Raw genomic sequence first — 55,664 nt, forward strand, 5'->3', positions numbered from 1 at the left:
GGGGCCGGTGCCTGGCGAGCCGGCTCGGCCGAGGGGCTGGGCAGTTCGGCGTGGGGTGGGTCGAGCCCTCGGTGATCCGCCTGGGCGGGGTCGCGAAGGCGGCTGGCCGGGCTGACCTGTCCTCGGCGCTTCCGCCGCCCTCGGCCCAGTCGGCCAGGCCCGCCCGCAACGAAGCGCCACTGCCCCCTCGGCCCACGCAGATCGACATGCACCCTGGTCCCTGAACTGAACGGTGTGCAGTCAGCCCGTAGCGAGGAGCAGGGTGCCTACCAGGGCCAGGCCCGCGCCCGCTGCCTGGAGGGTCCGGAGGCGTTCGCTGAGGAAGCCGCGGGCGGCCAGGGCCGTGACCACCGGGTAGAGCGAGGCGAGGACGGCGGCCACGGTGACCGGGCCGTGCTGGGCGGCCACCGAGTACGTGCCGTTCGCCGCCACGTCCGCGAGGCCGACGAAGGCGAGCGCGGGGAGCGACGGCCAGGGGAAGCCGGCGGCCGGGAGAGCCGGGGCGCCCCGTTTCACCGAGACGTACAGGGCGGCGCCTCCGACCGCCACGTTGACCAGGCGCTGCACGAACAGGGCGAGGAACAGGCCGGTGACGGTCGTGGACGCCTCCGCTATCAGGACGAACACCGTGCCGAAGCCGAGAGCCGCGATCAGGGTCAGGACGATCGCCTGACGCTGCACCGGGGCCCCGCGCAGTTGGGGGCCGCCCGCCAGGATCACTCCGGTGACGGCCACCGCGATGCCCGCGGCCTGCACCGGGCCGGGACGCTCGCCGAGGCAGAGACCGACACCCACCGGGACCGCCACGCTCAGCGTGCCCAGCGGGGAGACGACTCCCATCGGACCCAGCGCGAGCGCCTTGTAGAAGCAGATCAGGGCGACCGGCCCGGCCAGCCCCGCGGCGAACGCGAACCACAGCCTCGGCCCCGCCTCGCTCCAGCCACCGGTCGCCACCACGATCGCGCCGAGTACGGCCGCCGCGATCCCCTGCGACACGACCACCACGGTGAGCGCCGGGAGCCGTCGGGTCAGCACCCCGCCGCCGAAGTCGGCCAGGCCCCACAACAGGCTGGTGGCCAGGGCGAAGAATGCTGTCACGGCTCGCCTCGCAGTACAGTTCGGTGAACGATCGGGTGCACCCCACCGTAGTTCATTAAGTTGCACTATGTCATACAGAATATTGGACGTGACGTGTCGGACCTCGACCTCCTGACCCAGTCCCTCGCGCGCAACGTCAAGCGCTGGCGGACCGAGCGCGGATTCACCCTGGACACGCTCGCCGCCCGAGCGGGCGTCAGCCGCGGCATGCTGATCCAGATCGAGCAGGCCCGCACCAACCCCAGCCTCGGCACGGTCGTGAAGATCGGCGACGCCCTCGGGATCAGCATCACCACGCTCCTCGACTACGAGCAGGGACCGAAGGTGCGGATCGTCCCCGCCGAGCAGGCCGTACGCCTGTGGCACACCGACGCGGGGAGCTACAACCGGCTCCTCGCGGGCGCCGAGGCCCCGGGCCCGCTGGAGATGTGGGACTGGCGGCTGATGCCCGGCGAGAGCAGCCCCTCGGACCCGCACCCCACGGGCACGGTCGAGCTCGTGCACGTCACGGCCGGCGAGCTCACCCTCACCGTCGACGGGGTGGAGCACCGGGTCCCCGCGGGCGCGAGCGCCTCCTTCGAGGCGAACACCCCGCACACGTACGGCAATCAGGGCGCTGTGCCGATGGAGATGGTCATGGCCGTCTCGGTGCCGGCGGTGTCCTGAGCGGCTGTTAGCGTGCCGCCATGGACGCACCCATCGGACACTTCGACCACGCCACCCCGGCCCCCGCCGCCCTCGACGAGCTGATCCGCCCGGTCGCCGACGCCGTACGCCACTGGAGCGGCAGCGTCCCCGCCGAGCAGATCGTGTACGTCGACACCGACCCGCGGTGGGCCGACACCGCGGTCTTCGTGGAGCACTACGGCCGCGAGCTCCTCGAACAGTCGGCGAACTGTGTCGTGGTGGCGGGCAAGCGCGGTGGCGAGACCACCCTCGCCGCGTGCGTGGCCCTGTCCACCACCCGGGTCGACGTCAACGGGGTCGTCCGTCGCCGACTCGGCGCGCGCAAGGCCTCGTTCGCCTCGATGGACACCGCGACAGGGGAGACCGGCATGGAGTACGGCGGCATCACCCCGATCGGGCTTCCCGCCGACTGGTCGGTGCTGGTCGACTCGGCCGTGGTCGACCTGCCGTACGTCCTGGTCGGCAGCGGACGCCGGCGGGGCAAGCTGCTGGTGCCGGGGAAGGCCTTCGCGGAGCTGCCGGGTGCGGTGGTGCTCGAAGGGCTCGGCGTCGCCTGACCTCAGGCCGGCGCGTGGTGGGCGAGGGCGTGATGCGGGTCGGTCTCGCCGGGTGCTGAGGCCGGGTCGGCGTGCACCAGGGCTGCCGTGAGGCGGGGCACCGCGTGCAGCAGGGCGTGCTCGGCCTCGACGGCGACCGCGTGCGACTGTCGTACCGTCATCTCCCCGTCCACCACGACCGCCACCTCCGCGCGCAGCCGGTGCCCGATCCAGCGCAGCCTCAACTCGCCGACTCCGCGCACCCCTTCGACCTCCCGCAAGGCGTCCTCGGCCCGGTCCACGAGGGCCGGGTCGACGGCGTCGAGCACCCGCCGGAACACCTCGCGCGCCGCGTCCCGCAGCACCAGCGCGATGGCGGCCGTGATCGCCAACCCCACGATCGGGTCCGCGAGTTGCCAGCCCAGGGCCGAGCCGCCGGCCCCGACGAGCACGGCCAGTGAGGTGAACCCGTCGGTGCGGGCGTGCAGTCCGTCCGCCACCAGTGCGGCCGAGCCGATGTCCCGGCCCACCCGGATGCGGTAGCGGGCGACCCACTCGTTGCCCGCGAAGCCCACCAGCGCCGCCGCGGCGACCGCCGGGACGTGCGCCACGGGACGCGGATCGAGCAGCCGGTCGATCGCCACCCACCCCGCGAAGGCGGCGCTCGCGGCGATCGTCAGCACGATCACGATGCCCGCGAGATCCTCGGCACGGCCGTAGCCGTACGTGAAACGGCGGGTGGCCGCACGCCGGCCCAGCACGAAGGCGATGCCCAGCGGTACGGCGGTCAGCGCGTCCGCCGCGTTGTGCACCGTGTCGCCGAGCAGTGCCACGGACCCGGACACGGCCACGACGACCGCCTGCGCCAGGGCCGTGGCCCCCAGCACCGCCAGCGAGACCCACAGGGCGCGCAGACCGCGGGCGGAGGACTCCAGGGCGGAGTCGAGCTTGTCGGCGGTCTCGTGGGAGTGGGGGGTGAGGAGGTGGGCCAGGCGGTGACGGAAGCCATGGCGCCGGTGCTCGTGCCCGTGCGGATGGCCGTGGTGGTGGTCGTGGTCGCTCACGTGGTGCCCCTTCCGATGCGCGCGGTGGTGGACGTACCGCGCCCACGGAGCCATTATGTGCGTATGAGCGCACGCATGCACCTATCAACTGCACACGATGCGCACCCGCGCACCCCTAGCGAGGAACAGTTCACCCTCGCCGCCGAGATCCTCGCACTGCTCGGCGACCGCACCCGCCTCACCCTCCTGCACGCCCTGACCGGCGGGGAGGCCGATGTCACGACCCTCACCGAGGCGTGCGGGGCGGCCCGGCCGGCCGTCAGCCAGCACTTGGCGCGGCTCAGGCTGGCCGGGCTGGTGAACACGCGGAAGGAGGGGCGCCGGGTGATCTACACCCTGCGCGACGGGCATCTGCGCCGACTCGTCGACGAGGCCCTGAACGTGGCCGACCACCGGCTCAGCGACCGGCCGGTGCACGACTGAGGGATCAGTACGCGGCCGCCGTACCGAGATACTGCTCCGCGAAGGCCGCCGCGGCCGCCGGTGAGGTGAACAGGCGGCGGAGGCGGGCGAAGGTGGTGCCCGCGCGGTACTCGTCGCCCGACGAGGTGCCGTGGTAGACCTCCGAGAGCCACTGCGAGAACTCCTGGTAGTCCCACACGCGCCGCAGACAGGCCTCCGAGTAGCCGTCGAGGCCGCTGCCGTCGTCCTTGCCGAGGTGGGCGACGAGCGCGTCGCCGAGCAGGAAGGCGTCGTGCAGGGCGAGGTTCATGCCCTTCGCCGCGATGGGTGCGGTGAGATGGGCGGAGTCTCCCGCGAGGAAGAGGCGGCCGTACGTCATGGGCTCGACGACGTAGTTGTGCATGTCGAGGACGCGCTTCTCGATCAACGGGCCCTCGGTGAGCGGCGGGGTGCCGTCCGCGCCCAGACGTTGATGGAGTTCGGCCCAGATCCGGTCGTGGGACCAGTTCTCGGGGTCGTCGCCGGGCGGGCACTCCAGGTAGTAGCGGGTGACCTCGGGGCTGCGGGCCATGTGTCCGGCGAAACCGTTCGGGTGGATGCCGAACAGGACGCAGTCGGAGGACGGCGGGGCCTCGGCGAGCAGGGCCAGCCAGCCGATGCCGTAGTCGTGCCGGGCGATGTGCGTGGTCTCGGGAAGGACCGTGCGGCTCACCCCGCGGGCCCCGTCGCAGCCGGCCACGAACTCGCACTCGACCAGCTGCCGTTCGCCCGTGTCGGCATCGGTGTACGACACGGACGGCCGGGACGTCTCCAGGTCGTGCAGCCGGACGTCCTGGACGCCGAAGCGGATCTCGCCGCCTCTCGCGTCGGCGTACTCGTGGACCAGGTCCGTGACCAACAGGGGCTGCGGGTACACGAAGTGGTGCTGCCCGGTCAGCTCGCCGTAACCGAAGCGGAAGCGCTCGCCGGCGAAGCGGAACTCGCACTCCGTGTGCAACTGGGCGCGCGCCAGCAGAGTGTCGGCCAGACCGCGCCGCTGCAGACCCCGTACGGCCCACTCCTCGATGACGCCCGCGCGGGGCCGCTGCTCGATGAACGCGCGGGTCTCCGCCTCCAGGACGAGGCAGTCCACGCCCGCGGCCCGGAGGATGTTGCCGACCGTCAGCCCGGCGGGTCCGGCACCGACTATGACGACCGGAAAGCGCCGTGGTGCACCGGAGTTGGAGTGGGAGGTCACCGGGTCATTATGTCGGCGACGCGGTGCGGGCGGGGAGGGGGGCCGGGTGTCTCGGTGCGCGGAGGCACCCGGTCCGCCTGCCTCAGTGCGCGGGTGCGTCGGTGACGGCGACCTCGTCGATGCTGCGCTCGATCTCCGCGGCCGGGGAGGCGGTGGCCCGCGCCCAGTAGTAGATCGCGAGGGAGAAGACGGCGATCAGCAGGATGTCCCACCACAGGCCGATCCGGCCCGAGCCGCCGCCGAAGCCGCCCTGCCAGGAGATCAGGCCCAGTCCCACCAGGTAGACCGGCAGCCACTGGGCGGCCTTCCAGTCCAGGCGGGGCGCGTCGGGCAGACCCTTGGCCACCGCGTAGCGCGCGTAACCGCCGAGCAGCACATAGCCGAGGACGATCGCCACGCCCAGCCGCCACAGGGTGTGCCAACCCGCCCAGTAGATGATGAGGTTGGCCACCACGAAGGACACCGGGGACAGGACCGAGCCGGCGGGCAGCCGGTAGGGGCGCTCGTGGTGGGGCAGGCGGTCGGCGAAGACGCCGTAGGCCAGCGGGGCACCGGCGTACATCAGGACGCTCGCCGAGGTGATGAAGCTGACCAGCTGCTGCCAGCTCGGGAAGGGCAGGAAGCAGACCACGCCGGTCACGAAGGAGATCGCGAGGCCGAACCAGGGCACCCCCCGCCGGTCGGTCCGCTCGAACAGCTTGGGCGCGTAGCCGTTCTTGGACAGGCCGTAGGAGACCCGCGAGGTCGCGGTCGTGTAGATGAGACCGGTGCCGCCCGGCGAGATCACGGCGTCCAGGTAGAGCACCACGCTCAGCCAGCCGAGTCCGACGAGCGTCGCCAGTCCGGCCCAAGGGCCGCTGATCCCGGTGTAGTAGAGCTTCGCCCAGCCGTGCGCGAACGTGCTGTGCGGCAGCGCGCCGATGAACACGACCTGGAGGAGTACGTAGATGACCGCGCCGATCGCCACCGAGCCGATGGTCGCGCGCGGCAGGTCACGCCTGGGGTTTCGGCTCTCGCCCGCCAGCTGGATGGCCTGCTCGAAGCCCAGCAGGGCGAAGATGATGCCGCTGGTGCTGATCGCGCTCAGCACCCCCTTGGCGCCGAACGGCGCGAAGCCCTCCGAGTGGAAGTTGCCCGGGTGGAAGTTGCCGATCGCGATGATGAAGATGGCCGCAAGCGGCACCGCGATCTTCCACCAGGTGGCGGCGCTGTTGGTGTGCGCGAGCGCCCGTACACCGAGGAAGTTGACGACCACGAAGACGGCCATGAGGACCACGGCGACGAGGAGCCCGCTCGTGGTGAGCGTCTTGTCCGAATGCTGGAGTCCCTGCGCCCACGACCAGTGACCGGCGTAACCGATCATCGCCTCGACCTCGATCGGCGCCACGGTCGCCGCCTGGAGCCAGGAGAACCAGCCGAAGGACATTCCGGCGAGGCCGCCGAAAGCGTAATGCGGATAGCGGGCGGTGCCGCCCGCCACCGGGAACATTCCGCCGAGTTCCGCGTGGACGAGGGCGAGCAGCACGATGGCGACCGCGCCGATCACCCATGAGATCACGGCCGCGGGGCCGGCCACGACGACGGCCTCCTGGGCGCCGTAGAGCCAGCCCGAGCCGATGATGGAACCCACCGAGGCCCACATGAGCCCGATCAGCCCCACGTCCCGCCGCAGGCCGCCGCCCGGTGTTCCCTTTGTCCCCGGTGCTGAATCGACGCTTACCATAAATTAAGGGGCCTCTCACGAATTACATACATTTACTGTGTGAGCGGCCCCAGATTACGAATCAACCGCCTTTGAGCTAAAGGCGGTTGTCGTATATTGACTTCTCTGCGGGGAATTCCTTGCGAGTGTTTCAGGAATTCGGGAGAGGAATCAGCCCAGGCGGGGGATCTCGATCGCCGGGCACTTGTCCATGACCATGTCCAGACCGGCGGCACGGGTGCGGTCGTACGCGGGCCCGTCGATGACGTCGAGCTGGAACCACACCGCCTTCGCGCCCTTGGCCACGGCCTCGTCGGCGACCGCCCCCGCCAGGTCGCTGTTCACGAACACGTCGACCACGTCCACGTCGAAGGGGATGTCCGCGAGGGAGGCGTACCCCTGCTCGCCGTGCACGGTCTCCGCCTTGGGGTGGACCGGCACGATCCGCTTGCCGTGGCGCTGGAGGACCTCGGCGACGCGGTAGGCGGCGCGCCCCTGATTCGACGACAGGCCCACGACGGCCCAGGTGTCGCCGAGTTCGGTGAGGATCTTGCGGATCGTCGCTGGGTCGCCGTACACGGGGATCTCCTTGGGAAGGCGGACTTCGGCATGTGAGGGAACACCGGTTGCGGTCCTGGTCTTCCCGGCGTGTGGCCCTGGCGGGCGCGGGCCGTTCGGTGGGTCCGTTCCGCCGTGTCGCGTGGTCCGCCGCGGCGGCTGTCCTGCGCAGTGCCGACGGGGCTCAGCCTGGTGGGGGCCCAAGGCCCGGCTGCGTGTGCTCGGGGCGGTGCGCCGCAGGGTGGCGGCAGGCTGGAGGAGATTGCCGAGGCGGTGCCGGCTCAGCAACCTCCGGGAGCTAGTGGGTGACTGCCGGACGGGCGTGCCCGGGCGCCCCGGCCCTGCCGTGCCACCGCGGAGGCGCTGCCGGGCGCCCCTGATACCACCGTTCCGCGTCGGCCCGGACGGACGGTCCGTGCACAGGTCGTCTCACCCGGCGGTGCGGCCGCGGGGCGGGGGTACGCCCCAGGGGAGGTCCGGCCGCGCGCCGACGGGCCTTCGGCGTGCGTGGGCCGGTGGCGGAAAGTACGGTGGCGGCCAGGTGTTCGACCTCGGGCACGGGACGGCTGTCCGGCGGTTGGCGGAGGGTGGAGGCGGCATGGCCGAGAAGGGCGCGGAGAAGCTGCCGCGCAAGACCTACGAGAAGGAACTGCTGCGTCTCCAGACGGAGTTGGTGAAGCTTCAGGAGTGGGTGCGTGCGGAGGGCGCCCGGGTGGTCGTGGTGTTCGAGGGCCGGGACGCGGCGGGCAAGGGCGGCACCATCAAGCGGGTCGCCGAGCACCTCAACCCCCGTGTCGCCCGGATCGCGGCGCTGCCGAAGCCCTCCGAGCGCGAGCGCAGCCAGTGGTACTTCCAGCGGTACGTCGAGCACCTGCCGGCGGCCGGCGAGATCGTGCTGTTCGACCGGTCCTGGTACAACCGGGCCGGTGTCGAGCACGTGATGGGCTTCTGCACCAGGGAGGAGTACCAGCTGTTCCTGCGCCAGTGCCCGATCTTCGAGCGGATGCTCGTCGAGGCCGGGATCGTGCTGCGCAAGTACTGGTTCTCGGTGAGCGACACCGAGCAGCAGGAGCGGTTCCGCAAGCGTCTGGAGGACCCGCTGCGGCGCTGGAAGCTGTCGCCGATGGACCTGGAGTCCATCACCCACTGGGAGGCGTACTCCCGGGCCAAGGACGAGATGCTGGTGCACACCGACATCGCGGAGGCGCCGTGGTTCGTCGTGGAGAGCGACGACAAGCGCCGGGCCCGGCTGAACATGATCGCCCACCTGCTCGGCTCCGTACCGTACCGCGAGGTCCCGCCGCCGGTCCTCGAACTGCCCGAGCGGCCGAGGTCGACCGGGTATCAGCGCCCGCCGCGTGATCTGCAGACCTACGTCCCCGACCACGCGGCGAGTCTCTGAGCGGAGCCGCTCACCCCTCCTCGGGCACGATCGCTACCGGGCAGGCGGAGTGGTGCAGCACCCGGTGGGCCACCCGGCCCAGCTGGAGCCCGAAGTGCCGAGGGCGGCGCCTGGCGCCCACGACCAGGAGGTCGGCGTGGTGCGAGGCGCCGACCAGCACCGCCCCGGCAGGACCCTCGACGGTACGGCGGCGCAGCTCGGCAGTGCCGGGCGCGTCCTGGAGTGCCGAGTCCAGGGCCTCGACCGCCTGCCGCTCGTGCAGCCGGGCGGGTTCCCCTGTCAGCAGAGCATGGTCGGTGCTCTCGCGTGCCGGGCAGCGCCAGGCCCGTATCGCCTCCACCGCCGCCCCGCGTCGCGCGGCCTCCTCGAAGGCGAAGGCCGCGGCCGTCCTGTCGCCGGCCCCGACGACGATGAGGCCCTGGCGCCCGGCCCGGGCCCGGTTGTCATGGCTGCCCCGGACCACGATCACCGGGCAGTGCGCGTGTCCGGCCACCGCCAGGCTCACGGAACCCAGCAGCGCCTCGGCCATGCCGCCGCGGCCACGGGTGCCGGTCACCAGCGCGCAGGCGCCGCGGCTCTCCCGCACCAGTGCGTACTCGGGCTCCTCGAAGACCACCTCGGAGGTCACCTTCAGATAGGGATGACGGGCGCCGGCGCGCCGGACGGCACCCTGCACCACCTCCTGCGGCAGCGCTCGGGCGGAGGACTCGCCGAGGTCGTGGGCCAGGGCGGCGCCCTCGTAGCGTTCCCACAGGCAGGCGTTCACGATCCGCAGCGGCACACCCTCAGGACTGCCTCGTCGGACGCCCAGTCCACGGCCCGCAGACTCGGCTCGGAGCCGTCGACGCCGACGACGACCGGGAGATCCATCGGCATCGCGCTCACCGCCCCGCACCGAGATCGAAGACGATCCGGGCCCTGACCTGACCGCGCAGCACGTCCTCGATGGACTCGTTCACGGAGGCGAGCGGGCGGGTCTCGGAGATCACCCGGGTCCGTCCGGCCGCGTGCAGCTGCAAGACCTCGGCGAGGTCCTGCCGCGTGCCGACGATCGAGCCGATCACGCTCGTCCCGTTGAGGACGGTGTCGAAGATCGGGACCGGCACGGTCCCATGCGCGGGCAGGGCGACCATGACGAGTCTTCCGCCGCGCCTGAGCCCCGAGTTGACGGCGGCGAAGGCGTCCTCGTTCACCGCGAGGGCGATCGCCGCGTGCGCTCCGCCGTACCCCTTGAGCACCTCGCCCACGTCGTGCTTGCGGGCGTCGATGACGAAGTCCGCGCCGAGTTCGGCGGCGAGTTCGAGCTTCTCGTCGGTGACGTCGATCGCGGCCACCTGGGCTCCGGCGATCTTCGCGTACTGCACGGCCAGATGACCGAGCCCGCCGATCCCGGAGATAGCGACGAGCTGTGTGGGCCGCACACCGGCGACCTTGAGCGCCTTGTACGTGGTCACGCCCGCGCAGGTCAGCGGGGCGGCGTCGACGGCGGTGACGCCGTGCGGCACCGGCTGGGCGAAGTCGGCCCAGGCCAGCATCTTCTCCGCGTAACCGCCGTCGCAGCCGTACCCGGTGTTGGTCTGCCGCTCGCACAGCGTCTCCCAGCCGGAGAGACAGTGCTCGCACCGCCCGCAGGCCCAGCCCAGCCAGGGCACGGCGACCCGCTGCCCGACGGACGGGTGGGTGACACCCGCGCCGAGCTTCTCGACGATGCCGACGCCCTCGTGGCCGGGCACGAAAGGCGGGTTCGGCTTGACGGGCCAGTCACCGCGGGCGGCGTGGATGTCGGTGTGGCAGAGCCCGGAGGCCTCGACGCGGACGCGGACCTGGCCGGGGCCGGGCTCCGGGTCGGGCCGTTCCTCGATGACCAGGGGCTCTCCGAAGGCTCGTACGACCGCTGCCTTCATGGTTCAACTCCTCGGGTTTTCTACGTCAGTTGCGGTGAGTTGCGGTCCGTTGCGGTTAGCTGGGGCCATTCGTGGTCAGTTGTGCGGGACGACGGCGACGGGGGCGATGGAGTGGTGCAGGACGGCGTGCGTGACGGGCCCGATGTGGGTGCCGAGCGCGCGGCGGCGGATCCGGCGCCCGACCACCATCAGGGAGGCCTCCCGGGAGGCGTCGACGAGGTGGCTCGCGGGGGTGCCGTAGCGCGACTCCTCGGTGAGTTCGGTGTCCGGGAACTTCCTGCGCCACGGGGCCAGCACCTCGGCCAGGGCGGCGGTCTCGCGCCGGGCCAGTTCCTCGTGGAGTTCGAGGTCCACGGCGAGGCCGTAGGCGTAGTACGGGGGTGGGTTCCAGCCGTGCACGACCCGCAGGGAGGTGCCGCGGCGGGCGGCGGCGGCGAACGCGAAGCCGATCAGCTCCTCGTCCGGGCTGTCGATGTCGAGGCCGAGGACGACCGGGCGGAACGGGGTCGCGGCGGACGGGATGCCTACGGGATCCGTCTCGTGCTCGTCGGCGGCCTGCTGGTCGGCGCGGACCAGCACGACCGGCCGCTCGGCGTGCGCCACGACGGAGAGCCCGGCCGAGCCGACCATGAACCCGCCGATCCCGCTCAGCCCGCGCGAGCCGAGAACCAGCAGTTCGGCGTCCTTCGCCGCGCCCAGCAGCTCGTCGGCGGGCCGGCCCGACAACTGCCCGGTGCTCACCTCCAGGCCGGGGTGGCGCAGCCGGATGCCTTCCGCCGCTTCCCGGGGGATCCGCTCGGTCCAGTGCTGCTGGGTCTCCGCGCCGAGCAGCGGCGCCTGCGCGACGGGGTCGGGTACCGGCTCCCAGACGTGCACCAGCCGCAACGGCAGGCCCTGCAGCCCCGCCTCACGGGCGGCCCACTCGGCCGCCGCCCGGCTCTCGCGCGAGCCGTCGAGACCTGCGATGACGGTACGGACCATGATCTCCACCTCCTGATTCGAGCGTCGTCCTCGGAAAGGGCCCACGGCAGGGGTCGTAGGTCCCTGCCGTGGGCCGACCGGCCCGGGTCGGTCAGCGGTGCGGGCCGGTCATCGGTGCGGCGGACCCGTGGCCCCCCTGAGGGGCCCGTCGCGCCTCCCGCGGTCAGCGCAGCCAGCGCTTTCGGCTGACGAGCGGGAGCCTGGCCCAGAGCCTGCCGAAGCCGAGGGTGTCGCCCGCGGAGGCGACGGCCAGGGCGGTCAGGACGAGGGCGTACACGAGGTGGTAGTCGGCGAAGGGGTTCGTCGACATGCTCGGCGAACCGTCGGAGAGGTGCTGGGCGGGCGGCCACTCGGCGACCCACATCAGCGCCATCATCACGGTGCCGGCGACGGCCGCGAACCGCAGCGCCACCCCGGCGATCAGCGCGACACCGATGCCGAACAGGCCCAGCATGAACAGCGAGTCGGCCCAGGTGTCCCCCGCCCAGGAGTGGAAGGTGGACTCCATCGGGCCCGCGGCCACACCGCCGAGGAAGCCCTTGGTGGGCGAGCCGCCGTCGATCCAGCCCTTGCCGGACGGGGTGGCGTATCCGAGACCGAAGGTCTTGTCGAGGAACGCCCATAGGAAGACGAATCCGGTGAGCAGGCGCAGGGACGCGAACGCGAACGCGTAGGCCCGTGCGTCAGTGCGCGCTGCCGCGGCGTATGACGCGGTGGCGGAGGTGGTGCGGTTCCTGCGGAAGGAGGGCAGGTGGTAGCCCGGGCTCCGGCGAGGGGGCTCGTGCACGGCCATGGTGGTGATCCCTTCAAGGAGCTCCGGTCGGTGCTTGACGTCCCTCACCCTGCTCGTGTGCGGTCTCCGCCGCCGGGTGCCGAAGGTCGGTGGACATGGGGCTGAACGGCCCTGTTCGGAGGGCCGGTTGGGGGTGGCGGTGAATCACGGGGCGGGACGTCGGCGGTGCGCTGTGGCAGGGCTGAAGCGACCTCGACCAGGTAGTGGGCTGCCGTCGCGAACTCGGGCGCTGTGGCGTGATGTTCGCCGTCGTGTGCGGCAACCGGGGGCTTTCGGACGGCCTTTGGGTATGCGGTGGACTCCGTGTGCCGACCCTGATTTGGCCGACGCTGCCGGGGCGGTGGCCGCCTATCTCCTCCGGAGTGGTGCGGGGTCGGGGCTGAGTTCGTATCGGGGGGAGGGGACTGCCCGCGGGGCCGGGGGGACGCCGGCCCCCGGGCGGGAGGCGCGGCGGCGTCGTGCTGGAGCCGAGGGGGCTGTCCGATGGGCTGGGGGCCGGGGCTCGGGGCGGGGCCTGGGCAGCTCGTACGGGAGTTGAGGGCGGCCGTGTCGGACCGTGGAGCAGTCGGGTGTAGCGCGCACAGGCAGGTGTGCCGCCTGAGGGACGGGGCTCTCCGGTGGGAGGTGCGGGGGCGGTCGTGCTCGAGTCGTGCGGGCTGTTCGAGGGGCTGGGGGATCGGGTCGGGGCAGGGCGGGGGTAGGGCTCGTAGCGGAGTTGAGGTAGCGGGCGGCCGTGTCGGACCGACCGGGGAGCAGCCGGGTGTGCCGCGCACAAGCAGGGGTGGCGCCTGAGGGACCGGGCGCTCGTGCCGGTGTCGAGCGGGCTCCCCGTGGGCCGGGCTGGCGCTCGCGTCGGAGTCAGGGGCCACCCGAGGGACGGGGCGTCCGGGCCGCAGGCGCGGAAGCTGTCGTGCTGGAGCCGAGGGGGCTGCCCGATGGGTCGGGGGCCCGGGCTGGGACCTGGGTGGTGGTTGTGCTGGGGTCGAGCGGGCTGCCCGGTGGGTCTCGTGTCCGGGGTGCGGCGCGGTGGCGGTCGTATCGGAGCCGGGTGGCTCGGTTGGAGGGCCGAATGGCCCATGGGACGTGGTCGAGGACGGAGGGACGCTGGCCGCAGCAGTTCCGCACCAGTCGGGAGGCACGTCATGATCACCACGCCCACGCCCAGCATGCTGCGCGCCCTGCCCGCCGAGCACCAGCAGCGGCTGATGCGCGTCGCCCGTGAGGTGTCCTTCCCGCAGGGGACGCGGCTGTTCGAGGAGGGGAGCCGGGCCGACCGGTTCTGGATCATCCGGACGGGCACCGTCGAGCTCGACATGCGGGTGCCGGGACGCCGGCCGGCCGTCATCGAGGCCCTGCGGCACAACGAACTCGTCGGCTGGTCCTGGCTGTTCGCCCCGCACTGCTGGCACCTGGGCGCCGAGGCGACGAGCCCGGTGCGGGCGTACGAGTTCGACGCCACGGCCGTCCGCCTGATGTGTCGGGAGGACCCGGCCATGGGCAGCGCCGTGGCCCAGTGGGTGGGGGACGTGCTCGCCCACCGACTGCACTCCGCGCGGATCCGGCTCCTGGACCTGTACGCCCCGTACGGCTCCGGCAGCATCGTCTGAGGGAACCGTCAGGGGGAGAGGAGTCATCATGCACGGCACCCCGCACATCGTCGGCGACGTCATGACCCGCACCGTCGCCGCCGTCGGCCGCACGGCCGGCTTCAAGGAGATCGTCCGGCTGATGCGGGACCGGAGGATCAGCGCGCTGCCGGTCGTCGACGGAGAGGGCCGGGTCGTCGGGGTCGTGTCCGAGGCCGATCTGCTGCCCAAGGAGGAGTTCCGCGACAGCGACCCCGACCGCCGTACCCAGCTGCGCCGCCTGACCGACCTGGCGAAGGCCGGGGCCGTCACCGCGGCGGAGCTGATGACCTCACCGGCGCTCACCACCCGCCCGGACGCGACGCTCGCCCGGGCCGCCCGCACCATGGCCCACGCCCGGATCAAGCGCCTGCCCGTGGTGGACGAACGGGGCCTGCTGCAGGGCGTCGTCAGCAGATCCGACCTGCTCAAGGTGTTCCTGCGCGACGACGAGGAGATCGCCGAGGAGGTGCGGCGCGAGATCGTGGCGTACCTCTTCCCGCCACCGGACTCCTCGGTCCGCGTCCGGGTGGACGACGGCGCGGTGCGGCTCGTCGGCCGGGTCCGGGACACGTCCCTGATCCCCGTGGCCGCCCGTCTGGTGCGAGCCGTCGAAGGCGTGGTGGACGTGGACTTCGAGCCGGAGGGGGAGCACAGCCCGTCGGACTCCGCGGGCGCCCGGCCCTCCGGCGCACCTTGGGCCGGTCGGCCCTAGTGCGTCCCGCCTCCCGCGCGCGATGATCGTCCTCACGGACAGCCCGCAGTCCGTCCGCCACCGGGGAACGAGGGGTCGTCATGACCGAGCCAGGCACCTTCACGGAGCAGAACCCGATCCGTGTCTTCCTGCTGGACGACCACGAGGTCGTACGACGGGGCCTGACCGACCTGCTCGACGCCGAACCGGACATCTCGGTGGTCGGTGACGCCGGTACCGTCGAGCACGCCCTGGTGCGCGGCCCGGCGCTGCGCCCCCACGTGGCCGTGCTCGACGTACGCCTCCCGGACGGCGACGGCATCACCGTCTGCCGCGAACTGCGCAGCCAGATGCCGGAGCTGGCCTGTCTGATGCTGACGTCGTTCGACGACGAGGACGCCCTCCTCGACGCCATCATGGCCGGGGCCTCGGGCTATGTCCTCAAGCAGATCAAGGGATCCGACCTGGTCTCGGCGGTCCGCACGGTCGCCTCCGGACAGTCCATGCTGGACCCCGCGACCACGGCCCGTCTGATGCGCTCCCTGCGCGCCGACCCCGCCGAGCCGCCGGCGATCTCGCCCGAACTGGCGAGCCTGTCGCCCCGTGAGCGGGACATCCTCGCGCTGATCGGCGACGGACTGACCAACCGCGAGATCGGTAAGAAGCTCTACCTGTCGGAGAAGACCGTCAAGAACCACATCTCCCGGCTGCTGGCCAAACTCGGCGTCCAGCGCCGCGTCCAGGCCGCGGTCCTGGCCTCGCAGCTGGAGCAGCCGGAATCGGACGACCGACCCACCAGGTGAGGGCCCGCGCCCGGAGCGTACGGCCCGGAGGGGACAGGGCGCACGGCAGCTGGTGGCCGACCTCCTGGGCAGACATCCGCGCTCGCCGTACTGGACCGCGTCCTTGTCCGCGTCCGTATCCACTCCACGCGGGCGCGGTTGGTTGAATCCCGTAACCGTGTCCGGAATACCGGTCAGTCACCTGCGCGGCGCCCTTCGTCCGCCTACGCTCGCCCCGTGCTGCGCATCACCGACGCCCGAACCGGCGAGCCCGTCGACGCCGTCCCCGCCCGCAGGGGCCTGACCCGAGTCGAAGCCCATGTGCCGGGCTACGACGCCTCCGCCCTCCGCATCCTGCTCGTCGCCGACCTCCTCGCCCGGGCCCTGGAGATCGGCGGCACGCCCGTGTGGGCGCTGCTCACCGGCGACCGCGAACAGGCGGAGCTGCACGCGGGCGCCGCCGCCCTGGGCATCCGGCCCTTCGAGGACCGCCGGGACGTCGGCCCCGGCTGGGGCGAGAGCCAGGTCGTCCATGTCGTCGCGGAGGGTGGTGCGGCCCCGGACGGGATCCGCGTCGCCGTCGCGCGCGTGGAGACCCCGGACCTCCCGGAGGGCGCGGATCCCGCCGAGGTCCGCCTCACCCTGCTCACCCCGCCCCGGAGCACGCCCGCACGGCTCGACGAGGCAGCCCTGGCCGAGGCCCGCGGCACCCTCCAGCGCTGGCGCCGGGCCGTCGCCGCGTGGGCCCGGCATCCGTCCCGGCCCGTCCCCGACAAGGTGCGCGGACGGCTCCGTACCGCCTGGGAGGACGACCTGGACGTACCCGAGGTGCTGCGTGTGCTGCGGTGGGTCGAGGAGTCGGACCTGCCGGAGGGCGCCCGCTTCGAGACGTACGCCTACGCGGACCGGCTGCTCGGCCTCGAACTCACCCGCGACCTGGGATCCCCGGCATGATCGCGCGCACCGGAGCGGGCCCGCTGCGCCGCCTGGTCGTGCTCCGACACGCCAAGTCCGCCTGGCCCGAGGGCGTCGCCGACCACGAGCGGCCCCTCGGTCCCCGCGGCCGCCGGGACGCGCCGGAGGCGGGCCGCGTCCTCGCCGCCTCCGACCTGCTCCCCGACCTCGCCCTCTGCTCCACCGCCGTACGCGCCCGGGACACCTGGGAGCTGGCGTCCGCCCAGTGGGGCACCCCGCCGCCGGTACGCCTCGACCCCGGGCTGTACGGGGCCGACGTACCGGAGCTGCTGGCGGCCCTGCACGAGACGCCTCCCGAGGTCGTGACCCTGCTCCTCGTCGGGCACAACCCCGGCCTGGAGGAGCTGGTCCTCACCCTGGCCGGGGACGGCCTCGACGACGCGCTGGACGAGGTACGGGTGAAGTTCCCGACGTCCGCGATCGCGGTGCTGGCCTGGCACGGCACGTCCTGGCGGGATCTGGAGCCGGGGACGGCGCTGCTCACGTCCGTCATGGTGCCGCGCGGGAGGAAGTGACCAGGGGAGGCCCACGCGCACGCGTGGCCGACGCCCGGGCACGGATTAGGCTGACCGGATGCCGGACGAGTACCGCACAGTGGCCCGCGCGGGTGTGCACGAGACCGAGGTCAACCGCTCCCGCTTCCTGTGCGCACTCGCCCCGGCGGCCACCGAGCGGGAGGCCCAGGACTTCGTCGCAGCCGTCCGCAAGGAGCACGCGGACGCCACCCACAACTGCTACGCGTACGTCATCGGCGCCGACGCCGCGATCCAGAAGGCGAGCGACGACGGCGAACCCGGCGGCACCGCCGGTGTCCCCATGCTCCAGATGCTGCTGCGCCGCGACATGCGGTACGTCGTCGCCGTCGTCACCCGCTACTACGGCGGTGTCAAGCTCGGTGCGGGCGGGCTCATCCGGGCGTACGGCGGCGCGGTCGGCGAGGCCCTGGACGCGGTGGGCACTCGCACGCGCCGCCGGTTCCGCCTCGCCACGGTGACCGTCGACCACCGGCGCGCGGGCAAGGTGCAGAACGACCTCCGGTCGACCGGCCGCGAGGTACGGGACGTCCGCTACGGCGAGGCGGTCACGATCGAGATCGGCTTGCCGGACGCGGACGTGGAGACGTTCCGGGGGTGGCTGGCGGACGTGACCGCGGGGACGGCGGGGTTCGAGCTCGGGGGAGAGGCGTACGGAGACGCCTAGTTGCCCTTTTCGGGCATAACACCCTTGCCTTTGTCCGGTCATGACGGGGCGATACGGGAGTAACCGCCCGTGATGTCAGACCCGGCCGTTAGGGTCGGGGATCATGAGACTGCTGCACACTTCCGACTGGCATCTCGGCCGCGCGTTCCACCGGGTCAACATGCTCGGGGCCCAGGCCGAGTTCATCGGTCACCTCGTCAGCACCGTGCGGGAGCACGCGGTGGACGCGGTGGTCGTGTCGGGAGACGTGTACGACCGTGCGGTGCCGCCGCTCGCCGCGGTCGAGCTGTTCGACGACGCCCTGCACCGGCTCGCCGACCTCGGCGTGCCGACGGTGATGATCTCCGGAAACCACGACTCCGCCCGCCGCCTGGGCGTCGGCGCGGGACTGATCGGGCGCGCCGGCATCCATCTGCGGACCGAGCCCGCGGCGTGCGGGACTCCCGTGGTGCTCGCCGACACCCATGGGGACGTGGCCTTCTACGGCTTGCCTTATCTGGAACCCGCCCTGGTGAAGGACGAGTTCGGGGTGGAGAAGGCGGGTCACGAGGCCGTGCTCGCCGCCGCCATGGAGCGGGTCCGCGCCGACCTCGCTACGCGCGCGCCGGGGACGCGGTCCGTCGTCCTCGCCCATGCCTTCGTCACCGGCGGCGAGGCCAGCGACAGCGAGCGGGACATCACCGTGGGCGGAGTGGCCGCCGTTCCCGCCGGTGTCTTCGACGGGGTCGACTACGCGGCCCTCGGGCATCTGCACGGCAGCCAGACCATCACCGAGCGGGTGCGCTACTCCGGCTCCCCGCTGCCGTACTCGTTCTCGGAGAGCGACCACCGCAAGAGCATGTGGCTGGTCGACCTGGACGCCGGGGGCGCGGTCACGGCCGAGCGCGTCGACTGCCCGGTGCCACGGGCGCTGGCCCGGATCCGCGGGACGCTGGAGGAACTCCTCGCCGATCCGCGGCTCGTGCCGCAGGAGGAGGCCTGGGTCGAGGCGACCCTCACCGACCCGGTCCGCCCCGCCGAACCCATGGCCCGCCTCTGCGAGCGCTTCCCGCACACGCTCAGCCTTGTGTTCGATCCCGAGCGGGCGCCGGACGACCCCGACGTGTCCTACGCCCGGCGGCTGGCCGGGCGCAGTGACCAGGAGATCGCCGAGGACTTCGTGGCCCATGTGCGCGGCGCAGGGCCCGACGAGCGCGAACAGGCCGTGCTGCGGGACGCGTTCGACGCCGTGCGCGCGGACGAGGCCGTGCGGGAGGTGGCGCGGTGAGGCTGCACCGGCTCGACATCACCGCCTTCGGACCGTTCGGCGCCACCCAGACGGTCGACTTCGACGAGCTGTCGGCGGCCGGACTGTTCCTGCTGCACGGCCCGACGGGCGCCGGCAAGACCTCCGTGCTCGACGCCGTCTGCTTCGCGTTGTACGGCTCGGCACCGGGGGCCCGGCAGAGCGGCCAGGGGACGGCACTGCGCAGCGATCACGCCGCCCCGAGCACCCGCACCGAGATCCGTCTCGAACTGACCGTCGCGGGACGCCGGTTGGAGATCACCCGGCAACCGCCCTGGGAGCGCCCGAAGAAGCGCGGTACCGGCACGACGCTCGACAAGGCGCAGAGCTGGCTGCGCGAGTACGACGGCGTAGCCGCGGCCTGGAAGGACCTGAGCCGGTCCCACCAGGAGATCGGTGAGGAGATCACCCAGCTGCTCGGCATGAGCCGCGAGCAGTTCTGCCAGGTCGTGCTGTTGCCCCAGGGCGACTTCGCGCGCTTCCTGCGGGCCGACGCCGAGGCGCGCGGCAAGCTGCTGGGACGGCTCTTCGACACCCACCGGTTCGCCGAGGTCGAGAAGCGGCTGGCCGAGCGGCGCCGCGCGGCCGAGGCGCAGGTGCGCGAGGGTGACGCGGCCCTGCTGGCCGACGCGCACCGCATGCAGCAGGCGGCCGGCGACGCCATGGAGCTGCCGGAGCTGACGCCCGGTGAGCCGGGGCTTGCCGAGTCCGTCCTGAGCGCGGCCGCCGTGGCCCGCAGCACCGCCCGCGAACAGCTGACGATCGCCCACTGCGGGCTCCGTGCCGCCGAGTCCGCCCAAGCCGCCGCCGAGCGCGCCCTGGCCGACGTACGCGAAGTCGACCGGCTGCAACGCCGCTTCGCGCAGGCGCGCGAGCGGGCCGCGCTGCTGGAGGAGCGGGCCGACGGCTACCACCAGGCGCAGGCCCGGATGGAGCGGGCCCGCAAGGCGGAGGCGGTGGCGCCCGCGCTGGAACTGCGGGAGGCGGCCGAGGCCGAGCACCGACGGGCCGCCGAAGCCGAGACACGCGCGCGTGAGCTGCTGCCGGCGACCCTCGTGGACGCGGGCGCCGCCGGACTCGCCGCCGCCGCCCGCCGGACGGCCGAGGAGCTGGGCGGACTGGACTCGGCCCGGCGCGCCGAGCAGCGGCTCGCCGAACTCGTACGCGAACGCACCGAGTTGGACGGTGAGGAGCGGTCCGACGAGGACGTCCTGCACGAGGCCGAGGCGTGGCTCGCCGGGTGGGAGGAGACCCGGGCGGGGCTCCAGCAGGGCGTCGAGTCCGCCCAGGAGGCGGCCACCCGCGCCGAACAGCTGGCCGTGCAGCGCGAGCCCGCCCGCAAGCGGCTCGCCGCCGCTCGTCAGCGCGACCAGTTCGCCCGGGACACCGACGACGCCCAGCGGCAGGTCATCGACGCGACGGACCGTGCGCAGCAGGCCCGCGCCGACTGGCTGGACGTCAAGGAGCGGCGGCTGAACGGCATCGCCGCCGAGCTGGCCGCACAGCTCACCGACGGCGAGCCCTGCGCGGTCTGCGGCGCCACCGAGCACCCTGCCCCCGCCCGCAAGGACGCCGGACACGTCGACCGGGAGACCGAGGAGCGCGCGCTCGCCGGCTCGCAGCGCGCCGACGAGCAGCGGGCCGAGGCCGAGCGGCGCCTCGCCTTCGTCCAGCGGGCGCTGGCCGCCGCCCAGGGCGAGGCCGGCGACACCTCCACCGAGGAACTCGCCCTCCAGGCGGACGACTTGGAGCGCGAGTACGCAGAGGTCCGCACCCTCGCCTCGGCGCTGCACACCGCGACGGAACGACTGCGGCAGGCCGAGCGGGAGCGCGAACGACGGCTGACCGCCCAGCAGGGGGCCGCCGTGCGCACCGCCACCCGCGGCGCCCGCCGGGACGCCCTGGACCGGGAACGAACCACCCTGGAAGCGGAGTTGGCCGAGGCGCGCGGTGCCGCCGGCAGTGTGGCCGCCCGAGCCGCGCAGCTGGAGCGGCAGACCGCGCTGCTCACCGAGGCCGCCGACACCGCGCGCGCCGCCGAGGACACCGCCCAGCGGCTCAAGGACGCCGACGCCCGCCTCGCCGACGCCGCCTTCCGGGCCGGCTTCGACACCCCGCAGGCCGCGGCCGCCGCCCTCCTCGACGACGCGGCCCACCGCGACCTCCAGCACCGGCTCGACGCCTGGCAGGCCGAGGAGTCCGCCGTGCGGGCCGTTCTCGCCGAGGCCGACACCGCCGAGGCGGCCCAGCGTCCGGCCGCCGACGTCCTCGCGGCCGAGCGGGCCGCCGCCGACGCGGGCCGCCGGGTCCGCGAGGCCGCCTCCGCACGCGACGCGGCAGCCCGGCGCTGCGCCGAACTGGACCGGCTCTCGGCCCGCTCGGCCACCGCACTGGGACGGCTGGCGCCGCTGCGCGAGGAGTACGACCGGGTGGCCCGGCTGTCCGCCTTGGCCGCGGGCACCTCCGCGGACAACGAACGCAAGATGCGTCTGGAGTCCTATGTACTCGCGGCCCGGCTGGAGCAGGTGGCGGCCGCCGCGACCGTGCGCCTGCGACGCATGTCGTCCGGCCGCTACACCCTCGTCCACTCCGACGACCGCACCGGCCGAGGCCGCAGCGGACTCGGACTGCATGTCGTCGACGCCTGGACCGGACGGGAGCGGGACACGGCCACCCTCTCGGGCGGCGAGACCTTCTTCGCCTCGCTCGCCCTGGCGCTCGGCCTCGCGGACGTCGTCACCGACGAGGCGGGCGGGGTCCGGCTCGACACGCTCTTCATCGACGAGGGCTTCGGCAGCCTCGACGACCAGACCCTGGACGAGGTCCTCGACGTCCTGGACTCACTGCGCGAACGCGACCGCAGCGTGGGCATCGTGAGTCATGTGGCCGATCTGCGCCGCCGGATCCACGCCCAACTGGAAGTCGTGAAGGGGCGGTCGGGGTCGGTGCTGAGACAGCGCGGCGGAGGCTGAGGTCAACGCCCCACGGGCCGCCGGGGCAGCGGGGAGGAGTAGACGACGCTCGTGGTCACCGAGCCCAGCGTGCCGATCCTGCCCGACACCTCCTCCAGGTGCCGCATCGAGCGGGCGGCGACCTTGATGACGAAGCAGTCGTCGCCGGTCACATGGTGCGCCTCCAGGATCTCGGGCGTCACGGCGACCAGGTCGTGGAAGGGCTTGTAGTTGCCATTGGGGTAGCGGAGGCGGACGAACGCCAGGATCGGCAGGCCCAGCCGGTCGGGGTCCACGACGGCGGCGTACCCCTGGATGACACCCGCCTCCTCCAGCCGCCGCACCCGCTCGGTGACCGCGCTCGCGGACATCGAGACGGCACGGGCCAGCTCGGCGAAACTGGCCCGGCCCTCCCGCTGGAGGACATCAAGGATGCGCCAGTCGGTGGCGTCCGGGGAATACGCGGTCATGCCCGAGAAGTAGCAGGGGAATCCCCGGCCGGGCAAGAGCGGTGCCGTGGAATCCCCCTTCAGGTCGGTGATCACCGCCCGTAGATTTCTGGCCATGACGACAACCGACTCGCTCATCTCGAACCCCGTCCTGCGCGTCGCCCCCGCCACCCCGGCCGAGGCCGCCGCCTACTTCCGGGCCGGCCTGGTCTTCCACGCCGACGTCTCCGACGTCGCCGCCGCGCTCGCCGCCGACGGCGACCCCGGCTTCGTGGTCCTCGACTCCCGGTCCACCGCCGCCTGGGACCAGGGGCACATCCCGGGCGCGGTCCATCTGCCCACCGCTCTCATCCCCGAGCAGGCCGAACAGCTCCTCGACCGGTCCGTGCCCGTGGTGACGTACTGCTGGGGCCCCGGCTGCAACGGCGCCACCCGCGCCGCACTCGCCCTGGCCGAACTCGGCTACCAGGTCAAGGAGATGCTCGGCGGTTTCGAGTACTGGGTGCGCGAGGGCTTCCCGTTCGAGACCTGGGAGGGCCGCGAGCGGCGCGCCGCCGACGCGTTGACCGCGCCGGCCGACTCGGAGAACTGCGGCTGCTGAGCCCCGGGGGATTCCAGTCACGTTCCTGTGCAGGTGCAACCATGAGGTGCCTGTGCGTGTAGGTTCTGGCCCATGGTGCGATACGCGGAGCCGGGCACGGTGGAGTGGGTGGAGTCGGGCGGCGGTCCGCTCATAGCGGTGCCGGAGACGGTGCTGCCGTTCTGGGCGGGCGCCGACGGCGACGAGACGGCCTCCGACTACGACCGGGCCTGTGAAGTCGACGGCTGCGTGGGCCTGTTGCCGGTCGGCGACGCCGCGGCCCTGGTTCTCGGGGACGAGCCCGCCTCGACCTCCTACCTGCCCGACCACGACACCTTCGTACGGTGGTGCGCCGCCGACTCCGAGGGCGAACTCCTCGCCGAAGTCCCCACCGCCCTCGCCGCGGCCGTCTGGGAGCACGAGGTGAGCTGGACGGTGCCCGGCCCGGTAGTCCTCTTCGACGCGGCCTGGCCCGGCAATGCATCGGTGTCCACCGACCACTTGAAGGTCTCGCTCACCCCCGGCCGGTACGCGGTGCGCGCCGCCAACGTGCGGCCCGGGCCGGAGACCTGGCTGGGTCTCGTCCAGCTGCGCAGGCTCCCGGACTGAGGACCCATCACACGCACTACCGAGTCAGGCGTACCCCGGGCCACCGGCCCGGAGTACGCCTCGCGGGATCCGTCAGAGCCGTGCCAGCTCGTCCACCAGGTCGTCCAGTCCCAGCGACCCCTGCGACAGCGCCGCCATGTGCCAGGCCTTGAGGTCGAAGGCGTCGCCGTGCCGCTCGCGGGCCTTCTCCCGGCCCAGCAGCCAGGCCCGCTCGCCCAGCTTGTAGCCGATCGCCTGGCCGGGGATCGTGAGGTAGCGGGTCAGCTCGCTCTCCACGAAGTCCGCCGGACGGCTGCTGTGCGCGCCGAAGAACTCCTGCGCCAGGTCGGGCGTCCAGCGCTCACCCGGGTGGAAGGGCGAGTCCGCCGGGATCTCCAGTTCCAGATGCATGCCGATGTCGACGATGACCCGGGCGGCCCGCATCATCTGCGCGTCGAGATAACCGATCCGCTGCTCCGCGTCCGTGAGGAAGCCGAGCTCGTCCATCAGCCGCTCCGCGTACAGCGCCCAGCCCTCGGCGTTGGCGCTCACCCCGCCCACCGAGGCCTGGTAGCGGGAGAGGTTCCCGGCCACATGCGTCCACTGCGCGAGCTGGAGGTGATGGCCGGGTACGCCCTCGTGGTACCAGGTCGAGACGAGGTCGTAGACCGGGAAACGGGTCTGGCCCATCGTCGGCAGCCAGGTACGGCCGGGACGTGAGAAGTCCTCCGAGGGGGCCGTGTAGTACGGGGCGGCGGCGCCACCGGGCGGGGCGATGCAGGACTCCACCTTCCGTACCCGCTCGGCGAGTTCGAAGTGGGTGCCGTCCAGCGCGTCGATCGCCTGGTCCATCAGGCCCTGGAGCCAGTCGCGGACCTCGTCGACGCCCTCGATGTGCTTGCCGTGCTCGTCGAGGTGGGCGAGGGCCACCCACGGCGTCTCGGCGCCGGGCAGGATCTTCTCGGCCTCCTGCTTCATCTCGCCGAGCAGGCGGTGGTACTCGGACCAGCCGTACGCGTACGCCTCGTCCAGGTCGAGGTCCGTGCCGTTGAAGTAGCGGGCCCAGCGGGCGTACCGCTCCCGGCCCACGGTGTTCGGGGCGCCCTCGATCGCCGGCGTGTACACGTCCCGCATCCAGTCGCGCAGCTCCACCACGGAGGCGGTCGCGGTGCGGGCGGCCTCGTCCAGCTCGGCGCGCAGCGCCTCGGGGCCCGCCGAGACGAAGTCCTCGAACCAGCCACGGCCCTTGCCGTCGGTGTCCGACCACTCGGTGAGCTGCTCGACGAAGGTGGCGGTCGGGCGCGGCGCCGCGTACAGCTTGCGCTCAAGACCGAGTTCGAGGGACTGGCGATAACCCGCGTACGCGGTGGGCACGGCACGCAGCCGCTCGGCGATCGCCGCCCAGTCCTCGTCGGTGCCGTTCGGGGTGACGGTGAAGATCTCGCGGATCGAGTGCGCGGGGGTGGCCATGTTGCCGACCGCGCGCAGGCCCTCGTCGGCCTCGTGCACGGCGAGTTCGGCCGTCAGGCGTTCGCGCAGCAGCCGGCCGCACCGGCGCTCGATGTCGCTGTCCGCGCCGGGCCGGCGCTCGGCCTCGTCGAGCTTCGCGAGCGTGGCCCGCTGCAGCTGCGCGAGCGCCTCCTGGCCCGCCGGCGAGGTGTCGGGAAGCCTGCTGGAACTCTCCTTCACACCCAGGTAGGTACCGGTGATCGGATCGAGGGCGATGAGCTCGTCGACGTAGGCGTCGGCGACCTGGCGGGGCAGCGGGCTCTGAGTCTCAGACATGCGGTCCATCCTCGTACGGGGACCTCGTGGGAGTCACCCCGATTCCGCTGTCGGCGTGGCAGGCGGCAGGAGGGGGCCGCACTCCCACTGCTGGAAGATCAGCCGGGTCTCCACCCGGGCCACCTCGCGCCGGGACGTGAACCCGTCGAGCACCAGCCGCTGCAGATCCGCCATGTCCGCCACGGCCACGTGCACGAGGTAGTCGTCGGGCCCGGTCAGGTGGAAGACGGTCCGCGACTCCGGCAGCGCCCGGATCCGCTCCACGAACGGTCCCACCAGCTCCCGCCGATGCGGCCTGACCTGCACCGACAGCAGTGCCTCCAGGCCCCGGCCCAGCTTGGCCGGATCCAGCCGCAGCTGATGCCCGAGGATGACGCCCGAGCGGCGCAGCCGGGTCACCCGGTCCAGGCAGGTCGACGGGGCGACACCCACCTGGGCGGCGAGATCGCGGTAGGTGGTCCGGGCGTCGTTCTGCAACAGCCGCAGCAGATGCAGGTCCACCGGGTCCAGTACGACAGATTCGGCCATCGGCCGAACGTAGCACGGCGTATGCCCCAGAACCGCCGTTCGGTGTTCACCCTGGCGGTCATGGACTCAGTGCGCACCGCCACCGCCTCCCGTACGCCGCTCAGAGCTCTGGCCACCGAGGCCGTCCACGCCGGCCGCGACGACCTCGCCCGCCAGGGACTGCACGCCCCGCCCATCGACCTGTCGACGACCTACCCGTCCTACGACAGCCGTGGGGAGGCCGCCCGCATCGACGCCTTCGCCGCGACCGGCGCCGAGCCGCAGGGCGCGCCGGTGTACGGGCGCCTCGGCAACCCGACCGTCGCCCGCTTCGAGACGGCCCTGGCCCGCCTGGAGAACACCGAGGCCGCGGTCGCCTTCGCCAGCGGCATGGCCGCGCTCACGGCCGTCCTCCTCGTACGGGCCTCCCTGGGCCTGCGCCACGTCGTCGCCGTACGCCCCCTGTACGGCTGCAGCGACCACCTCCTGACCGCCGGACTCCTCGGCACGGAGGTCACCTGGACCGACCCGGCGGGAGTCGCCGACGCCCTGCGCCCGGACACCGGCCTGGTCCTGGTCGAGTCCCCGGCCAACCCCACCCTCGCCGAGATCGACCTGCGGGCCCTGGCCCACTCCTGCGGCTCCGTGCCCCTCCTCGCGGACAACACCTTCGCCACCCCGGTGCTCCAACGCCCCGCGGAACAGGGCGCCCGCCTGGTGCTGCACAGCGCCACCAAGTACCTCGGCGGCCACGGGGACGTGATGGCGGGGGTGGTGGCCTGCGACGAGGAGTTCGCCGGGCAGCTGCGGCAGATCCGCTTCGCCACGGGCGGCGTCCTGCATCCCCTCGCCGGCTATCTCCTGCTGCGCGGCCTGTCGACCCTCCCGGTCCGCGTCCGCGCCGCCTCCACGACCGCCGCGGAACTCGCAGGGCGTCTGGCCGCCGATCCCCGGGTCGCCCGGGTCCACTACCCGCGCATCGGCGGCGCGATGGTCGCCTTCGAGGTCGAAGGCGACCCGCACGAGGTGATCGGCCGGGTCCGCCTGATCACCCCGGCGGTGAGCCTGGGCAGCGTGGACACCCTCATCCAGCACCCGGCGTCGATCAGCCACCGCATCGTGCCCGCGGACGACCGCCGGGGCGCCGGAGTGAGCGACCGGCTGCTGCGCCTGTCGGTGGGCCTGGAGGACGTGGAGGACCTGTGGGCGGATCTGGACACCGCCCTCCAGGAGACCTCGGTCGTTACGACGCCTCGGTCCTCGTGACTCCCACAGCGCGCTCAGGCTCCGGCTGCGGACCGATGCGCGCGGTGATCACCAGGGTTCCCTCCTCGATCTGGTAGTCGAGGGGGAGCCCCAGCCCCCGCATCGCGGCGACCATCCCGGTGTTGGACGCCTGCGTCACGGCGTACACGCTCGCGCACCCGGCCTCGGCGGCCAGGGCGACCAGCCGCTCCAGCAGCTCGCCCCCGATGCCGCGCCGCTGCCACGCGTCCTCCACGAGGAGTGCCACCTCGGTCTCGTCCCCGTCCCACAGCAGATGCCCGAGCCCGACGATCCGCCCCGACGCGGACCGCACGGCCAGGGTCTGCCCGAACCGCGGACTGAGCAGATGGTTCAGATAGCGGTCGGCGTCACCGACCGGCCCGTGGTACCGCAGGCTCAACGTCCGCGCCGAGCACCGCTCGTGCATCGCCACCGCGGCCTGAAGGTCCCCGGTGTCGGCCCGGCGCACGGTGATGTCGTGGCCCTCCGGCAGCGTCAGGACGTCCTGGCTGCGCGGCACCCGCGGACCGAGCCGGGCGTCCAGTTCGACCAGCGCCCGGGCGCGGGCGAACTCCGTCGGCGTGAACGGCAGATACGGCCGCTCCACGGTGATCACGCCGCCTTCGGGCGCCCGCAACCGCATCACGGTGTCCTCCAGGGCTCCTTCCACCGGCACTCCCTCCGGTCCTGGACCGCCTCCCACCGGAACGGCCGGCAGCGACCGGATCGTGCACCGGCCCAGCAACTGCCGCAGTGCGAGCGGCAGTTCCGCCGCGTCCAGCGCGGTGCGGGTGGCGAGGCCCAGCACCCGGGTCGGGGCGTCCACCAGATCGTGGGTGTCGGCCCGCTCGATCCAGGTGTCGGTGCCGCCGGCCCGCGCGACGGCCCGGGTGATCTCGGAGCCCTCCAGCGCGCCGGGGGCACGCAGCAGGAACTCGTCGACGGTGCCCGCGGCCAGCGGGTGGGTCTGCAGGCTGAGGATGTCGATGCGCTGCTCGGCGAGGACCGTGCACAGGGCGGCCAGCGAGCCCGGTGCGTCCTTCACCGTGGTGCGCATCCGCCACAGCGTGCTCTCCTCGGCCTCGGGGTCCGTGCTGCTCCCCGACGGCTGGTCGCGGGGCCCGGCCCGCTCGCCCTCGGGCAGCGGCCGGGCGCCGGTATCGCCCGTCGGGGGCGCGTGGCCGTGGCGCCGTGCCCACCACGTGTGGAATCCCGCCGTGGCGGCCAGCGCCACCGCCGAGATCACCAGCAGCGCAGTGCCGTCGGGGCCGTGCCCGATCAGATTCGCCACGGTGTCGGCCACCGCGACGGCCGTGAACAGGGCAGCGAGTTCGATCACGTCGCGCCGCCAGTGGTGCACGGGGCGACCGTCTTTCGCACGGGTCACATCAGACATGTCTCGAGTCATGCAGCCACTGTGGAGGAACGGTGTTGCGTGATCACGAACGCATTGTGACTGGGCGGTAAAGTGTGGGTCCGTACGCTTTGTACCCTTTTCAACCGTTCATGGGTCGCGCACCGGGGGATGACGCCGGTGCGCGACCCGCCGTCGAGGGTAACGGGAGTTACTGGCCCACCCGGCCCGGCTGGAGCACCTGGGTGAACAGCACCGTGCCGTCCTGCTCACGCAGACGCACCGTCAGCTCGCTGCTGTGGCCGTCGATGTCGACCTCGCCGAAGAACTGGTAGCCGCCCGCGGGGGAGACGTTCGCGGCGGTCGGCGCCTTCACGAACACCCGCTCCGGGCCGAAGGTGCCGTCCAGCGCGCTGGCAGGGAAGGCACCCGCGTTCAGCGGACCCGACACGAACTCCCAGAACGGCTCGAAGTCGGTGAAGGCGGCCCGCGACGGCTGGTAGTGCTGGGCCGAGGTGTGGTGGACGTCGGCCGTCAGCCACACCGTGCCGGTGATCCGCCGGTGCTTGACGTACCGCAGCAGCTCGGCGATCTGCAGCTCACGTCCGAGCGGGGCGCCCGGGTCGCCCTGCGCCACCGCCTCGATGTTCGCCTTGCCCTCCGTGGCGTCGGGCACGACCAGGCCGAGCGGCATGTCGGAGGCGATCACCTTCCACACCGCCCGCGAGCGCGACAGCTCCCGCTTGAGCCACTCCAGCTGCTCCCGGCCGAGGATGCCCTGCGGGTCCACGGTCTGGTCGTCGGGCGAGTTGGCGTTGCGGTACGTCCGCATGTCCAGTACGAACACGTCGAGCAGCGGACCCTGCCGCAGGACGCGGTAGACCCGGCCGTCCCGCGCCCCCGGCCGCAGGGTGGAGATCGGGAAGTACTCGCTGAACGCGCGCCGCGCCCGGCCCGCGAGCACGTCGACGCTCTTCTCGGTGTAGCGGGTGTCGGAGTCCAGGATCTTCTCGCCCGGGTACCAGTTGTTGCGCACCTCGTGGTCGTCCCACTGGATGACCGACGGGACCTGGGCGTTGAAGGCCCTCAGGTTGCGGTCGAGCAGGTTGTAGCGGAAGTTGCCGCGGAACTCGGCCAGGGTCTCGGCGACCTTGGACTTCTCCTCGGTGGTGATGTTCCGCCAGGTGCTGCCGTCGGGCAGGGCGGCGGTCGCCGCGATCGGGCCGTCGGCGTAGATGTTGTCGCCGCTGCACAGGAAGAAGTCCGGGTCCAGCTTGGCCATCGCCTGGTAGATGGTGTAGCCGCCGAAGTCGGGGTTGATGCCCCAGCCCTGCCCGGCGAGGTCGCCGGACCACAGGAAACGCACCCCGTCACGGCGCTTGGGGGACACCGTGCGGAAGGTGCCGGCGACCGGCTCGCCGGTGCGGCGCGGATCGTCCGGGTCGGCCAGCAGGACGCGGTAGTGGATCTGCTCGCCCGAGGGCAGTCCGCGCAGCCGGGTCGTCCCCGTGAAGTCGGTGTCCGCGCCGAGCAGCGGACCGTGCCATCTACGCGGGTTGCGGAACGACTCGGTCGCGGACGTCTCCACGATCATCCGGGCCGGACGGTCGGAACGCACCCACACCAGACCGGAGTCGCAGGTCACGTCTCCCGTCTGCACCCCCCAGCCCGCCCCGGGGCGTCCGGAGAGGGCGAAGGCCGGCGCGCCCGCGGAGACCGCGGGAAGAGTGAGGGCCGCCGACGCGGCCAGGGAGCCGCGCAGAACGCTGCGGCGGCCGGGGAACGGACGGTGGGACATGAATGCGCCTCCAAGGAAGGGATCCGGCCGGTGTGTGATGCCACACCTACTGGGGCGCCGCAGCGCACACGGAAACCGCGGGTGAACAACCGGCCGCGGGAACAAGGGAACCCGTGCGCCGGACAGCGCGGCTCAGTCGCGGGCGGCCTCGGCCATCAGCCGTACGCCCTCCCGGATCCGCGTCGGGGACAGGTGCGCGTATCCCAGGACCAGCCGCACATCCGGCTTCTCGTCGGGCTCGGCACGCGCGTGTGCGTAGTCCGTCAGCGGACGGACGGTCACACCGGCCGCGGCGAGGCGCGGGAGGACCTCCTCCCGGGGGCCGTACCGGCGCGGCAGTGCGGCGATGACATGCAGCCCGGCGGCGATCCCGGACACCTCCGTGCCGGGCAGGCGCTCATCCAGTGCGGAGACCAGCGTGTCGCGCCGCTCCCGGTAGGCGCGCTGGCAGCGGCGCAGTTGGCGGTCGTAGTCGCCGCGCTCCACGAACCGGGCGAACAGCGCCTGGTCGATCGTGGGATGGCCGAGGTCCATGGTCCGCTTGCGCTCGACCACCTCGTCGGCCAGCGTCTGCGGCACGAGCAGCCAGCCGAGCCGCAGCCCGGGGGCGAGGGACTTGCTGACCGATCCCGCGTAGGCCACCCGGTCCGGGTCGAGCCCCTGGAGCGCCCCCACGGGAGCCCGGTCGTAGCGGAAGTCGCCGTCGTAGTCGTCCTCCAGGACGAAGCCGTCGACGGAACGCGCCCAGTCGAGCAGTTCGGCGCGCCGCCGCGCGGAGTAGGCGATACCGGTGGGGAACTGGTGGGAGGGCGTCGCGACCACGGCCCGCACGCCCGCCTCGCGCAGGGACCCGACGCGGATGCCGTCCTCGTCCAGCGGCACGGGAACGGTGGTGACACCCGCCGCCGCGTACAGGGCGTCGTGCTGCGGGCTCCCCGGATTCTCCACGCCGACCGTCGGCAACCCGCGCGCGTGGAGCGCGAATCCGAGCAGCGTGGTCGCCTGTGCCACCCCGGAGACGACCACGATCCGCTCCGGATCGGCGACCACGCCCCTGCGGCGCGTCAGCAGTTCGGCCAGGGCGGCACGCAGCCGGGGCAGCCCGCGCGGGTCGGGATAGCCGAGGTCCTGGTGCGGCAGCTCCGCCAGCACGCCCCGGTGCGCGGCGGCCCAGGCGGCGCGGGGGAACAACGACAGGTCGGGCGTGCCCGCGACGAAGTCCGCGCGGGCGCCCGGCGTGCGCGGGGCCAGGTCACGCGCGCGGGGCCGGGCGGCCCGCACGGCTCCGCCGACCCAGGTGCCGGCGCCCCGGCCGCTGCGCAGATAGCCCTCCGCCGTCAGCTGTTCGTACGCCTCCGTGACCAGCCCGCGCGACACACCGAGGTCGGCGGCCAGGTCCCGGCTCGACGGCAGCCGCGTCCCCGATACGAGCCGTCCGGACCTGACCGCCTCCCGCAGGGCCGCCTGAAGGGAGCGGCCACGCGTGCGTGCCGGCGCGGAGACGGCGGGCAGCAGCAGCTCCCAGGCGGCCGACCCGACGGGGTCGTCGGGCGGCCGTCGCTTCGGATTGGTCCCCGATGACGTCATGGCACTGGACCTTAAACCGGGCCGCGGCCCTTCCTAGCGTCGTCTCCATGAACGCCACCACCACGCGCGGCTCCCTCCTCGCCACGTTCGCCTGCGTCCTCGTCGGAGCGTCCTTCACCGCCAACAGCCTCCTCGGCGACTACCCGTACGCGGGCGGCCAGTTCCTGCGCTACGGCCTCGCCGCGCTGTTGCTGGTCCCCCTCGCGGCGAAGGGCGCCGGGGCCCGGTTGCGCGCGCTGGAGCCCCGGCGGTGGATCCGTCTCGCGCTGCTGGCCGCCGTGGGCATGGTCGGCTTCAACCTCGCCGTCATCGCCGCCGAACGCACCGCGGAACCGGCCGTGCCCGGCGTCTTCGTGGGCTGCGCCCCCGTACTGGTGGCCGTCCTCGTCCCGCTGCTGGAGGGGCGCCGGCCCCGACGCCGGGTCCTGCGGGGCGCGTCGCTGGTGGCCCTCGGTGCCTTCGCCGTCCAGGGCTGGGGCCGTACGGACGGCGCGGGTCTCGTCTTCTCCGTGTGCGCGCTGGCCGGTGAGGTCGGTTTCGCGGTGCTCGCCGTACCGGTGCTGCGGCCCCTGGGCCCACGGCTGCTGTCCGCCACCGTCTGCGCGGTCGCCTCCGTCGAGGCCGCGGTGGCCGGACTCCTGCTGGACGGCACCGCGTGGCTGCGCCGCCCCGACACCGCCGAGGCCGCCGCACTGCTGTGGCAGGCGGCGGTCGTCACCGTCGTCGGCTTCGTGTGCTGGTACATGGGCATGCAGCGGATCGGCGCGGAGCGCGCCACGCTCTTCTCCGGCCTCATCCCGGTCGCGGCCGCCTGCACCGCGCCCCTGGTCGGCACCGGCTCCTACGGCGCCGCCCAGGCCGCGGGCAGCGCCCTGGTCGGCGCCGGAGTCGCCCTCGGATCGGGGGCGTTGAGCCGGGAACGGAAGGGGTCAGCGGCTGCCGTCGAGGATGACCCGCGCGACCAGAGCCGGGTCGTCGTTCATCGGGCAGTGGCCGCAGCCGGGCAGCCGTACGAGCCGGGCCCGGGGAATGATCTGCTTGGCCCGCACGCCCTGCCGGCGCACGAGGATCATGTCCCTGGTGCCCCAGGCGACCGTGACCGGCAGCCCGGGGACGTCGTCGGTGAACTGGACGGCGGTGCCCGCCCGGAGCGTCTCGTCGAACCCCGTGGCCTGCACGAGGGCGAGCGTCTCGGCGACCACGGCCTCGGGTGAACGCCGGCCCGGGCGGGCGTAGATGGTGCTGGTGAGCATCGTGCGGCCGGCCGCGCTGCGGGCCAGCTGCTCGATCAGCGGCAGCGGCAGCCGCCGGGCGATGTGCCGCATCGCGAGCAGCACGCCGAACGCGTAGCGCCGCTCGGCCCCCGACCAGAACCCGGCGGGAGACAGCGCGGTGACGGACCGTACGAGCTGTTCGCGGCCGAGCTCCAGGGCCAGCAGCCCGCCGAGGGAGTTGCCCGCCACGTGCGGGCGGTCCAGCTCCAGCGCCTCGCAGAACGCCCCGAACACGGACGTCGTGGTGGCCAGGTCGTACGACAGCCCCTCGGGCAGCCCAGGCGACGCGCCGAACCCCGGCAGGTCGACGGCGATCACGTCGCGCTCGGTCGCCAGGATGTCCACCACCGGGTCCCAGGCCTGACGGTGGTGGCCTATGCCGTGCAGCAGGAGCAACGGCTCCCCGCGCCCCACGCGCGCGTAGGAGACGGTCACGGGCTGCGGCCCCGTGGCGGAGGGGACCTTGACGGAGACGGTGGCGGACATGAGGGCTCCTTGACGGCGACTTACGGGCTGAAGGGGTGCGGAGGACGCGCTGTAGACACCTTGTCAGCAATTGCTACTGGCGGGTAGACCCCTCCGGTCCCCAGGGCGCGCCGCACGCCCATATCGCCTGGACACGAACCGGCGTCTGCGTTGGGATGAAGACGTGGCCACTGACACCGAGACCGACGTCTTCGAAGAACACCGTCCCGTCCTCCTGGGCGTCGCCTACCGCATGCTCGGGCGCGTCGCCGACGCCGAGGACGTGGTGCAGGAAGCCTGGCTGCGCTGGTCGGCGGCCGACCGGAGCGAGGTGCGCGAACCGCGCGCCTACCTGGTCCGGGTCACCACGCGCCTGGCCATCGACCGGCTGCGCCAGGTCAAGGCGCGCGGCGAGACGTACGTCGGCCCCTGGCTGCCCGAGCCGTACGTGACCGACTTCGGGGACACCGTGCCCGACACCGCCGAGCAGGCGGTCCTCGCCGACTCGGTCTCCCTCGCGGTCCTGGTCGTCATGGAGTCGCTGTCGCCCCTGGAGCGGGCGGTGTTCGTCCTCAGGGAGGCCTTCGGCTACCCCTACGCCGACATCGCCGCGATGCTCGACCGCGGCGAACCCGCCGTACGGCAGCTCGCGGGACGGGCCCGCAGGCATGTGGAGGAACGACGGCCGCGCTACGACGTCGACCCGGTCCGGCGCCGCGATCTGACGGAGCGTTTCCTCGCCGCCGCGGGCGGAGGAGACCTGAAGGAACTGCTGTCGCTGCTCGCCCCGGACGTCCGGCTCGTCGGGGACAGCGGCGGCAAGAGCAAGGCGCCGCTGCGGGTCCTGGAGTCCGCCGACCACGTGGGCCGCTTCCTCGTCGGTGTCGCCGAGAAGGGCGTCCCCGACATCACCTGGCGGTTCCTGGAGCTCAACGGCGGGCCCGCGGTGCTCATCCTGTCGGGCGGCAAGCCCGACTCCGTCTTCCAGCTGGACGTCCTGGACGGCCGCATCCAGTCCGTCTACGTCATCCGCAACCCCGACAAGCTGCGCTCCCTGGCTGCCGTCTGAACACCTCGTCAACGCTGTGTGGCATCAGGTCCGCACGCCCCGCAGGGGATCGACGATTGGTCTTGACCAAGGGTGGGGGTCGCCCTATGGTCGCTGATAAGTGCAACAACCTTTAATAAACAAGGGCGCGAAAACGCCGCCGGACCACGGCGATTGCGGAGGACAGGGTGGGGACCACGCAGCTCGAATCGGTACCGGAACCGAAGTACTGGCATCTCAAGACCGTGCTCAGTGAGGCACTGGACTCCGAATTCTCCGTGGGCGAGATCCTGCCCAACGAGCGCGACCTCGCCGCCCGTTTCGGCGTCGCCCGCGCCACGCTCCGCCAGGCTCTGGAGCAACTGGAGCTGGAAGGCAGGCTGCAGCGCCGCCGCGGTGTCGGGACGACCGTCGCCCCGCCGCGGGTGGGCGTGGCCGTCGGCAGCGAGCAGCACGCCTGGCCCGGTGCGGCCGGTGACGACTGGCAGACCGTCGACTGCGCCGCCGCGGTGCCGCCCGCGTCCGTCGCGGACGCGCTCGGGACCGACCGCGAGCAGCCGGTGCACACCGTGCGCCGCTCCCGGATGACCCACGGCCAGCCCGTCGCCGCCGAACTGCTGTACATCCCCGAGGCGTCGGTGCCGGAGCTCTCCGCCATAGACGCGCCGTCCGGGGCCGCACGCGCGCGTGCCGTGCTGCGCGAACTGCAGCACCTGGAGCTGGAGAGCCGGGAGAACGCCGTCGAACTCGGCTCGGCCCGCGCGGACGACGCGAAGGAACTGGACCGCCTGCCCGGCGCCCCGGTGCTCGTCGTCACCACCCGCTACCTGGCCGGGGGCCGCACCGCCGCGGTCTCGGTCGCCACCTACCGCGCGGACACCTGCCGGCTGACCTTCGGGGACTCCGGCGCCGTGGAGATCCACGAGGGGCCCGAACGCCGGGCCTCCTGAGCGGTACGGCGGCGCCCCGGACCTCTCCCGAGATCCGGGGCGCCGCCGCGTCACCGCCGGGCCGTCACCGTGCCCTCCACGGCGAACAGCTGCTCCTCCACGTGGTCGAGGGCAAGTCGCAGCGCACCCGTCGCCACGGCCGCCTCGCCCAGGAGCGACAGGGCGACCTTCGGCGGGCGCAGACAGTAGCGGGCCAACTCGCGCCGCAGCGGCTCCAGTACACCGTCCAGGCCGGCCGCCCAGCCGCCCACCACGACGAGTTCCGGGTCGACGGCCAGGACCAGGGCCGCCACGTCGTGCACGAGCCGCTGGAGGAAGCGGTCCACGGCAGCCCGGGCCCGCTGGTCGCCCTCCCGGGCCTGCGCGAAGACCTCGGCGACGGCCTGCTCGTCGAGCGGGTGCAAGGGCTCGTCCGTGGTGGACAGCAGCGTCTCCGGAGTGACCTCGCGGCCCAGCAGATGCAGCGCGCCGATCTCCCCGGCCGCCCCGCCGTACCCCCGGTGCAGCCTGCCGCCGATCAGCGAACCCGCCCCCGGGCTCAGCCCGGCCAGCACGAACACCATGTCGTCGGACTCGGTCGCGGAGCCCTTCCAGTGCTCGGCGACCGCGGCCGCGTTGGCGTCGTTCTCGACCAGCACCGGGCACTTGAAGGAACGGCTGAGCCGCTCACCCAGCCGCAGCCCCGTCCACTCGGGCAGCGCCGCGCACAGCCGTATCGTGCCGTCCGCCTCCACGATGCCCGGCGAGGCGGCCCCCACCGCCCACAGGGAGTCGCGCGCCACCCCGGCCCGGCGCAGCAGTTCGGCGACCGCGGTGCGCAGCCGCTCAAGGCGCTCGTCTGCGGAGGCCGTCTCGTCGACGTCCTTGGCCACGGCGCCTAGCACCCGCCCGTCGAGGTCGGACAGCAGCGCGGCGACCCGGTGCGGCCCGATGTCGAGGCCCAGCAGATGCCCGGCCTCGGCCCGGAACCGGAAGCGCCGCGCGGGCCGCCCCTGGCGCCGGGCGACGCTCTCGTCCGCCGCCTTCTCGACGACCAGGCCGCCCTCGATGAGCCCTTCGACGACCCCCTCGACCGTCGGCCGGGACAGGCCCGTCACCCGGGTGATCTCGGTCAGCGTCGCGCAGTCCGTGGCACGCAGCGCGTGCAGCACCACCGCGGAATTGATCCTTCGCAGGAGCGAGGGGTCCCCGCCGGTCAGTCGCCCCAACGTCCGTCCTCCCAGCTCGTGCGCGTGTTGGGCGGATCGTACTCGGCGCAACGCCCCGTCGGCAGTGCCGGGCCGGGAGATACGTCCCACGCCCCGGCCGGGCGCCCGGCTCAGCCCGGCGCCACGAACCCCGACTCGTACGCCACGATCACCGCCTGGGTGCGATCGCGCGCCCCCAGCTTCGCCAGCACCCCGCTGACGTGCGACTTCACGGTCTCGGTACCGACGACCAGGCGCGCGGCGATCTCCGCGTTGGACAGACCGCGTGTCATCAGCCGCAACACCTCGGCCTCCCGCTCGGTGAGCTGGGCCCGCTCCATCGCCGCCCGGGCGGCCCGGTTGCCGCCCTCGTCGCCGTACTGGGCGGCCAGCTGCCGTACCGAGGCGGGGAACAGCAGCGACTCGCCCTCGGCGACCAGCCGCACCGCGTGCACGATCTCGGCCGGCCGGGCCCGCTTCAACAGGAACCCGTCGGCCCCGGCCCGCAGCGCCTCGTACACGTACTCGTCGTTCTCGAACGTCGTCACCACGACGATCTTCGGCGGCCGCTCGACCGTCCGCAGCACCGCGCGCGTGGCCTCGATGCCGTCCATCAGAGGCATCCGTACGTCCATGGCGACCACGTCGGGCCGCAGCTGCCGCACCAGGGGGATCACCGACGCTCCGTCGGCCGCCTCGCCGACGACCTCGATGTCGGGCTGCGCCTCCAGCACGGCCCGCAGACCGGCGCGCACGAGGGGTTCGTCGTCGACGAGGAGAACGGTGACCGGCATCCCGTCAGCGTAGATCAGCGCAGCGGTAGCTCGGCATGCACCTGCCAGTCGCCCACGTCGGGTCCGGTGTGCGCGTGGCCGCCGAGCAGGGCCGCGCGTTCGCGTATGCCGCGCAGCCCGCTGCCCCGCCCGGGGCCGGGTATGTCGGCCGTCAGCGGATTGCGGACCTCCAGGGCCAGGGCCTCGCCCGTGACCTCGATCCGGACCCGGACCGGGACGGCCCCCGCGTGCCGCAGCACATTGGTCAGCGCCTCCTGGAGGATCCGGTACCCCTCCCGGGAGACCGGCCCGGGCACGGTGTCCACCGGCCCGGTCACCTCGGCGTCCACCTTCGCGCCGGACGCGCGCGCGGACTCCAGCAGCCGGTCGGCGTCCGTCAGCGTCGGGCGGCTGCTCACCGGCCGCTCCGACTCGCGCGGGATGCCGAGGACACGCTCCAGGTCCTCCAGCGCGGCCCGGCCGGTCTCCTCGATGGCGTCCAGCGCACGGTCTGTGAACGCCGGATCGCCGGCCGCGCGGGCGGCGCCCGCCTGGACGACGGCGACCGTCAGGGCGTGCCCGATCGAGTCGTGCAGCTCACGCGCGATACGGGTGCGCTCCAGGAGCCGCTCGGTGCGCTCCTCCAGGGCGGCCAGGCGCTCGGCGGGGGAGGGGCCGAGCAGCCGCAGCGCGAGCGCGGTGATCAGCCGGCCCGAGCCGACCACGGTCGCCGCCAGCGCGGCCACCGACACGGGTGCGAGCAGGACGTGCCACCACCGGTGGCCGTCGAGGAGGACAAGCACCCCCTCGTCGACGTCCTGACCGAGGGCCGACGCCACCAGGTCCACCGACGTGAGGAGCAGTTGCACGCTGAGCATCGCCGTCGCGTAGCCGAGCAGCAGCCGCGCCTGAAGCCACACCACGAGCCGTCCCCGGTCGCGCCAGGACACCGACGGCGCGACGACGATGTCGTCGCTCTCGCTGTTGTGCCGGTGACCGGTCAGCAGCAGCCGCGCCTGGAGCCCCTCCACGGTGCGCATCGCGGGCACCAGTGCAGCGGGCGCGAGCGTCACGGCCGCGACCGGCCAGGTCCACCACGCCTCCTCGACGAACATCCACATGGCCGGCCACACGACGGCGATGAACAGATGCAGCCATCGTGTGTACGTCACCGCCCGGCCGAACGGGCGCAGCAAGCGGACCATTGCGTCATCGTGCCAGCCGCCACCGACAACGAGCCTCCCCCGCACGGGGGAGACGATCTCCACGCGCGGGGGAGGCCCCGACCTCACGGCACCGGCCAGGCTGCTGCCATGACCAGCATCGAAGTCCAGTCCCTCACCAAGGAGTTCGGCACCCGACGAGCCGTGGACGGCGTCACCTTCCGTGTCCTCCCGGGCCGTGTCACCGGCTTCCTCGGCCCGAACGGCGCCGGAAAGTCCACCACCATGCGGCTCGTCCTCGGCCTCGACCGCCCGACCTCCGGGACGGCCACGATCGGCGGCCGCCCCTACGTCACACTCGACGAACCCCTGCGCCACGTGGGCGCCCTGCTCGACGCCCAGGCCGCGCACGGCTCCCGCACCGGCCGCGCCCACCTGCGCACCCTGGCGGCGAGCAACCGCATCCCCGACCAGCGGGTCGACGCGGTCCTGGCGGAGACGGGGCTGGCCTCGGTCGCCCGGCGCCGCGTCAAGACGTACTCCCTGGGCATGCGGCAGCGGCTCGGCATCGCGGCCGCCCTGCTCGGCGACCCCCGCGTGGTCATGCTCGACGAGCCCTCCAACGGGCTCGATCCCGAAGGCATCATCTGGATCCGCGCGTTGCTGCGCCGACTGGCCGCGGAGGGCCGCACGGTGCTGGTCTCCAGCCACCTCATGAACGAGACCGCGTCCTTCGCCGACCACCTCGTCGTCCTGGGCCGGGGGCGCCTGCTCGCCGACACGCCCATGCGGGAGTTCATCCACGCACGCGTGCGGCCCGGCGTCCGCATCCGCACCACCGACCCCACCGCACTCAAGAGCGCCCTCGCCCGGCACGGCCACGACGCCGTGGAGCACGAGGACGGGCACTGGACCGTGCAGCACGCACGCGTGGACGAGATCGGCGCCATCGTCTCCGCCGCGGGCGTCCCCCTCCTCGAACTGGCCGCCGAGGAAGCCACCCTGGAGCAGGCCTATCTCGACCTGACCTCCGCCGAAACCGAGTTCACCGCCCACCCCCAGGAGGCCTGACATGCCCTTCGCCCCCGTCCTGCGCTCCGAGTGGCTGAAGATCCGTACGCTGCGCTCGCTCCTCGGCGCACTGCTCGCCCTGTTCGCGGCGACCACCGCGTTCTCCGCGATCGCCGGGGTCTCCGAGACCTCCGACCCCGAGTTCGACCCGCTGTTCATGGCGCTGTCCGGCGTCGCGCCCGGCCAGATCGCGGCCCTCTCCTTCGGCGCCATGGCGGTGCAGTCGGAGTTCCACGGGGGTGGGCTCCGGCTGTCACTGGCCGCGGTGCCGCGGCGCGGGCGCTGGTTCGCGGCAAAGGCGACGGCCATCGCCGTCCCCACGCTCGTGGTCGGCCTGGTCACCGCCTTCGCCGCTCTCGTCGTGGCACGGGCCGGTCTCGGCGAGGCGGCGAGCGGTCTCAGCACCGGTGAACAAGCACGCGGTGTCGTCGGCTGCGGGATCTACCTCACCCTGATGGCGCTGCTGGCGGCCGGTCTCGCGGGGGTGCTGCGCAGCGGGGTGGCGGCGCTCTCGCTCCTGATCCCGTTCGTCCTGATCGTCTCGTTCGTGATCGGCGACGTGGCCGGCGGGGCCACCGACTTCATGCCCGACCGGGCGGGCCAGATCGTCCTGTACGAGACGCACGACGGACCTCTGGGACCGTGGACGGGACTCGCCGTGACCGCGGCCTGGGCGGCCGCCGCCCTGGCCGCCGGGGCCTGGAGCGTGCGACACCGGGACGCCTGACCCCGCATATCGCCTGACGCCCCGCCAAATGTCAGTGGCGGCCGGTTTACTGGATCACATGGACAGTGCGAAGTACCTCGCCGCCATCGACTCGCTGTGCGCCCGCGACCTGACCGCGGCGGACGGCGGGCCGGGCGCCTACCGGTCGGGGCCCGGTTACCGCATCGAGTCGTTAGAGGTGAGCCACGGGACGCGGGACGGCGACGCGGCGCCACGCATGGCGATCGTGGGGGACTTCTACGCCCTCAAGAGCCGCATAGGCCAGGAGTTGGACGACCGCTGGGGCCGGCAGCAGCGGCCCTGGGGCATGGACACGCTCAAGGTGCGCCTCGACCGGGGCGAGGAGATACCCGAGCCCTGGTTCACGACGAGCATCGTGACGGACGACCTCGACCTCTGGCAGCCGCCTGGCTCGGACCGCTGGATCGCCCTCGGCGTGGGCTACCGGGACGAGGCCGACGAGGTCCATGTCCTCGCCGTGGCCTCGGACATCGACCCGGTGTGACCCGTCAGCCCCGCTCCGCCGCCACCCGCAGCCGGGCGAACTCCTCCGCCATCGTCGCCGCGGTCCAGTGCGCGTTGAGGCCGCTCGGATTGGGCAGCACCCACACGCGCGAGGCGCCGACCGTCCGCTCCTGCGGCCCGACCCTCGCCTTCTTGTCGTCGAAGGCCGCACGGTAGGCGGTGACCCCGACCACGGCCAGCCAACGCGGCTTGAGCCGCGCCACCTTCTCCGCCAGCAGCCGCCCGCCCTCGTGGTACTCCTCGGCGCTCAGCTCGTCCGCCCGCGCGGTCGCCCGGGCCACGACATTGGTGATCCCGAGTCCGTACGACAGCAACTCCCGCTGCTCGGACGGCTTCAGGAGCCTCGGTGTGAACCCGGACAGGTGCAGCACCGGCCAGAACCGGTTTCCGGGACGGGCGAAGTGATGGCTGGTGGCCGCCGTCATCAGCCCGGGATTGATGCCGCAGAACAGAACGCGGAGGCCGTCCGCGACGACATCCGGCACGAGCCGGTCGCGGGCGGCCTCCAGGTCCGCGGGGGTGAACCGGGTCAGAGGATCGCCCCCGGCGCGTAGCCCGCGGCGGCCGGGTGCTGCTTGACGATCTCCTCGATCCGGCCGACGACGGCGCCGACCTGGTCGGCGGCGGCGCCCGTGAAGGACAGCTTGTCGGCCATCAGCGCGTCCAGCTGGGCGCGGTCGAGCGGGATGCGCTCGTCGGCGGCCAGCTTGTCGAGGAGTTCGTTGCGCTCGGCGCCCTGCTCGCGCATCGCGAGGGCGGAGGCGACGGCGTTCTCCTTGATCGCCTCGTGCGCGACCTCACGGCCGACGCCCGCGCGGACCGCGCCCATCAGCACCTTGGTGGTGGCCAGGAAGGGCAGGTACCGGTCCAGCTCGCGCGCGACGACGGCCGGGAAGGCGCCGAACTCGTCGAGCACGGTGAGGAAGGTCTCCAGGAGGCCGTCGAGCGCGAAGAACGCGTCCGGCAGCGCGACCCGGCGCACCACCGAGCAGGACACGTCGCCCTCGTTCCACTGGTCGCCCGCCAGCTCGCCGGTCATCGAGGCGTAGCCGCGCAGGATGACCATGAGGCCGTTGACGCGCTCGCAGGACCGCGTGTTCATCTTGTGCGGCATCGCGGAGGAGCCGACCTGACCCGGCTTGAAGCCCTCGGTCACCAGCTCGTGCCCGGCCATCAGGCGGATCGTCTTCGCCAGCGAGGACGGGGCCGCCGCCAGCTGGACCAGCGCGGTCACGACCTCGTAGTCCAGGGAGCGGGGGTAGACCTGGCCGACCGAGGTGAACGCCTGCGAGAAGCCCAGGTGACCGGCGATCCGCTGCTCCAGCTCCGCCAGCTTCGAGGCGTCCCCGCCCAGCAGGTCCAGCATGTCCTGCGCGGTGCCGACCGGGCCCTTGATCCCTCGCAGCGGGTAGCGGGCGAGGAGTTCCTCGACCCGGCCGTACGCCACGAGCAGTTCGTCCGCCGCGGTCGCGAAACGCTTGCCGAGGGTGGTGGCCTGCGCGGCCACGTTGTGCGAGCGGCCGGCCATGACCAGCTCGCCGTACTCGCCGGCCAGCTTGGCGAGGCGGGCCAGGACGGCCACGCTGCGGTCGCGGACCAGTTCCAGGGAGAGCCGGATCTGGAGCTGCTCGACGTTCTCCGTGAGGTCCCGGGAGGTCATGCCCTTGTGGACCTGCTCGTGCCCGGCGAGGTCGTTGAACTCCTCGATCCGCGCCTTCACGTCATGCCGCGTGACCTTCTCGCGCTCGGCGATGGAGGCAAGGTCGACGGTGTCCAGGACCCGCTCGTAGTCGGCGAGGGCCTGCTCCGGCACCTCGATCCCGAGGTCCTTCTGGGCCCGCAGCACGGCGAGCCAGAGCTGACGCTCGAGCCTCACCTTCTGCTCGGGCGACCAGAGCGTGGCGAGCTCGGCGGAGGCGTAGCGTCCGGCGAGGACGTTGGGGATGCGGGGCTTGGCGGGAGCGGAAGTCACGTGTACGGATTCTACTGGCGATTCCTGCAGGCCAGCGTCAGGGTCCCGTTCGTCGGAACCTACGAGAGCTCTTCCGCGAGCTCCGCCAGGATTTCGGCGTGGCACCGTTCGGGCGCGCACCAGCAGGCCAGGGCCTTGCCGCGAAGGCCGGGCAGCAGAGCGAGCAGATCCGGCCGCGCCAGCAGATACGCCCGGTACTTCGCCATGACCTCGGCCCGCGTGCCGTCCCGGCGGCGCGCGGGGGTGTCATAGGCGAAGGGGTTGTACAGCGGGTGCTTCGGCAGGTCCCAGCCACCCATGGTCCAGCGACGCCCGACGTAGACGAGGTCGGCGGGCGCGTGTTCGAGGCGGGGGCCGTACTCGTGGATACGGCCCCTGACGTTGACCACGCGCGTGTGCACGACGTCCTAGTGCTCGTACGGCAGGAGGTCGGGTCGCTTCGGGGGCAGGCCGTCGCCCGAGGAACGGCCCGTCAGACGCCGGCCGATCCAGGGCAGCAGGTACTGCCGGGTGAACCGTACGTCGGCGATGCGGCGGGCCAGCCACGGCGGCGGCACGGTGGCCGGCAGCGGCGTTCGCCACTCCGTGTCCTCGGGGTCGTAGCCGAGGCACTGCCACACGGCCTCGCAGACCCTGCGGTGGCCCTCGGCTGTCAGGTGCAGCCGGTCCACGTCCCACATCCGCTGGTCGGACAGCGAGTCCGCGCCGTACAGGTCGACGACCACCGCACCATGCCGCCCGGCGAGTTCGTCGACGACCCCGAACAGCTCCTCCATGCGCGGCCGGAAGCGGGCCTGGACCGGGCCCTGGCGGCCGGGGCTGTGCATCAGCACCAGCTGCTTGCAGGACGGGGCCAGCCGCTCCACGGCCTCCGTCAGCAGGTCGCGGACGCGGACCATGTCGCACTTGGGCCGCAGGGTGTCGTTGAGGCCGCCCACCAGCGTGATCACGTCCGGCTGCATCGCCGCCGCCACGTCGACCTGCTCGTCGACGATCTGCTGGATCAGCTTGCCGCGCACGGCGAGGTTGGCGTACCGGAAGCCGGGTGTCGCGGCGGCCATCCGGCCGGCGAGGAGGTCGGCCCAACCGCGGTAGGAGCCGTCCGGCAGCAGGTCCGACATGCCCTCGGTGAAGGAGTCGCCGACCGCGACCAGGCTGGAGTAAGTGGGATTCGTCTGCATGGCGGAAGAAATGGTAACCCGCTCACATACTTACCGGTCGGTGGGTCCGGGGGGCCCCACCTGCAGGCCGAACAGCTCCCGCAACACGTCCTCCATCGTCACCAGCCCGGCCAGCCGCCCGTCCTCGCCGAGCACCGCCGCCAGGTGCGTCCGGCTGCGCCGCATCGCCGTCAGCACGTCGTCGAGCGGGGTGCTCTCCCGGATCCGTGCGATCGGCCGCATGTCCCGCACCGAGAACGGCAGATCCCGCGGTGAGGCGTCCAGCGCGTCCTTGACGTGCAGGTAGCCGACGATCCGGCGCCCCTCGTCCACCACCGGGAACCGGGAGAACCCGGACTCGCTCGACAGCGCCTCCAACTGCTCCGGCGTCACCCCCACCCGCGCGTAGACCACGCGTTCCAGGGGCAGCACCACGTCCCGCACGGGTCGTCGCCCCAGCTCCAGAGCGTCGTGCAGCCGCTCCCGCGCGCGCTCGTCGATCAGGCCCGCCTCACCCGAGTCCCGCACGATCCGGGCCAGCTCGGCGTCCGTGAAGGTGGCCGTGACCTCGTCCTTGGTCTCCACGCGCAGCAGCTTCAGCAGGGCGTTCGCGAAGGCGTTGACCGCGAAGATCACCGGGCGCAGCCCGCGCGCCAGCGCGACCAGCGGCGGCCCGAGGAGCAGCGCACTGCGCACCGGTTCCGCGAGCGTGACGTTCTTCGGGACCATCTCGCCGAACAGCATGTGCAGATACGTCGCCAAAGCCAGCGCGATCACGAAGGACACCGCGTGCCCCGCGCCCTTCGGCACACCCACCGCGTGGAACACCGGCTCCAGCAGATGCGCGATCGCCGGCTCCGCGACCACACCCAGAACCAGCGTGCACAACGTGATCCCGAGCTGCGCCGCCGCCAACAGCGCGGAGACGTGCTCCAGCCCCCACAGCACGCTCTTCGCCCGCCGGTCGCCCTGCTCCGCATGGGGCTCGACCTGACTGCGCCGCACCGAGATCAGCGCGAACTCGGCTCCCACGAAGAAGGCGTTCACGACAAGCGTCGCCAGACCGATCAGCAACTGGACGACGATCATCGCGCGGTCCTCTCCGGGAGCAGGGGCTTGGCCTGGATCATGACGCGGCCCCCTCCCCGATCAGGGGCGCGTGGAGCAGCACTCGGGCGGCTCTGCGGCCCTGGGCGTCCGTCACGTCGAGCTGCCAGCCGTTGACCTCCACCGAGTCGCCGACGGCCGGGATCCGGCCGAGTTCCGTCGCCAGCAGGCCGGCGAGCGTCTCGTACGGACCCTCGGGCGCTCGCAGGCCCACGCGTGCGAGCTGGTCGATGCGGGTCGAGCCGTCGGCCTCGAAGAGTTGCCTGCCGTCCTCGTCGGTGCCCGCGGGGGCGAGGTCGGGGGTCTCGTGCGGGTCGTGCTCGTCGCGTACCTCACCGACGACCTCCTCGACGATGTCCTCCAGCGTGGCCACGCCCGCCGTGCCGCCGTACTCGTCGATGACGACCGCCATCGTGCGCTTGCCGGACAGCCGGTCCAGGAGCCGGTCCACGGTGAGCGACTCGGGGACCAGCAGCGGCTCGCGCAGCAGCTCGGCGACCGAGGCGCGGGGCCGGCGGTCGGCCGGAACCGCCAGGATGTCCTTGATGTGCGCGATGCCGACGACCGAGTCGAGGCTGCCGCGGTAGACGGGGAACCGGGACAGCCCGGTCGCGCGCGTCGCGTTCGCCACGTCCTCGCAGGTCGCCTGGATGTCCAGGGCGATCACCTGCACCCGCGGGGTCATCACGTTCTCCGCGGTCAGGTCGGCGAGGTTGAGTGTCCGGACGAACAGCTCGGCGGTGTCCGCCTCCAGCGCGCCCGCCCGGGCGGAGTGCCGGGCAAGGGCGGCCAGCTCCTGCGGCCCGCGCGCGGAGGCCAGCTCCTCGGCGGGTTCCAGGCCGAAGCGGCGCACCACCCGGTTGGCCGTGTTGTTGAGGTGGGTGATGAAGGGGCGGAAGGCCGCGCTGAACCAGCTCTGCGCGGTGCCCACCCGCTTGGCCATGGCCAACGGTGAGGAGATCGCCCAGTTCTTGGGCACCAGCTCGCCGACCACCATCAGGAAGACGGTCGACAGCGCGGTGCCGAGCACCAGCGCCAGCGACCGGGCCGCGGACCGCGAGATCCCGAGCGACTCCAAGGGCCCCGCGATCAGCGCCGCGATCGACGGTTCGGCGAGCATGCCGACGACCAGGTTGGTCACGGTGATCCCGAGCTGCGCCCCGGACAGCTGGAACGTCAGATTCCGTACGGCTTTCAGGGCGCCGGACGCACCCCGTTCACCGCGCTCCGCCGCCCGCTCCAACTGGCCGCGGTCCACCGTGGTCAGCGAGAACTCCGCCGCCACGAAGGCACCGCAGGCCAGCGAGAGAAGGATCGCCACCAGCAGGAGGAGCACTTCGGTCATCGGGTCACCTCCGTCCCATGATCGGACAGGGTCCCCGGGATCGCCCGTCCTAGTCGGCGAGGGGCTTCACCCAGCGCCGCCACTTTTCCTCGGGCGCATACCCCGCCGCGCGCCAAGCGTGCTGTGCCGTCTCGTTGCGCACCAGCACCATCGCGTCCCCGCGCCGCCCGCCGAGCCGTACGAACCGCTCTTCCGCGGCCGTGAGCAGCTCCGAGCCGATGCCCCGCCGACGGTGACCCGGATGCACCGCGAGCCGGTACAGATGGCACCGCCAGCCGTCGAAGCCCGCGATCACCGTGCCGACGAGTTCGCCGTCGAGCTCGGCCAGTATCAGCGCCTCGGGGTCCCGAGCGACCAGCCGCTCCACGCCCTCCCGGTCGTCGCTGATGCTCGTCCCCTCGGCAGCCTGCTTCCAGAAGGCCAGCACGGTGTCGAGGTCGTCGGGCGTCGCGGCCCGTATGCGCAGGTCGGTCATACGGCGATCCCATCACGCCCGACGGCCCGGCACCCGCAGTTCCGGCATCCGGACGGCTACCGGCCGCGCAGTCGCGCCATCACCGGCGCGAACGCCTCCATGGACGCCTCCAGCACCGTCAGATAGGTGAAGCCGTACCGCTCACGCTGGGCCAGCACCTGCGCGACGATCTCCTCGACCGTGCCGATCAGCATGATGGGCAGGTCCAGGGCCTGCTGGAGGGTCAGGTCCGGCAACCGGTGCAGGAACGGGGTGGCGACGGCCTCGCGGTCGTCGGTGACGACCACCGTCTGGATGAGCAGGTTCAGTTCGGCAGGCTCCTTGCGCCCCTCGGCGAGGTGCAGATAGCGCGCGACGCGCTCGTCGAGCTGCTCGGCGGTGGTCGGGGTCAGCGTGCCGGTCGTGTTGCCCGGCACCAGGGTCGCCCCGGTGAAGGCCGCGATGTCGGCGTGCTCGGCGGACAGCTTCAGCACCCGGTTTCCTATGCCGCCGATCAGCAGGGGCACCCGGGGCCGCTGCACCGGCTGCGGCACATGGTCCGGCGAGGACAGCAGCCGCTCCAGCTCCTCGACGGTGCGCCGCAGATGGTCCACCCGCTCGCCCGGAGAGCCGAAGGGCAGCCCCGCCTGGTCGTGCTCGGACTGCACATAGCCGGTGCCCAGGCCGAGTTCGAGGCGGCCGCCGGTCAGGGCGTCCACCGTGGCCACCTCGCGGGCGAGCAGCGCCGGGTTCCAGAACCCCGCGTTGAGGACGAACGTGCCGAGCCGTGGTCGCTCGGTGACCTCCGCCGCCGCGACCAGCGCCGGGAACGGAGCGATCTTGCCGAGATGGTCGGGGACCAGGATCACGTCGTAACCGAGTTCCTCGGCCCGCCGGCACTTGGTGCGCCAGTCCTCGTCGGTGGCGGCGGCGGTCAGGTTGGCGGCGAAGCGGAAGGGACGGGGCTGCACGGAACGGGGCATGAACTCTCCTCAGCGGCAAGCGACTTGAGTTGTCTGCCCCGCGATTCCATCACTCGTGCGCGATCGCCGCCAGTACGTTCATGCGCGATGCACGCAACGCCGGCAGCAGCGCCGCCACGATCCCCACCACCGCCGAGCCGACGACGACCGCGACGATCGTGCCCCAGGGGATCGCCAGCGCGTTCAGGCCCTGGAGCGCCAGCACCTGCTGGGTGCACACGCCCCACACCAGGCCGAGGGCGAGCCCGAGGACCGCGCCGAACACGGCGATGACCACCGACTCCAGCCGGATCATCCGCCGCAGCTGACGCCGGGCGAGCCCGATGGCGCGCAGCAGCCCGATCTCCCGGGTGCGCTCCACGACCGACAGGGCGAGGGTGTTGACCACGCCCAGCACCGCGATGACGATTGCGAGCCCGAGCAGCGCGTACACGAGGTAGAGCAGGACGGCGATCTGGTCGTGGACCAGGTCCTTGTAGTCGGCGAGGTCGCGCACCTGGACCTGCGGATACGGGTCGAGCGTCTTCTCCAGGGCGGCGCGCAGCCGGTCGGCGCCGGCGCCGGAGGCGGCGTTCACATACAGCGCGGAGTCCTGGCCGCCCTGCGCGAACCGCTCCAGCGTGCCCAGACCGAAGTAGATGCCGCCCTGCGTCCCGAACCCGTCCGCCGAGTCCTGGTCGGTGAGGGCGCCCACGGTCAGTTCGGTCCGGCGCCCGCCCTGGAACTCGACGGGGACCCTGCTGCCGACCTTCACATGGTGGTCGCGCGCGAAGTCCAGGTCCATGGCCAGGTGCCCGGCGGCGAGCGCGGCCGCGGTGTCGCCCTGCGCGTAGGTGATGTGGGCGACCTCGTCGAGCCGCGGATCGTACCCGGCGGCGGTGGTCTCCACGCGCTTGCCGTCGGGCAGGCGTACGGCGATCGGGGCGAATCTCGACCGTACGACGAGCCCGGCGCCCTCGGTCCTGCGCACCGCGTCCGTGACCTCCTGCGGGAACGGCAGGAAGTTGCCGTTCTGCACGACGAAGTCGGCGCCCAGCGTCTTGTCGATCTGGTCGTCGAAGGACTTGGACATCGAGGCGCTGGCCACGGACATCCCGCCGACCAGGGCGAGGCCGACCATCAGGGCGGCCGCGGTGGCGCCGGTGCGGCGGGGGTTGCGCAGGGCGTTGCGCTGGCTCATCCGCCCCACCGGGCCGAAGAGGGCCGGGAAGGCGCCGCCCAGCACCCGGATCACCGGCCGCACCAGCAGGGGGCCCGCGATGACGGTGGCCAGGAGCGTCAGGACGACGCCGAGGCCGAGGAGGGAGGCCGCCGACGCCGTTCTCGACGAGGTGACACATCCCACCAACGCGGCCGCGCCCGCCGCGCCGACGACTCCTCCCACGATCGCCCGCACACGCAGCGGTTTTCCGATCCCGGCGATCTCGGCGTCCGCCAGGGCCGCCATGGGGGAGACGCCGGCCGCACGCCGGGCCGGGAGATAGGCCGCGACGAAGGTGACGCCCACGCCGACGACGTAGGCCGCCACGGGGGTTCCCCAGCCGATGACCATCTCGCCGGTCCGGATGTTCATGCCGAACGCGTTCATGAGCGCGATGAGCCCGACGGCGAGCCCGATGCCCGTGCCGAGCCCGACCGTGGAGCCGACCAGACCGAGCAGCGTGGCCTCGGTCAGCACTGAGCGGCGGACCTGGCGCCGGTCGGCGCCGAGTGCGCGCAGGAGGCCCAGCTCACGGGTGCGTTGGGCGATCAGCATGGAGAAGGTGTTGACGATCAGGAAGATGCCGACCAGGACGGCGATGCCCGCGAAGCCGAGCATGACGTACTTGATGACGTCGAGGAATCCGCCCAGCTGGTCGACGTCCGACTTCGCCTGCTCGCCGGCGGTCCGGTACTCGTAGGTGCCCGTGCCGAGCGCGGCGGCCACACGCTGTTTGAGCTGGTCGTTGCTGACGCCCTCGGCGGCGTCGACCGAGATGCTGGTGGCGGCCTTCGAGGAGCCGAGCAGCTTCGCCTGCGCGGTCGGCGGGTCGAGGAACAGCAGCGTGGCACCGGGGTTGGTGGTGGTGAACGTGGCGATGCCGACGATCCGCACCTTGAACGAGCCGGGCGCCGCGATCACGGTGAGCGGGTCGCCGATGTGCAGGTCCTTGCGGTCGGCGGTCTCCGAGTCGAGCAGCGCCTCGGCCGGGCCGTGCGGGGCGTGCCCGGAGGTGAGCTTCAGCGGGCTGCGCGAGGTCGGGTTCCAGTCGGTGCCGATGGTGGGGGCGCCGGTGGTCGAGCCCACCGACTCGTTCTCGGCGTCGGCGACGGTGATGCCGTCGTCCTCCGCGTCGAAGCGCGCGGCACCGACCCCGTCGACCCGGGCGACCCGGTCCGCGAGCGCGGCCGGCAGCGTGGCCGTCGTGCCGGACGGGATGGCCTCGCTCAGGTCTTCCTTGGGGCTGATCGTGAGGTCGGGCGCGGTCGAGGCGAAGAGCCGGTCGAAGGTGCGGCTCAGGGTGTCGGAGAAGATCAGGCTGCCCGAGACGAACGCCACGGACAGGACCACGGCCAGCGCGGAGAGCAGCAGCCGTCCCTTGTGGGCGAGGAAACTGCGCAGGGTCGCCTTCAGCACGGGGTCAGCCCTCGTCGGTGTCGGCGTCGACCTGGCCGCGGATCACGTCGAAGCGCTTCATGCGCTCCAGCACGGCCTCCGCGGTGGGCCGCTCCATGCTGTCCACGATCCGCCCGTCCCCGAGGAAGAGCACCACGTCGGAGTGGGCGGCGGCACCCGGGTCGTGGGTGACCATGACGACGGTCTGCCCGAGCTGGTCGACGGCTTCGCGCAGGAACCCGAGGACCTCCAGGCCCGCCCGCGAGTCGAGGTTGCCGGTCGGCTCGTCCGCGAAGATCAGCTCGGGCCGGGAGGCGAGCGCCCGGGCGCACGCCACGCGCTGCTGCTGACCGCCCGAGAGCTGTGCGGGCCGGTGCTTCAGACGGTCCCGCAGGCCCAGGGTGTCGATGACCTGGTCCAGCCACTTCTCGTCGGGCTTCTTGCCCGCGATGTCCATGGGCAGGGTGATGTTCTCGGCCGCGTTCAGTGTCGGGATCAGGTTGAACGACTGGAACATGAACCCGATCCGGTCCCGGCGCAGCCGGGTCAGCTCGCGCTCCTTGAGTCCCGTGATCTCGGTGTCGCCGAGCCACACCTGGCCGGCCGACACGGAGTCGAGCCCCGCCAGGCAGTGCATCAGCGTGGACTTCCCGGAGCCCGAGGGCCCCATGACCGCGGTGAAGCGGCCCCGCGCGATGTCCACGTCCACCGAGTCCAGGGCGATCACGGCCGTCTCGCCCGAGCCGTACGCCTTGGTCAGACCGCGGGCGCGGGCCGCGATCCTGTCGGCCGGGGCGGTGTCCGGAGCGTCCTCCGCAGCAGTTGCCATGAGGCCGAGGGTAGTGTGATCCGTCCCACACTCGATATCCCTCTTGGGGTCGAGGCGGTCTCCACCCCAGGTCGGGTCCCTGATACCCGTGTAAGGGGCACCGGCTAGGCCCGAAGGTCCCTCTTGCCAGTGCTAGCACTTCGGCGCTAGCTTCGAAGTATGGCGAAGACTCAGTTGAACGTGCGGGTGGACGAGGGCACCGCCCGCGCCGCCCGTGAACGTGCCCTCGCCCGCGGCGTGAGCGTCAACCGCTACATCGAGGAACTGGTCATGAAAGACACCGGCGAGGCGGGCCAGGCCTTCGTGGAGGCCGCGGCCGACTTCATGAAGCAGTACGAATCCGTGTTCGCGGAGGAGTTCGGCAAGGACCACGAGACTCGTTGAGCGATCTGCACATCGACCTCGCCTGGCTCCTGATGCTCGCGGAGCAGAAGACCCCGGGCGATCCCCAGGTCACCGACTGGGGCGCACTGGTCGCCGCCGTGGCACGCCACCAGGCGGAGATCTTCGACATCCCGGTCTACGACGGCCCGCACCTGCGTGCCGCCGCGCTGCTGCAACTCCTCATCCATGTCCCGGCGTTGGAGCGCACCAACGCGCTCTTCGCCTGCGCGGTCGGGTACGCCTATCTCGTCGCGAGCGGGCTCAGGGTCGTCACCTCGCCCGAACTCGTCCGGGACCTCGCCAAGGTGGCCAAAAAGGGCGACGCCTCGGTGCACGACATCGCCCGCGAGCTGCGGAGATGGACGCTCTGATCAGCGCTCCGCCGGCGGTGGCCGCCAGGCGGTGCCCAGCACGCAGAAGCACGTGGGCAGCGTCGGCCCCTTTTCCGGCATCAACACCCGCCGGTAGGGGCCGAGTTCGAAACCGGCCGCCCGCAGGGCCGCGACCGGGTCACGGCCCAGATGACAGCCGCCGCTCAGCGGCGGCCACAGCGTGCGGTCCAGGGCACGCTGGGTGAAGCGCATCGCCGGACCGCCGCCCTTGCCGTGCTCGAAGAACCGCACGACCCCGCCGGGCCGCAGCACCCTGCGCACCTCGCCGAGCGCCCGCGGCACGTCGCGCACACTGCACAGCACCAGCGAGATCACCACGGCGTCGAACGCCTCGCTCTTGACGGGCAGCGCCTCCGCGGCCCCGGGCGCCACGTCTACCGGCACCTCCGCGCGCAGGGCGGCCTCCACCGCCAACTGCCGCAGCCGGCGCTCCGGTTCGATCGCCACGACCTCGGAGACCGCGCGGGGATAATGCGAGAAGTTCAGGCCGTTGCCCGCGCCGATCTCGAGCACCCGCCCGGACAGCCCGGCGAGCAGCCGCTTTCGCACGCCGGCCATGCCCATCCGGGTCTCGGCGGCGACACTGACCCGGGCGTAGTACCGGGCGAACAGCGGATGGTGGACGGGGTCCCGGGACACCTTCCCGGAACCGGCGGACCGCGGCGCCATGGCAGCCTCCCTCACCGGACAGGACTGACCTCACCGCAATTGTCCCCCGCGGGACCCCGTCGCACCCCTGCGGGGACTCACCGGACGAAGTCGCGCACCTGCTCGTAGACGCCGTGGTCGTTGTTCATGTCGGTGTGCGAGATGCAGCCGACCTCGACGTTGGTGGCCCCGCTGAGGATCGCCGTGGTGTCGGGGGTGAGGGCGTCGTCGCAGTTGGACCAGTAGCCGGCATAGCTGACGCTGCCCGGCGTCTCGTCGCCGGAGTTGAGGGCCGTGAGGAAGGAGCTGCCGGTGTACATCTCCGCGCACGAGGTGTACAGCCACGAGCACCAGGAGGCCGTGGTCGTGCCGTGGTTGACGCCGGCGGCCGAGACGAAGTCGTCCACGTACGCGGTGCCGCCGAGGTTCTTCAGGTAGTAGCGGGCGCTCAGCGCGCCCATCGAGTGGGTGACCAGGTCCACCTTCGAGGCGCCGGTCGCCTTGAGGACCCGCTGGACCTCGGTGGCCAGCTGCTGGGCGGTGGTCACGTTCGACTGCGACCAGCTGTACGACCAGGCGTCGAGCTCTGACGTGGGGTAGCCGTCCGCCTTGAAGTCGGCGATCCAGTCGTCCCAGCTGCTCGCGTCGCTGCTGAGGCCGTGCACGAAGACGACGGGGTTGTGGGTCGCCGCGTGAGCGGGGACCGCGGCGAAGGAGAGTGCCAGAAGGAGAGAAGTGACCACGGCCGCGGCGATGCGACGCCCGAAGCGCTGCATGATGCCTCCTGAAACGGGTGGGGTTGTCAGGAGTGTCGGCGGGGTCTACGCGCTCCGCATCGGTGAAGTCGCCGGTCTTTACGGGTCAATTAACTCGCCAGTAACGTGAGTTGCGTGGTGACTCCGGTGAACCCTCCGCATCAGACCTCCACTTCGCCACCGCAGCCCGTGATCTCGGCCCTCCCCGAGGGCGTCAGGGTGCGGCTCTCGCATTCCGTTTACGGTGATCCGCGCGCCGTCGCCGAACTCGTGACGCTGCTGACCGACCGTCAGTCGGCGGGCCTGGACCCGCTCCCCACCGACCCCGTCGATCTCGCCCCCGCGCTGCTGCGTGCGCTACGCGCGGAGATCCGGGTCCTGCCCGACGACACCCGCCTTCTCCTGCTCCTCGCTGCTGCCGACCAGTACCCGGTCGCCACCCACGCCTTCCCGCGCGCCGTCACCGCCGCCCGCCTCGACACCCGCCCGCTGGAAGCCGCGGAGGCGGCCGGTGTGGCGCACTCGGGGGCGGGCGGGGTCGTCTTCCGGGACGCCTGGACGAGGATCGCCGCGTACGAGTCCGGCACCCCGGCCGACCGCCGGGACGTCCACCGTCTGCTGGCCCGCGTGCTGCACGGCGACGGCGAGGCTCCCCGTCGGTCCTGGCACCGGGGCGCGGGCGCTCTGGGTCCGAGCGGACGGCTTGCCGCGGAGCTCCGCGGCTCCGCGGACAAGGCCCGGCACACCGGACAACTCGCCCTGGCCCGGGTCCTGCTGGAGCGGGCCGCCGCGCTCTGTCCGGACCCGGCGGAACGCTCCCGTCTGGTGACACGTGCCGCCGCGGACGCCTGGCAGGCCGGTGACGGCGACCGGGCCCGCCGACTGGCGGCCGACGGCACGGCCGACGACGCCCTCTCGGGTCTGTTCGCGTTGCGCGAGGGCAATGCGACGGAGGCGTTCGACGCGCTCCTGGGCGCGGCGGCGCACCGCGCGAGACCCCGAAGAGGGAACGATTCTCCAGACGCGGGCGGGACACCTGGTGACGGCGAGGTGTCCATCGACCCCGCCTCTCATCTCCTCGCCCGCGCCACCGAGGCCGCGATGTACACCGGCGACCTGCGCCGCTGCCGGGACGCCGCCCGGGTCGCCGGGCGACTCGGGATCGCGCAGCCCGGCACGCTCGGCGGACTCGCTGCCGCCTTCGAGGGGCGCTACGAGGACGCCCGAGACCTCCTCCAGGCGGCCGCCGGGCGTTGCGGTCCCGGCGGCGACCCCACCGTCCTGATCCACGCCGGCATCGCCGCCCTGATGCTCGGCGACCACACTCGCGCGGCCACCGCGACCCTGCGTGCCGTCACCTTCGCCCGCGCCCGGGGCGCGACGGCCGTCGTGGCCCAGGCCATGGAGTTCCGCGCGTACGCCGACTTCTGGACCGGCCGCCCCCAGGCCGGACAGACCGCGGCGACGGAGGCCCTGCACCAGGCGTACGCCACCGGGCAGGACAACGGGGCCTGCCACCTCCAGGCCGCCCTCGCCATGTTCGCGGCGATCACGGGTGACGCGGACGTCTGCCGCGACCGCGCCGCCGCCGCACGGTCGTACGCCCTCGCCCGGGGCCTCGGCCTGCCCGCCGCGCTCGCCCTGTGGGCGCTCGCCTTCCTCGACCTCACCCATGGGCGTTTCGCCGGCGCGGCGGCCCGGCTGCGCGCCCTCGCCGGGTTCGGTCCCGGCCACGGCCACCGGGCCATCCGGCACCTGGCCACCCCGCACTACGTCGAGACCGCCGTCCGCACCGACGACACGAGGATCGCCCGTGGCGCCCACGCCGACTACCACCGCTGGGCCACGGCCGTACGCAGCCCCGACGACCTCGCCCTGAGCGCCCGATGCCGTGCGCTGCTGGCTCCCGGCGAGGAGGCGGTCGAGCACTACCGCGCGGCGCTCGACCTGCACGCCCGCGGCACCCGCGACTTCGAACGCGCCCGCACGGAGCTACTGTTCGGCAGTGCTCTGCGCCGTCTGCGCCACCGCACCGAGGCCCGCGACCGCCTGCACAGTGCCCTGGC

Annotated in this window: 53 protein-coding genes and 2 pseudogenes (1 of these 55 running past the window's edge); 24 read left to right on the forward strand and 31 right to left on the reverse strand. The window is 72.8% G+C overall.

From position 1 onward, the window contains the following. Window positions 1-240: 240 nt before the first annotated feature. On the reverse strand, window positions 241-1,098 hold the full coding sequence (locus H293_RS0134185) for a DMT family transporter (RefSeq protein WP_020122317.1): 858 nt from the start codon (window positions 1,096-1,098) through the stop codon (window positions 241-243). A gap of 93 nt (window positions 1,099-1,191) precedes the next feature. Here H293_RS0134185 and H293_RS0134190 point away from each other — a divergent pair, with 93 nt between their 5' ends. Then, window positions 1,192-1,764: a helix-turn-helix domain-containing protein gene (locus H293_RS0134190; protein WP_020122318.1), complete on the forward strand. Its 573-nt coding sequence runs from the start codon at window positions 1,192-1,194 to the stop codon at window positions 1,762-1,764. Window positions 1,765-1,784: 20 nt separating this feature from the next. Then, the gene (locus tag H293_RS0134195; RefSeq protein WP_020122319.1) at window positions 1,785-2,342 is read left to right on the forward strand and encodes a YbaK/EbsC family protein; all 558 of its coding nucleotides are present in this window, start codon (window positions 1,785-1,787) and stop codon (window positions 2,340-2,342) included. Window positions 2,343-2,344: 2 nt separating this feature from the next. Here H293_RS0134195 and H293_RS0134200 read toward each other — a convergent pair whose 3' ends face one another. Next, on the reverse strand, window positions 2,345-3,385 hold the full coding sequence (locus tag H293_RS0134200) for a cation diffusion facilitator family transporter (RefSeq protein ID WP_020122320.1): 1,041 nt from the start codon (window positions 3,383-3,385) through the stop codon (window positions 2,345-2,347). A 63-nt stretch (window positions 3,386-3,448) separates the two neighbouring features. Between H293_RS0134200 and H293_RS0134205 the strand changes: the two genes are divergently transcribed. Continuing rightward, on the forward strand, window positions 3,449-3,808 hold the full coding sequence (locus tag H293_RS0134205; RefSeq protein ID WP_033415977.1) for an ArsR/SmtB family transcription factor: 360 nt from the start codon (window positions 3,449-3,451) through the stop codon (window positions 3,806-3,808). 4 nt (window positions 3,809-3,812) lie between these two features. Here the strand turns inward: H293_RS0134205 and H293_RS0134210 are convergent, their stop codons facing one another. From H293_RS0134210 to H293_RS0134220, 3 genes are all read right to left on the reverse strand, one after another. Beyond that, the gene (locus H293_RS0134210) at window positions 3,813-5,024 is read right to left on the reverse strand and encodes a 4-hydroxybenzoate 3-monooxygenase (protein ID WP_020122322.1); all 1,212 of its coding nucleotides are present in this window, start codon (window positions 5,022-5,024) and stop codon (window positions 3,813-3,815) included. An 82-nt stretch (window positions 5,025-5,106) separates the two neighbouring features. Beyond that, a complete protein-coding gene (locus H293_RS0134215; RefSeq protein ID WP_028808444.1) occupies window positions 5,107-6,747 on the reverse strand; it encodes an APC family permease in 1,641 nt (546 codons plus the stop codon). A 150-nt stretch (window positions 6,748-6,897) separates the two neighbouring features. Further along, window positions 6,898-7,305 (reverse strand): CoA-binding protein, encoded by a 408-nt coding sequence (locus H293_RS0134220; protein ID WP_020122324.1) that lies wholly within the window; start codon window positions 7,303-7,305, stop codon window positions 6,898-6,900. 577 nt (window positions 7,306-7,882) lie between these two features. On the opposite strand from H293_RS0134220, the gene ppk2 reads away from it, so the two are divergent. Next, window positions 7,883-8,686, forward strand: coding sequence for a polyphosphate kinase 2 (gene ppk2 / locus H293_RS0134225; protein WP_020122325.1), 804 nt, complete (start codon window positions 7,883-7,885; stop codon window positions 8,684-8,686). 10 nt (window positions 8,687-8,696) lie between these two features. Here the strand turns inward: ppk2 and H293_RS52995 are convergent. The 4 genes and pseudogenes from H293_RS52995 to H293_RS0134245 form a co-directional block, all read right to left on the reverse strand. After that, a pseudogene (locus H293_RS52995) lies at window positions 8,697-9,556 on the reverse strand (universal stress protein). 11 nt (window positions 9,557-9,567) lie between these two features. Continuing rightward, complete coding sequence (locus tag H293_RS0134235; protein WP_020122326.1) at window positions 9,568-10,590, reverse strand: zinc-dependent alcohol dehydrogenase; 1,023 nt, start codon at window positions 10,588-10,590, stop codon at window positions 9,568-9,570. 75 nt (window positions 10,591-10,665) lie between these two features. After that, window positions 10,666-11,571, reverse strand: a complete 906-nt coding sequence (locus H293_RS0134240) for a universal stress protein (protein ID WP_033415978.1) — start codon at window positions 11,569-11,571, stop codon at window positions 10,666-10,668. A 163-nt stretch (window positions 11,572-11,734) separates the two neighbouring features. Further along, window positions 11,735-12,364 (reverse strand): hypothetical protein, encoded by a 630-nt coding sequence (locus H293_RS0134245; RefSeq protein ID WP_028808445.1) that lies wholly within the window; start codon window positions 12,362-12,364, stop codon window positions 11,735-11,737. 1,142 nt (window positions 12,365-13,506) lie between these two features. Here H293_RS0134245 and H293_RS0134250 point away from each other — a divergent pair. The 8 genes from H293_RS0134250 (at window position 13,507) to H293_RS0134285 (ending at window position 21,897) form a co-directional block, all read left to right on the forward strand. Further along, window positions 13,507-13,971, forward strand: a complete 465-nt coding sequence (locus H293_RS0134250; protein WP_020122329.1) for a Crp/Fnr family transcriptional regulator — start codon at window positions 13,507-13,509, stop codon at window positions 13,969-13,971. A 28-nt stretch (window positions 13,972-13,999) separates the two neighbouring features. Then, window positions 14,000-14,704 carry a CBS domain-containing protein gene (locus H293_RS0134255; RefSeq protein ID WP_020122330.1) on the forward strand — a complete coding sequence of 235 codons (705 nt, stop codon included), beginning with the start codon at window positions 14,000-14,002 and terminating at the stop codon, window positions 14,702-14,704. An 80-nt stretch (window positions 14,705-14,784) separates the two neighbouring features. Continuing rightward, window positions 14,785-15,486 carry a response regulator gene (locus tag H293_RS0134260; protein ID WP_020122331.1) on the forward strand — a complete coding sequence of 234 codons (702 nt, stop codon included), beginning with the start codon at window positions 14,785-14,787 and terminating at the stop codon, window positions 15,484-15,486. 216 nt (window positions 15,487-15,702) lie between these two features. Further along, window positions 15,703-16,419, forward strand: a complete 717-nt coding sequence (locus H293_RS0134265) for a hypothetical protein (protein WP_020122332.1) — start codon at window positions 15,703-15,705, stop codon at window positions 16,417-16,419. Next, window positions 16,416-16,955 (forward strand): SixA phosphatase family protein, encoded by a 540-nt coding sequence (locus H293_RS0134270; RefSeq protein ID WP_020122333.1) that lies wholly within the window; start codon window positions 16,416-16,418, stop codon window positions 16,953-16,955. The genes H293_RS0134265 and H293_RS0134270 overlap by 4 nt, the downstream gene beginning before the upstream one ends. Window positions 16,956-17,013: 58 nt before the next feature. Then, on the forward strand, window positions 17,014-17,640 hold the full coding sequence (locus H293_RS0134275) for a YigZ family protein (RefSeq protein ID WP_020122334.1): 627 nt from the start codon (window positions 17,014-17,016) through the stop codon (window positions 17,638-17,640). A 103-nt stretch (window positions 17,641-17,743) separates the two neighbouring features. Next, entirely contained in the window at window positions 17,744-18,907 is a 1,164-nt protein-coding gene (locus H293_RS0134280) for an exonuclease SbcCD subunit D (protein ID WP_020122335.1), read from the forward strand. Further along, entirely contained in the window at window positions 18,904-21,897 is a 2,994-nt protein-coding gene (locus tag H293_RS0134285) for an AAA family ATPase (RefSeq protein ID WP_020122336.1), read from the forward strand. The genes H293_RS0134280 and H293_RS0134285 overlap by 4 nt, the downstream gene beginning before the upstream one ends. A 2-nt stretch (window positions 21,898-21,899) precedes the next feature. On the opposite strand, the gene H293_RS0134290 is transcribed toward H293_RS0134285, so the two are convergent. After that, window positions 21,900-22,346, reverse strand: coding sequence for an Lrp/AsnC family transcriptional regulator (locus H293_RS0134290; RefSeq protein WP_007380485.1), 447 nt, complete (start codon window positions 22,344-22,346; stop codon window positions 21,900-21,902). Between the two features lie 94 nt (window positions 22,347-22,440). Here H293_RS0134290 and H293_RS0134295 point away from each other — a divergent pair, with 94 nt between their 5' ends. Together H293_RS0134295 and H293_RS0134300 are read left to right on the forward strand one after the other, a co-directional pair. Then, window positions 22,441-22,926 carry a rhodanese-like domain-containing protein gene (locus tag H293_RS0134295; protein WP_020122338.1) on the forward strand — a complete coding sequence of 162 codons (486 nt, stop codon included), beginning with the start codon at window positions 22,441-22,443 and terminating at the stop codon, window positions 22,924-22,926. 72 nt (window positions 22,927-22,998) lie between these two features. Continuing rightward, complete coding sequence (locus H293_RS0134300) at window positions 22,999-23,514, forward strand: immunity 21 family protein (protein WP_020122339.1); 516 nt, start codon at window positions 22,999-23,001, stop codon at window positions 23,512-23,514. A gap of 72 nt (window positions 23,515-23,586) precedes the next feature. Here H293_RS0134300 and H293_RS0134305 read toward each other — a convergent pair whose 3' ends face one another. Both H293_RS0134305 and H293_RS0134310 read right to left on the reverse strand, forming a co-directional pair. After that, window positions 23,587-25,278 carry a DUF885 domain-containing protein gene (locus tag H293_RS0134305; RefSeq protein WP_028808446.1) on the reverse strand — a complete coding sequence of 564 codons (1,692 nt, stop codon included), beginning with the start codon at window positions 25,276-25,278 and terminating at the stop codon, window positions 23,587-23,589. Between the two features lie 33 nt (window positions 25,279-25,311). Further along, complete coding sequence (locus H293_RS0134310) at window positions 25,312-25,806, reverse strand: Lrp/AsnC family transcriptional regulator (RefSeq protein WP_020122341.1); 495 nt, start codon at window positions 25,804-25,806, stop codon at window positions 25,312-25,314. A gap of 60 nt (window positions 25,807-25,866) precedes the next feature. On the opposite strand from H293_RS0134310, the gene H293_RS0134315 reads away from it, so the two are divergent. After that, the gene (locus H293_RS0134315) at window positions 25,867-27,051 is read left to right on the forward strand and encodes a trans-sulfuration enzyme family protein (protein ID WP_028808447.1); all 1,185 of its coding nucleotides are present in this window, start codon (window positions 25,867-25,869) and stop codon (window positions 27,049-27,051) included. Here the strand turns inward: H293_RS0134315 and H293_RS0134320 are convergent. The 3 genes from H293_RS0134320 to pdxR all read right to left on the reverse strand — a co-directional run bounded on the left by H293_RS0134320 (window position 27,029) and on the right by pdxR (window position 31,790). Then, the gene (locus H293_RS0134320) at window positions 27,029-28,411 is read right to left on the reverse strand and encodes a GNAT family N-acetyltransferase (protein ID WP_020122343.1); all 1,383 of its coding nucleotides are present in this window, start codon (window positions 28,409-28,411) and stop codon (window positions 27,029-27,031) included. The two genes, H293_RS0134315 and H293_RS0134320, sit on opposite strands and share 23 nt — an antisense overlap. 205 nt (window positions 28,412-28,616) lie before the next feature. After that, entirely contained in the window at window positions 28,617-30,203 is a 1,587-nt protein-coding gene (locus tag H293_RS0134325) for an alkaline phosphatase D family protein (RefSeq protein WP_020122344.1), read from the reverse strand. A 132-nt stretch (window positions 30,204-30,335) separates the two neighbouring features. Next, complete coding sequence (pdxR, locus tag H293_RS0134330; protein WP_020122345.1) at window positions 30,336-31,790, reverse strand: MocR-like pyridoxine biosynthesis transcription factor PdxR; 1,455 nt, start codon at window positions 31,788-31,790, stop codon at window positions 30,336-30,338. A gap of 47 nt (window positions 31,791-31,837) precedes the next feature. Between pdxR and H293_RS0134335 the strand changes: the two are divergent. Next, window positions 31,838-32,626 (forward strand): annotated as a pseudogene (locus H293_RS0134335) (EamA family transporter); the annotation flags it as partial. 93 nt (window positions 32,627-32,719) lie between these two features. Here H293_RS0134335 and H293_RS55500 read toward each other — a convergent pair. Further along, window positions 32,720-33,550 carry an alpha/beta fold hydrolase gene (locus H293_RS55500; protein ID WP_078612749.1) on the reverse strand — a complete coding sequence of 277 codons (831 nt, stop codon included), beginning with the start codon at window positions 33,548-33,550 and terminating at the stop codon, window positions 32,720-32,722. 163 nt (window positions 33,551-33,713) lie between these two features. Here H293_RS55500 and H293_RS0134350 point away from each other — a divergent pair, with 163 nt between their 5' ends. After that, entirely contained in the window at window positions 33,714-34,598 is an 885-nt protein-coding gene (locus tag H293_RS0134350) for an RNA polymerase sigma-70 factor (protein WP_020122349.1), read from the forward strand. A gap of 167 nt (window positions 34,599-34,765) precedes the next feature. Continuing rightward, entirely contained in the window at window positions 34,766-35,527 is a 762-nt protein-coding gene (locus H293_RS0134355) for a GntR family transcriptional regulator (protein WP_020122350.1), read from the forward strand. A gap of 50 nt (window positions 35,528-35,577) precedes the next feature. Here H293_RS0134355 and H293_RS0134360 read toward each other — a convergent pair whose 3' ends face one another. From H293_RS0134360 to H293_RS0134370, 3 genes are all read right to left on the reverse strand, one after another. Next, window positions 35,578-36,735 carry an ROK family transcriptional regulator gene (locus tag H293_RS0134360; protein ID WP_028808448.1) on the reverse strand — a complete coding sequence of 386 codons (1,158 nt, stop codon included), beginning with the start codon at window positions 36,733-36,735 and terminating at the stop codon, window positions 35,578-35,580. A 110-nt stretch (window positions 36,736-36,845) separates the two neighbouring features. Beyond that, window positions 36,846-37,508: a response regulator transcription factor gene (locus H293_RS0134365; RefSeq protein ID WP_020122352.1), complete on the reverse strand. Its 663-nt coding sequence runs from the start codon at window positions 37,506-37,508 to the stop codon at window positions 36,846-36,848. 14 nt (window positions 37,509-37,522) lie between these two features. Further along, window positions 37,523-38,692 (reverse strand): sensor histidine kinase, encoded by a 1,170-nt coding sequence (locus tag H293_RS0134370; protein WP_020122353.1) that lies wholly within the window; start codon window positions 38,690-38,692, stop codon window positions 37,523-37,525. Between the two features lie 108 nt (window positions 38,693-38,800). Here H293_RS0134370 and H293_RS0134375 point away from each other — a divergent pair, with 108 nt between their 5' ends. The 3 genes from H293_RS0134375 to H293_RS0134385 are packed head-to-tail and all read left to right on the forward strand — an operon-like array spanning window position 38,801 to window position 40,953. Next, a complete protein-coding gene (locus H293_RS0134375; protein WP_020122354.1) occupies window positions 38,801-39,721 on the forward strand; it encodes an ATP-binding cassette domain-containing protein in 921 nt (306 codons plus the stop codon). Window position 39,722: 1 nt separating this feature from the next. After that, window positions 39,723-40,448 carry an ABC transporter permease gene (locus H293_RS0134380; RefSeq protein WP_020122355.1) on the forward strand — a complete coding sequence of 242 codons (726 nt, stop codon included), beginning with the start codon at window positions 39,723-39,725 and terminating at the stop codon, window positions 40,446-40,448. A 58-nt stretch (window positions 40,449-40,506) separates the two neighbouring features. Then, window positions 40,507-40,953 (forward strand): hypothetical protein, encoded by a 447-nt coding sequence (locus tag H293_RS0134385; protein WP_020122356.1) that lies wholly within the window; start codon window positions 40,507-40,509, stop codon window positions 40,951-40,953. Between the two features lie 4 nt (window positions 40,954-40,957). Here the strand turns inward: H293_RS0134385 and mug are convergent, their stop codons facing one another. Genes mug through H293_RS0134435 form a run of 10 tightly spaced genes read right to left on the reverse strand, consistent with a single transcriptional unit; the run spans window position 40,958 to window position 51,419 of the window. Further along, window positions 40,958-41,506, reverse strand: coding sequence for a G/U mismatch-specific DNA glycosylase (mug, locus tag H293_RS0134390; protein WP_078612750.1), 549 nt, complete (start codon window positions 41,504-41,506; stop codon window positions 40,958-40,960). Next, window positions 41,503-42,945, reverse strand: a complete 1,443-nt coding sequence (gene purB, locus H293_RS0134395; RefSeq protein WP_020122358.1) for an adenylosuccinate lyase — start codon at window positions 42,943-42,945, stop codon at window positions 41,503-41,505. The genes mug and purB overlap by 4 nt, the downstream gene beginning before the upstream one ends. Before the next feature lie 59 nt (window positions 42,946-43,004). Continuing rightward, on the reverse strand, window positions 43,005-43,346 hold the full coding sequence (locus H293_RS0134400) for a DUF4326 domain-containing protein (RefSeq protein ID WP_020122359.1): 342 nt from the start codon (window positions 43,344-43,346) through the stop codon (window positions 43,005-43,007). A gap of 6 nt (window positions 43,347-43,352) precedes the next feature. Then, complete coding sequence (locus tag H293_RS0134405; protein ID WP_020122360.1) at window positions 43,353-44,126, reverse strand: GDSL-type esterase/lipase family protein; 774 nt, start codon at window positions 44,124-44,126, stop codon at window positions 43,353-43,355. A gap of 30 nt (window positions 44,127-44,156) precedes the next feature. Continuing rightward, complete coding sequence (locus H293_RS0134410; protein ID WP_020122361.1) at window positions 44,157-45,194, reverse strand: hemolysin family protein; 1,038 nt, start codon at window positions 45,192-45,194, stop codon at window positions 44,157-44,159. A gap of 37 nt (window positions 45,195-45,231) precedes the next feature. Next, complete coding sequence (locus H293_RS0134415; protein WP_020122362.1) at window positions 45,232-46,557, reverse strand: hemolysin family protein; 1,326 nt, start codon at window positions 46,555-46,557, stop codon at window positions 45,232-45,234. Window positions 46,558-46,606: 49 nt separating this feature from the next. Continuing rightward, window positions 46,607-47,032, reverse strand: a complete 426-nt coding sequence (locus tag H293_RS0134420; RefSeq protein ID WP_020122363.1) for a GNAT family N-acetyltransferase — start codon at window positions 47,030-47,032, stop codon at window positions 46,607-46,609. Window positions 47,033-47,088: 56 nt separating this feature from the next. Then, entirely contained in the window at window positions 47,089-47,994 is a 906-nt protein-coding gene (locus tag H293_RS0134425) for an LLM class F420-dependent oxidoreductase (protein WP_020122364.1), read from the reverse strand. A gap of 49 nt (window positions 47,995-48,043) precedes the next feature. Next, entirely contained in the window at window positions 48,044-50,611 is a 2,568-nt protein-coding gene (locus H293_RS0134430; protein ID WP_020122365.1) for an FtsX-like permease family protein, read from the reverse strand. A 4-nt stretch (window positions 50,612-50,615) separates the two neighbouring features. Further along, a complete protein-coding gene (locus H293_RS0134435) occupies window positions 50,616-51,419 on the reverse strand; it encodes an ABC transporter ATP-binding protein (protein WP_020122366.1) in 804 nt (267 codons plus the stop codon). Window positions 51,420-51,578: 159 nt separating this feature from the next. Here H293_RS0134435 and H293_RS0134440 point away from each other — a divergent pair, with 159 nt between their 5' ends. Both H293_RS0134440 and H293_RS0134445 read left to right on the forward strand, forming a co-directional pair. Then, the gene (locus tag H293_RS0134440) at window positions 51,579-51,803 is read left to right on the forward strand and encodes a hypothetical protein (protein ID WP_007380443.1); all 225 of its coding nucleotides are present in this window, start codon (window positions 51,579-51,581) and stop codon (window positions 51,801-51,803) included. Beyond that, the gene (locus H293_RS0134445; protein ID WP_020122368.1) at window positions 51,800-52,174 is read left to right on the forward strand and encodes a hypothetical protein; all 375 of its coding nucleotides are present in this window, start codon (window positions 51,800-51,802) and stop codon (window positions 52,172-52,174) included. The genes H293_RS0134440 and H293_RS0134445 overlap by 4 nt, the downstream gene beginning before the upstream one ends. On the opposite strand, the gene H293_RS0134450 is transcribed toward H293_RS0134445, so the two are convergent. Next, window positions 52,175-52,864, reverse strand: a complete 690-nt coding sequence (locus tag H293_RS0134450) for a class I SAM-dependent methyltransferase (RefSeq protein WP_020122369.1) — start codon at window positions 52,862-52,864, stop codon at window positions 52,175-52,177. It abuts the gene before it with no gap. A gap of 77 nt (window positions 52,865-52,941) precedes the next feature. Next, window positions 52,942-53,619: an esterase/lipase family protein gene (locus H293_RS0134455; RefSeq protein ID WP_020122370.1), complete on the reverse strand. Its 678-nt coding sequence runs from the start codon at window positions 53,617-53,619 to the stop codon at window positions 52,942-52,944. Window positions 53,620-53,736: 117 nt separating this feature from the next. Between H293_RS0134455 and H293_RS0134460 the strand changes: the two genes are divergently transcribed. Further along, window positions 53,737-55,664, forward strand: the 5' portion of a protein-coding gene (locus H293_RS0134460; protein WP_020122371.1) for a LuxR C-terminal-related transcriptional regulator. 304 nt of this gene lie beyond the right edge of the window; 1,928 of the gene's 2,232 nt are visible here — the first part of the coding sequence; the start codon lies at window positions 53,737-53,739; its stop codon lies beyond the right edge, outside the window.

This window comes from Streptomyces canus 299MFChir4.1 (genome assembly GCF_000383615.1).
Taxonomy (GTDB): domain Bacteria; phylum Actinomycetota; class Actinomycetes; order Streptomycetales; family Streptomycetaceae; genus Streptomyces; species Streptomyces canus_C.

Coding starts and splice junctions, on each gene's coding strand:
- H293_RS0134195 (WP_020122319.1), top strand. CDS start 1,785: ATGGACGCACCCATCGGACACTTCGACCACGCCACCCCGGCCCCCGCC.
- H293_RS0134205 (WP_033415977.1), top strand. CDS start 3,449: ATGAGCGCACGCATGCACCTATCAACTGCACACGATGCGCACCCGCGC.
- H293_RS0134215 (WP_028808444.1), bottom strand. CDS start 6,747: ATGGTAAGCGTCGATTCAGCACCGGGGACAAAGGGAACACCGGGCGGC.
- ppk2 (WP_020122325.1), top strand. CDS start 7,883: ATGGCCGAGAAGGGCGCGGAGAAGCTGCCGCGCAAGACCTACGAGAAG.
- H293_RS0134235 (WP_020122326.1), bottom strand. CDS start 10,590: ATGAAGGCAGCGGTCGTACGAGCCTTCGGAGAGCCCCTGGTCATCGAG.
- H293_RS0134240 (WP_033415978.1), bottom strand. CDS start 11,571: ATGGTCCGTACCGTCATCGCAGGTCTCGACGGCTCGCGCGAGAGCCGG.
- H293_RS0134245 (WP_028808445.1), bottom strand. CDS start 12,364: ATGGCCGTGCACGAGCCCCCTCGCCGGAGCCCGGGCTACCACCTGCCC.
- H293_RS0134250 (WP_020122329.1), top strand. CDS start 13,507: ATGATCACCACGCCCACGCCCAGCATGCTGCGCGCCCTGCCCGCCGAG.
- H293_RS0134255 (WP_020122330.1), top strand. CDS start 14,000: ATGCACGGCACCCCGCACATCGTCGGCGACGTCATGACCCGCACCGTC.
- H293_RS0134260 (WP_020122331.1), top strand. CDS start 14,785: ATGACCGAGCCAGGCACCTTCACGGAGCAGAACCCGATCCGTGTCTTC.
- H293_RS0134270 (WP_020122333.1), top strand. CDS start 16,416: ATGATCGCGCGCACCGGAGCGGGCCCGCTGCGCCGCCTGGTCGTGCTC.
- H293_RS0134275 (WP_020122334.1), top strand. CDS start 17,014: ATGCCGGACGAGTACCGCACAGTGGCCCGCGCGGGTGTGCACGAGACC.
- H293_RS0134280 (WP_020122335.1), top strand. CDS start 17,744: ATGAGACTGCTGCACACTTCCGACTGGCATCTCGGCCGCGCGTTCCAC.
- H293_RS0134290 (WP_007380485.1), bottom strand. CDS start 22,346: ATGACCGCGTATTCCCCGGACGCCACCGACTGGCGCATCCTTGATGTC.
- H293_RS0134295 (WP_020122338.1), top strand. CDS start 22,441: ATGACGACAACCGACTCGCTCATCTCGAACCCCGTCCTGCGCGTCGCC.
- H293_RS0134300 (WP_020122339.1), top strand. CDS start 22,999: ATGGTGCGATACGCGGAGCCGGGCACGGTGGAGTGGGTGGAGTCGGGC.
- H293_RS0134305 (WP_028808446.1), bottom strand. CDS start 25,278: ATGTCTGAGACTCAGAGCCCGCTGCCCCGCCAGGTCGCCGACGCCTAC.
- H293_RS0134310 (WP_020122341.1), bottom strand. CDS start 25,806: ATGGCCGAATCTGTCGTACTGGACCCGGTGGACCTGCATCTGCTGCGG.
- H293_RS0134315 (WP_028808447.1), top strand. CDS start 25,867: ATGGACTCAGTGCGCACCGCCACCGCCTCCCGTACGCCGCTCAGAGCT.
- H293_RS0134325 (WP_020122344.1), bottom strand. CDS start 30,203: ATGTCCCACCGTCCGTTCCCCGGCCGCCGCAGCGTTCTGCGCGGCTCC.
- pdxR (WP_020122345.1), bottom strand. CDS start 31,790: ATGACGTCATCGGGGACCAATCCGAAGCGACGGCCGCCCGACGACCCC.
- H293_RS55500 (WP_078612749.1), bottom strand. CDS start 33,550: ATGTCCGCCACCGTCTCCGTCAAGGTCCCCTCCGCCACGGGGCCGCAG.
- H293_RS0134365 (WP_020122352.1), bottom strand. CDS start 37,508: ATGCCGGTCACCGTTCTCCTCGTCGACGACGAACCCCTCGTGCGCGCC.
- H293_RS0134370 (WP_020122353.1), bottom strand. CDS start 38,692: ATGGTCCGCTTGCTGCGCCCGTTCGGCCGGGCGGTGACGTACACACGA.
- H293_RS0134375 (WP_020122354.1), top strand. CDS start 38,801: ATGACCAGCATCGAAGTCCAGTCCCTCACCAAGGAGTTCGGCACCCGA.
- H293_RS0134380 (WP_020122355.1), top strand. CDS start 39,723: ATGCCCTTCGCCCCCGTCCTGCGCTCCGAGTGGCTGAAGATCCGTACG.
- H293_RS0134385 (WP_020122356.1), top strand. CDS start 40,507: ATGGACAGTGCGAAGTACCTCGCCGCCATCGACTCGCTGTGCGCCCGC.
- H293_RS0134405 (WP_020122360.1), bottom strand. CDS start 44,126: ATGCAGACGAATCCCACTTACTCCAGCCTGGTCGCGGTCGGCGACTCC.
- H293_RS0134410 (WP_020122361.1), bottom strand. CDS start 45,194: ATGATCGTCGTCCAGTTGCTGATCGGTCTGGCGACGCTTGTCGTGAAC.
- H293_RS0134415 (WP_020122362.1), bottom strand. CDS start 46,557: ATGACCGAAGTGCTCCTCCTGCTGGTGGCGATCCTTCTCTCGCTGGCC.
- H293_RS0134420 (WP_020122363.1), bottom strand. CDS start 47,032: ATGACCGACCTGCGCATACGGGCCGCGACGCCCGACGACCTCGACACC.
- H293_RS0134425 (WP_020122364.1), bottom strand. CDS start 47,994: ATGCCCCGTTCCGTGCAGCCCCGTCCCTTCCGCTTCGCCGCCAACCTG.
- H293_RS0134435 (WP_020122366.1), bottom strand. CDS start 51,419: ATGGCAACTGCTGCGGAGGACGCTCCGGACACCGCCCCGGCCGACAGG.
- H293_RS0134440 (WP_007380443.1), top strand. CDS start 51,579: ATGGCGAAGACTCAGTTGAACGTGCGGGTGGACGAGGGCACCGCCCGC.
- H293_RS0134450 (WP_020122369.1), bottom strand. CDS start 52,864: ATGGCGCCGCGGTCCGCCGGTTCCGGGAAGGTGTCCCGGGACCCCGTC.
- H293_RS0134455 (WP_020122370.1), bottom strand. CDS start 53,619: ATGCAGCGCTTCGGGCGTCGCATCGCCGCGGCCGTGGTCACTTCTCTC.